At 53.0% G+C, this 57671-nt stretch carries 55 protein-coding genes (2 of these 55 cut by a window edge); 32 read left to right on the top strand and 23 right to left on the bottom strand.

What is annotated here, in order from left to right; genetic code table 11:
- The 6 genes from mreC to tldD all read left to right on the top strand — a co-directional run.
- A protein-coding gene (gene mreC / locus BZK40_RS16410; RefSeq protein ID WP_003828827.1) for a rod shape-determining protein MreC crosses the window boundary here: on the top strand, positions 1-922 show its 3' portion. Its footprint begins 101 nt before the window's first position; only the last 922 of its 1023 coding nucleotides appear in the window; its start codon lies off the left edge, out of view; its stop codon occupies positions 920-922.
- Entirely contained in the window at positions 923-1411 is a 489-nt protein-coding gene (gene mreD, locus BZK40_RS16405) for a rod shape-determining protein MreD (protein ID WP_003025196.1), read from the top strand.
- A 7-nt stretch (positions 1412-1418) separates the two neighbouring features.
- Entirely contained in the window at positions 1419-2012 is a 594-nt protein-coding gene (locus BZK40_RS16400; protein ID WP_008785959.1) for a Maf family protein, read from the top strand.
- Positions 2002-3471: a ribonuclease G gene (gene rng, locus BZK40_RS16395; protein WP_003025190.1), complete on the top strand. Its 1470-nt coding sequence runs from the start codon at positions 2002-2004 to the stop codon at positions 3469-3471. Before BZK40_RS16400 ends, rng begins: the two co-directional genes overlap by 11 nt.
- A gap of 111 nt (positions 3472-3582) precedes the next feature.
- Complete coding sequence (gene yhdP / locus BZK40_RS16390) at positions 3583-7383, top strand: AsmA2 domain-containing protein YhdP (RefSeq protein WP_079934962.1); 3801 nt, start codon at positions 3583-3585, stop codon at positions 7381-7383.
- Between the two features lie 163 nt (positions 7384-7546).
- The gene (gene tldD / locus BZK40_RS16385; RefSeq protein ID WP_003025183.1) at positions 7547-8992 is read left to right on the top strand and encodes a metalloprotease TldD; all 1446 of its coding nucleotides are present in this window, start codon (positions 7547-7549) and stop codon (positions 8990-8992) included.
- Between the two features lie 86 nt (positions 8993-9078).
- Here tldD and aaeR read toward each other — a convergent pair whose 3' ends face one another.
- A complete protein-coding gene (gene aaeR / locus BZK40_RS16380; RefSeq protein ID WP_008785957.1) occupies positions 9079-10008 on the bottom strand; it encodes an HTH-type transcriptional activator AaeR in 930 nt (309 codons plus the stop codon).
- Between the two features lie 184 nt (positions 10009-10192).
- On the opposite strand from aaeR, the gene aaeX reads away from it, so the two are divergent.
- The 4 genes from aaeX to BZK40_RS16360 all read left to right on the top strand — a co-directional run bounded on the left by aaeX (position 10193) and on the right by BZK40_RS16360 (position 13707).
- A complete protein-coding gene (aaeX, locus tag BZK40_RS16375) occupies positions 10193-10396 on the top strand; it encodes a p-hydroxybenzoic acid efflux pump operon protein AaeX (RefSeq protein WP_003828816.1) in 204 nt (67 codons plus the stop codon).
- A 7-nt stretch (positions 10397-10403) separates the two neighbouring features.
- Positions 10404-11336, top strand: a complete 933-nt coding sequence (gene aaeA, locus BZK40_RS16370) for a p-hydroxybenzoic acid efflux pump subunit AaeA (protein WP_003828814.1) — start codon at positions 10404-10406, stop codon at positions 11334-11336.
- Between the two features lie 5 nt (positions 11337-11341).
- Entirely contained in the window at positions 11342-13309 is a 1968-nt protein-coding gene (gene aaeB, locus BZK40_RS16365) for a p-hydroxybenzoic acid efflux pump subunit AaeB (protein WP_071444711.1), read from the top strand.
- A gap of 119 nt (positions 13310-13428) precedes the next feature.
- The gene (locus tag BZK40_RS16360; protein ID WP_003025168.1) at positions 13429-13707 is read left to right on the top strand and encodes a barstar family protein; all 279 of its coding nucleotides are present in this window, start codon (positions 13429-13431) and stop codon (positions 13705-13707) included.
- Between the two features lie 57 nt (positions 13708-13764).
- Here the strand turns inward: BZK40_RS16360 and yhcN are convergent, their stop codons facing one another.
- On the bottom strand, positions 13765-14031 hold the full coding sequence (gene yhcN / locus BZK40_RS16355) for a peroxide/acid stress response protein YhcN (RefSeq protein ID WP_003828812.1): 267 nt from the start codon (positions 14029-14031) through the stop codon (positions 13765-13767).
- A 376-nt stretch (positions 14032-14407) separates the two neighbouring features.
- Positions 14408-14878 carry a transcriptional regulator ArgR gene (gene argR / locus BZK40_RS16350; protein WP_003025162.1) on the bottom strand — a complete coding sequence of 157 codons (471 nt, stop codon included), beginning with the start codon at positions 14876-14878 and terminating at the stop codon, positions 14408-14410.
- A gap of 436 nt (positions 14879-15314) precedes the next feature.
- On the opposite strand from argR, the gene mdh reads away from it, so the two are divergent.
- Positions 15315-16250, top strand: coding sequence for a malate dehydrogenase (mdh, locus tag BZK40_RS16340; RefSeq protein ID WP_008785953.1), 936 nt, complete (start codon positions 15315-15317; stop codon positions 16248-16250).
- Between the two features lie 147 nt (positions 16251-16397).
- On the opposite strand, the gene degS is transcribed toward mdh, so the two are convergent.
- From degS to zapG, 3 genes are all read right to left on the bottom strand, one after another.
- On the bottom strand, positions 16398-17465 hold the full coding sequence (gene degS, locus BZK40_RS16335; protein WP_008785952.1) for an outer membrane-stress sensor serine endopeptidase DegS: 1068 nt from the start codon (positions 17463-17465) through the stop codon (positions 16398-16400).
- 89 nt (positions 17466-17554) lie between these two features.
- Positions 17555-18922: a serine endoprotease DegQ gene (degQ, locus tag BZK40_RS16330; RefSeq protein WP_008785951.1), complete on the bottom strand. Its 1368-nt coding sequence runs from the start codon at positions 18920-18922 to the stop codon at positions 17555-17557.
- Between the two features lie 168 nt (positions 18923-19090).
- Positions 19091-19489: a Z-ring associated protein ZapG gene (gene zapG / locus BZK40_RS16325; protein WP_003025147.1), complete on the bottom strand. Its 399-nt coding sequence runs from the start codon at positions 19487-19489 to the stop codon at positions 19091-19093.
- Between the two features lie 192 nt (positions 19490-19681).
- On the opposite strand from zapG, the gene zapE reads away from it, so the two are divergent.
- From zapE to sspB, 5 genes are all read left to right on the top strand, one after another.
- Entirely contained in the window at positions 19682-20809 is a 1128-nt protein-coding gene (zapE, locus tag BZK40_RS16320; protein WP_032945144.1) for a cell division protein ZapE, read from the top strand.
- A gap of 218 nt (positions 20810-21027) precedes the next feature.
- Positions 21028-21456 carry a 50S ribosomal protein L13 gene (gene rplM, locus BZK40_RS16315; protein ID WP_003025141.1) on the top strand — a complete coding sequence of 143 codons (429 nt, stop codon included), beginning with the start codon at positions 21028-21030 and terminating at the stop codon, positions 21454-21456.
- 15 nt (positions 21457-21471) lie between these two features.
- Complete coding sequence (rpsI, locus tag BZK40_RS16310; protein WP_003025138.1) at positions 21472-21864, top strand: 30S ribosomal protein S9; 393 nt, start codon at positions 21472-21474, stop codon at positions 21862-21864.
- Positions 21865-22180: 316 nt separating this feature from the next.
- Positions 22181-22819 carry a stringent starvation protein SspA gene (sspA, locus tag BZK40_RS16295; protein ID WP_003025132.1) on the top strand — a complete coding sequence of 213 codons (639 nt, stop codon included), beginning with the start codon at positions 22181-22183 and terminating at the stop codon, positions 22817-22819.
- 5 nt (positions 22820-22824) lie between these two features.
- Positions 22825-23328: a ClpXP protease specificity-enhancing factor gene (gene sspB / locus BZK40_RS16290; RefSeq protein WP_003025130.1), complete on the top strand. Its 504-nt coding sequence runs from the start codon at positions 22825-22827 to the stop codon at positions 23326-23328.
- 55 nt (positions 23329-23383) lie between these two features.
- Here the strand turns inward: sspB and dcuC are convergent, their stop codons facing one another.
- Complete coding sequence (gene dcuC / locus BZK40_RS16285) at positions 23384-24751, bottom strand: anaerobic C4-dicarboxylate transporter DcuC (RefSeq protein ID WP_079934961.1); 1368 nt, start codon at positions 24749-24751, stop codon at positions 23384-23386.
- Between the two features lie 359 nt (positions 24752-25110).
- On the opposite strand from dcuC, the gene nanR reads away from it, so the two are divergent.
- The 5 genes from nanR to nanQ all read left to right on the top strand — a co-directional run bounded on the left by nanR (position 25111) and on the right by nanQ (position 30091).
- Positions 25111-25902, top strand: coding sequence for a transcriptional regulator NanR (gene nanR / locus BZK40_RS16280; protein WP_008785946.1), 792 nt, complete (start codon positions 25111-25113; stop codon positions 25900-25902).
- A 259-nt stretch (positions 25903-26161) separates the two neighbouring features.
- Positions 26162-27055: an N-acetylneuraminate lyase gene (gene nanA, locus BZK40_RS16275; protein ID WP_079934960.1), complete on the top strand. Its 894-nt coding sequence runs from the start codon at positions 26162-26164 to the stop codon at positions 27053-27055.
- A gap of 109 nt (positions 27056-27164) precedes the next feature.
- Positions 27165-28655: a sialic acid transporter NanT gene (nanT, locus tag BZK40_RS16270; RefSeq protein WP_048215451.1), complete on the top strand. Its 1491-nt coding sequence runs from the start codon at positions 27165-27167 to the stop codon at positions 28653-28655.
- 96 nt (positions 28656-28751) lie between these two features.
- On the top strand, positions 28752-29621 hold the full coding sequence (nanK, locus tag BZK40_RS16265) for an N-acetylmannosamine kinase (protein WP_079934959.1): 870 nt from the start codon (positions 28752-28754) through the stop codon (positions 29619-29621).
- A gap of 2 nt (positions 29622-29623) precedes the next feature.
- Entirely contained in the window at positions 29624-30091 is a 468-nt protein-coding gene (gene nanQ / locus BZK40_RS16260) for an N-acetylneuraminate anomerase (protein ID WP_057067638.1), read from the top strand.
- A 58-nt stretch (positions 30092-30149) separates the two neighbouring features.
- Here nanQ and BZK40_RS16255 read toward each other — a convergent pair whose 3' ends face one another.
- From BZK40_RS16255 to gltB, 4 genes are all read right to left on the bottom strand, one after another.
- The gene (locus BZK40_RS16255) at positions 30150-31430 is read right to left on the bottom strand and encodes a cytosine deaminase (RefSeq protein ID WP_079934958.1); all 1281 of its coding nucleotides are present in this window, start codon (positions 31428-31430) and stop codon (positions 30150-30152) included.
- Positions 31420-32670: a cytosine permease gene (gene codB / locus BZK40_RS16250; RefSeq protein WP_032945130.1), complete on the bottom strand. Its 1251-nt coding sequence runs from the start codon at positions 32668-32670 to the stop codon at positions 31420-31422. The genes BZK40_RS16255 and codB overlap by 11 nt, the downstream gene beginning before the upstream one ends.
- A 247-nt stretch (positions 32671-32917) precedes the next feature.
- Positions 32918-34336, bottom strand: a complete 1419-nt coding sequence (locus tag BZK40_RS16245; protein ID WP_032945128.1) for a glutamate synthase small subunit — start codon at positions 34334-34336, stop codon at positions 32918-32920.
- 12 nt (positions 34337-34348) lie between these two features.
- Positions 34349-38809, bottom strand: coding sequence for a glutamate synthase large subunit (gene gltB / locus BZK40_RS16240; protein ID WP_020996357.1), 4461 nt, complete (start codon positions 38807-38809; stop codon positions 34349-34351).
- A gap of 684 nt (positions 38810-39493) precedes the next feature.
- Here gltB and mnmL point away from each other — a divergent pair.
- From mnmL to mtgA, 4 genes are all read left to right on the top strand, one after another.
- Positions 39494-40423: a tRNA modification radical SAM protein MnmL/YtqA gene (gene mnmL, locus BZK40_RS16230; RefSeq protein WP_095533149.1), complete on the top strand. Its 930-nt coding sequence runs from the start codon at positions 39494-39496 to the stop codon at positions 40421-40423.
- A 201-nt stretch (positions 40424-40624) separates the two neighbouring features.
- The gene (gene arcB, locus BZK40_RS16225) at positions 40625-42961 is read left to right on the top strand and encodes an aerobic respiration two-component sensor histidine kinase ArcB (protein ID WP_020996355.1); all 2337 of its coding nucleotides are present in this window, start codon (positions 40625-40627) and stop codon (positions 42959-42961) included.
- A 229-nt stretch (positions 42962-43190) separates the two neighbouring features.
- The gene (gene elbB, locus BZK40_RS16220) at positions 43191-43844 is read left to right on the top strand and encodes an isoprenoid biosynthesis glyoxalase ElbB (RefSeq protein WP_003828774.1); all 654 of its coding nucleotides are present in this window, start codon (positions 43191-43193) and stop codon (positions 43842-43844) included.
- Entirely contained in the window at positions 43841-44560 is a 720-nt protein-coding gene (mtgA, locus tag BZK40_RS16215; protein ID WP_079934956.1) for a monofunctional biosynthetic peptidoglycan transglycosylase, read from the top strand. The genes elbB and mtgA overlap by 4 nt, the downstream gene beginning before the upstream one ends.
- 66 nt (positions 44561-44626) lie before the next feature.
- Here the strand turns inward: mtgA and npr are convergent, their stop codons facing one another.
- The 11 genes from npr to BZK40_RS16160 form a co-directional block, all read right to left on the bottom strand.
- Positions 44627-44899, bottom strand: a complete 273-nt coding sequence (gene npr, locus BZK40_RS16210; protein WP_003828770.1) for a PTS phosphocarrier protein NPr — start codon at positions 44897-44899, stop codon at positions 44627-44629.
- Positions 44896-45750, bottom strand: a complete 855-nt coding sequence (gene rapZ / locus BZK40_RS16205; RefSeq protein WP_003025085.1) for an RNase adapter RapZ — start codon at positions 45748-45750, stop codon at positions 44896-44898. Before rapZ ends, npr begins: the two co-directional genes overlap by 4 nt.
- A 45-nt stretch (positions 45751-45795) precedes the next feature.
- The gene (ptsN, locus tag BZK40_RS16200) at positions 45796-46287 is read right to left on the bottom strand and encodes a PTS IIA-like nitrogen regulatory protein PtsN (RefSeq protein WP_003025083.1); all 492 of its coding nucleotides are present in this window, start codon (positions 46285-46287) and stop codon (positions 45796-45798) included.
- 83 nt (positions 46288-46370) lie between these two features.
- Positions 46371-46658 carry a ribosome hibernation promoting factor gene (gene hpf / locus BZK40_RS16195; protein ID WP_003025078.1) on the bottom strand — a complete coding sequence of 96 codons (288 nt, stop codon included), beginning with the start codon at positions 46656-46658 and terminating at the stop codon, positions 46371-46373.
- A 22-nt stretch (positions 46659-46680) separates the two neighbouring features.
- The gene (rpoN, locus tag BZK40_RS16190) at positions 46681-48114 is read right to left on the bottom strand and encodes an RNA polymerase factor sigma-54 (RefSeq protein ID WP_008785934.1); all 1434 of its coding nucleotides are present in this window, start codon (positions 48112-48114) and stop codon (positions 46681-46683) included.
- Positions 48115-48160: 46 nt separating this feature from the next.
- The gene (gene lptB, locus BZK40_RS16185; protein WP_003828761.1) at positions 48161-48886 is read right to left on the bottom strand and encodes an LPS export ABC transporter ATP-binding protein; all 726 of its coding nucleotides are present in this window, start codon (positions 48884-48886) and stop codon (positions 48161-48163) included.
- A gap of 6 nt (positions 48887-48892) precedes the next feature.
- Positions 48893-49441, bottom strand: a complete 549-nt coding sequence (gene lptA / locus BZK40_RS16180) for a lipopolysaccharide ABC transporter substrate-binding protein LptA (protein WP_003828759.1) — start codon at positions 49439-49441, stop codon at positions 48893-48895.
- Complete coding sequence (lptC, locus tag BZK40_RS16175; RefSeq protein ID WP_003828757.1) at positions 49410-49985, bottom strand: LPS export ABC transporter periplasmic protein LptC; 576 nt, start codon at positions 49983-49985, stop codon at positions 49410-49412. The genes lptA and lptC overlap by 32 nt, the downstream gene beginning before the upstream one ends.
- Positions 49982-50548, bottom strand: coding sequence for a 3-deoxy-manno-octulosonate-8-phosphatase KdsC (gene kdsC, locus BZK40_RS16170; protein ID WP_032945113.1), 567 nt, complete (start codon positions 50546-50548; stop codon positions 49982-49984). Before kdsC ends, lptC begins: the two co-directional genes overlap by 4 nt.
- 20 nt (positions 50549-50568) lie before the next feature.
- Positions 50569-51555, bottom strand: coding sequence for an arabinose-5-phosphate isomerase KdsD (gene kdsD / locus BZK40_RS16165; protein WP_003025063.1), 987 nt, complete (start codon positions 51553-51555; stop codon positions 50569-50571).
- Between the two features lie 13 nt (positions 51556-51568).
- On the bottom strand, positions 51569-52546 hold the full coding sequence (locus BZK40_RS16160; protein ID WP_003828751.1) for a calcium/sodium antiporter: 978 nt from the start codon (positions 52544-52546) through the stop codon (positions 51569-51571).
- Between the two features lie 215 nt (positions 52547-52761).
- Here BZK40_RS16160 and mlaF point away from each other — a divergent pair, with 215 nt between their 5' ends.
- From mlaF to murA, 7 genes are all read left to right on the top strand, one after another.
- The gene (mlaF, locus tag BZK40_RS16155) at positions 52762-53574 is read left to right on the top strand and encodes a phospholipid ABC transporter ATP-binding protein MlaF (RefSeq protein WP_079934955.1); all 813 of its coding nucleotides are present in this window, start codon (positions 52762-52764) and stop codon (positions 53572-53574) included.
- Positions 53575-53581: 7 nt separating this feature from the next.
- On the top strand, positions 53582-54364 hold the full coding sequence (gene mlaE / locus BZK40_RS16150; RefSeq protein WP_003025053.1) for a lipid asymmetry maintenance ABC transporter permease subunit MlaE: 783 nt from the start codon (positions 53582-53584) through the stop codon (positions 54362-54364).
- 4 nt (positions 54365-54368) lie between these two features.
- Positions 54369-54926, top strand: a complete 558-nt coding sequence (mlaD, locus tag BZK40_RS16145; protein ID WP_003828747.1) for an outer membrane lipid asymmetry maintenance protein MlaD — start codon at positions 54369-54371, stop codon at positions 54924-54926.
- Positions 54927-54944: 18 nt separating this feature from the next.
- Positions 54945-55580 carry a phospholipid-binding protein MlaC gene (mlaC, locus tag BZK40_RS16140; RefSeq protein WP_008785928.1) on the top strand — a complete coding sequence of 212 codons (636 nt, stop codon included), beginning with the start codon at positions 54945-54947 and terminating at the stop codon, positions 55578-55580.
- A complete protein-coding gene (gene mlaB / locus BZK40_RS16135; protein WP_071444702.1) occupies positions 55580-55873 on the top strand; it encodes a lipid asymmetry maintenance protein MlaB in 294 nt (97 codons plus the stop codon). Before mlaC ends, mlaB begins: the two co-directional genes overlap by 1 nt.
- 169 nt (positions 55874-56042) lie before the next feature.
- Positions 56043-56297, top strand: a complete 255-nt coding sequence (gene ibaG, locus BZK40_RS16130; protein ID WP_003025040.1) for a BolA family iron metabolism protein IbaG — start codon at positions 56043-56045, stop codon at positions 56295-56297.
- Between the two features lie 53 nt (positions 56298-56350).
- Positions 56351-57610, top strand: a complete 1260-nt coding sequence (gene murA, locus BZK40_RS16125; RefSeq protein WP_032945112.1) for a UDP-N-acetylglucosamine 1-carboxyvinyltransferase — start codon at positions 56351-56353, stop codon at positions 57608-57610.
- Between the two features lie 56 nt (positions 57611-57666).
- Here the strand turns inward: murA and sfsB are convergent, their stop codons facing one another.
- Positions 57667-57671 carry the 3' end of a DNA-binding transcriptional regulator SfsB gene (gene sfsB / locus BZK40_RS16120; protein ID WP_003025035.1) on the bottom strand. 280 nt of this gene lie beyond the right edge of the window, so the window shows 5 of its 285 coding nt (coding positions 281-285); the start codon falls outside the window, past its right edge — the gene reads right to left on this strand; its stop codon occupies positions 57667-57669.

The following is a 57671-nucleotide window of genomic DNA, read 5'->3' as shown; positions in this document are numbered from 1 at the left end:
GTTTAGTCAAATCCGAACGTACATGGATACCGCCGTCAGTCCTTTCTACTTTATCTCAAATGGTCCTCGTGAATTACTCGACGGCGTGTCGCAAACGCTGGCTTCGCGTGACCAACTCGAACTTGAAAACCGGGCGTTGCGTCAGGAACTGCTGCTGAAAAACAGCGAACTGCTGATGCTGGGGCAATACAAACAGGAGAACGCGCGTTTGCGTGAGCTGCTGGGATCGCCATTGCGTCAGGACGAACAAAAGATGGTGACGCAGGTCATCTCAACGGTTAATGACCCTTACAGCGATCAGGTCGTGATCGACAAAGGGAGCGTTAACGGCGTCTACGAAGGCCAGCCGGTTATTAGCGACAAAGGCGTAGTAGGTCAGGTCGTGGCGGTGGCTAAATTGACCAGCCGCGTGCTGCTGATTTGCGATGCGACGCATGCGCTGCCCATTCAGGTACTGCGTAATGATATCCGCGTGATCGCTGCGGGTAACGGTTGCACCGACGATCTTCAGCTCGAACACCTGCCGGCTAACACCGACATTCGCGTTGGCGATGTGCTGGTCACCTCGGGTCTGGGTGGACGTTTCCCTGAAGGTTATCCGGTTGCTGTTGTTTCTTCCGTTAAGTTGGACACTCAGCGCGCTTATACCGTGATTCAGGCTCGCCCGACCGCGGGTCTGCAGCGTCTGCGCTATCTGCTGCTGTTGTGGGGTGCCGATCGTAATGGCGCAAACCCGATGACGCCGGAAGAAGTACACCGCGTTGCGAATGAACGTCTGATGCAAATGATGCCGCAAGTTCTGCCTGCACCAGATACCATGGGACCGCCTGCGCCAATGCCAGCACCTGCAACAGGCGTGGCTCCAGCGCCCGCAGATACCACGCCGCCACAACCTGCTCCGCGTAAGCCGGGAGGACAGTAAGTGGCAAGCTATCGTAGCCAGGGACGTTGGGTGATTTGGCTCTCGTTCCTTATTGCACTGTTGCTGCAAGTCATGCCCTGGCCGGATGACATTCTGGTTTTCCGGCCAAACTGGGTGCTGCTCATCTTGTTGTATTGGATCCTGGCGCTGCCGCATCGCGTAAATGTGGGCACGGGATTTGTGGTGGGTGCCATACTGGATCTCATCAGCGGCTCCACGCTTGGCGTGCGCGCATTGTCGATGAGTATCATTGCTTATCTGGTCGCGTTGAAATTCCAGCTATTCCGAAACCTCGCGCTCTGGCAACAGGCGCTGGTGGTCATGTTGTTATCACTGGTCGTGGATATTATTGTTTTCTGGGCCGAGTTTTTAGTGATCAACGTCTCTTTCAGACCTGAAGTGTTCTGGAGTAGTGTAGTGAATGGTGTGCTTTGGCCATGGCTATTCTTACTGATGCGTAAAGTCCGTCAGCAGTTTGCGGTGCAATAAGGTTGATATGAATACTCTGTATCTTGCTTCAGGTTCTCCACGTCGTCAGGAGTTGCTCGCTCAGCTTGGTGTTACATTTGAACGACTGGTCCCAGGGATTGAAGAACAGCGGCACCCGCAGGAAAGCGCGCAGCAGTACGTTTCCCGTCTGGCGCGCGAAAAAGCGCAGGCTGGCGTAGCGCTGGCCCAGCGCGATTTGCCGGTATTGGGTGCGGATACCATCGTTATCCTTAATGGCGAAGTGCTGGAAAAACCTCACGACGCCGACCATGCCGCAGCAATGCTGCGCAAACTGTCGGGCAAAACGCATCAAGTTATGACGGCCGTGGCACTGGCCGATCGCCAGCACAGTCTGGACTGCCTGGTAGTGACGGAAGTGACATTCAGAGCACTAACCGATGAGGACATCGCGGGCTATGTTGCCAGCGGTGAACCAATGGATAAAGCAGGTGCATACGGTATTCAAGGGTTGGGTGGCTGTTTTGTCAGGAAGATAAATGGCAGCTATCACGCCGTAGTCGGCTTACCGCTGGTAGAAACGTATGAGTTGCTGACCAATTTTAACGCACTGCGTGAGAAAAGGGATAAACATGACGGCTGAATTGTTGGTAAACGTAACGCCATCGGAAACTCGGGTGGCTTACATTGATGGTGGTATTCTGCAGGAAATTCATATTGAACGTGAGGCGCGACGCGGAATCGTAGGCAATATCTACAAAGGTCGTGTAAGTCGTGTACTTCCGGGTATGCAGGCGGCTTTTGTAGATATTGGACTGGATAAAGCCGCATTTCTTCACGCTTCTGACATCATGCCGCACACCGAATGCGTGGCGGGTGAAGAACAAAAACAGTTCACCGTACGCGACATCTCTGAACTGGTGCGCCAGGGTCAGGATCTGATGGTGCAGGTGGTAAAAGATCCGTTGGGAACTAAAGGCGCACGCCTGACGACGGACATCACGCTTCCTTCCCGTTATCTCGTCTTTATGCCGGGGGCTTCGCACGTTGGCGTATCCCAACGTATCGAAAGCGAAACCGAACGCGAACGCCTGAAAAAAGTGGTGGCGGATTACTGCGATGAGCAGGGTGGCTTCATCATTCGCACGGCGGCGGAAGGCGTATGTGAAGAGGATCTGGCCTCGGATGCTGCCTACCTGAAGCGCGTCTGGACGAAAGTCATGGAGCGTAAAAAGCGCCCGCAAACGCGCTACCAGATGTACGGTGAATTGGCCCTGGCACAGCGCGTGTTGCGTGACTTTGCCGATGCGCAGCTGGACCGCATCCGCGTTGACTCCCGTCTGACCTATGAGGCGTTACTGGAATTTACGGCGGAATATATCCCCGAGATGACCAGCAAGCTGGAACATTACAGCGGGCGCCAGCCTATTTTTGATCTCTTTGACGTTGAGAATGAAATCCAGCGCGCGCTGGAACGCAAAGTTGAGCTGAAGTCCGGCGGCTATCTGATCATCGATCAAACCGAAGCGATGACCACCGTGGATATCAACACCGGCGCGTTTGTTGGGCATCGTAATCTCGACGACACTATCTTTAATACTAATATTGAAGCAACGCAGGCCATTGCTCGTCAGCTGCGTTTGCGTAACCTCGGCGGTATTATCATTATCGATTTTATCGACATGAATAATGAAGATCACCGTCGCCGGGTGCTGCACTCCCTGGAGCAGGCTCTGAGCAAGGATCGCGTAAAAACCAGCATTAACGGTTTTTCACAGCTGGGCCTGGTGGAGATGACGCGCAAACGCACACGTGAAAGCGTGGAACATGTACTGTGCAACGAGTGTCCGACCTGCCATGGGCGTGGTACGGTGAAAACGGTGGAAACCGTATGCTATGAAATCATGCGCGAAATCGTGCGCGTACACCATGCATATGACTCCGATCGTTTCCTGGTTTATGCCTCTCCGGCAGTGGCTGAAACCCTGAAAGGTGAAGAGTCACATGCGCTGGCGGAAGTTGAGATCTTTGTCGGCAAACAGGTCAAAGTACAAATCGAACCGCTGTATAACCAGGAGCAGTTCGACGTCGTCATGATGTAAATCGTGTAGTGGCACCCGCGCATGTAGGCCGGATAAGGCGCAAGCGCCGTTATCCGGCAATATTCACTCAAGGGGTGTGAGTCATATTTTTTGGTAGACAAGGAGAGGCGCGTGAGGCGATTGCCGGGGATTTTACTGCTCACTGGAGCCGCATTCGTTGTCATCGCAGCGCTGCTGGTCAGTGGACTGCGCCTTGCGTTACCTCATCTTGATAGCTGGCGTCCGGCCATTCTTGGCAAGATTGAATCCGCCACAGGTCTACCTGTTTCCGCTAGTCAGCTTTCTGCCAGCTGGCAAAATTTCGGTCCTACGCTTGAAGCGCGTAATATCCATGCGCAGCTGAAAGATGGGGGAGAATTTTCGGTAAAACGCGTCACGCTGGCGCTGGATGTCTGGCAAAGTTTGCTGCACATGCGCTGGCAGTTTCGCGATCTCACCTTCTGGCAACTGCAGTTGCGCACCAATACTCCTATCCAGCGCAGCGAAGGCGGAGATGGGATTGAAACCGGCCATCTCAGCGATCTCTTCCTGCGTCAGTTTGATCATTTCGATCTACGCGACAGCCATATCAGCTTTATAACCCTCTCAGGTCAACGTGCTGAACTGGCGATCCCCCAGCTTACCTGGCTGAACGGTAAAAATCGGCATCGCGCCGAGGGTCAGGTCAGCCTCTCCAGCCTGACCGGACAGCACGGCATTATGCAGGTGCGTATGGATCTGCGTGATGACGAAGGGCTGTTGAATAACGGTCGAGTCTGGCTGCAGGCAGACGACATCGACGTCAAACCGTGGTTGGGCAAATGGATGCAGGATAATGTCGCGCTACAAACCGCGCGTTTTAGCCTGGAAGCATGGATGACGATCGGCAAAGGCGTCGTTTCTGGTGGTGATGTCTGGCTGAAAAAAGGCGGGGCAAGTTGGCTGGGTGAAAATCGTACGCATACGCTTTCCGTCGATAATCTGACGGCGTACATCAGCCGTGAAGAGCCGGGCTGGCAATTCTCTATTCCCGATACGCGTATCACCATGGATGATAAGCCCTGGCCGAGCGGGGCATTAACGCTGGCCTGGATCCCTGAGCAGGAAGTCGGTGGTGAGAATAACAAACGCAGTGATGAGCTACGCATTCGCGCCAGTAATCTGGAACTGGCCGGGTTAGAAGGGCTGCGTCCGATGGCGTCCAGGTTATCACCTGCGCTGGGTGATATCTGGCGGGCCACGCAACCCAGCGGCAAAATAGATGTGCTTGCGCTGGATATCCCGTTACAGGCGACAGAAAAAACCCGCTTCCTGTCCTCGTGGACCGATTTGGCCTGGAAACAGTGGAAGCTGCTGCCGGGGGCAGAACATTTCTCCGGTACGCTTGCGGGCAGCGTTGAAAATGGGGCGCTCACCGCCTCCATGAAACAAGCAAAAATGCCGTATGAAACCGTCTTCCGAGCGCCGTTGGAAATAGAGAACGGCGTGGCGACGCTAAGCTGGCTGAAGAATGATAAAGGCTTCCAGTTAGACGGGCGCAACATTGATGTTAAAGCGAAAGCGGTACATGCGCGCGGTGGTTTTCGCTATCTGCAACCGGCTGATGATGAGCCATGGTTGGGCATTCTGGCCGGTATCAGTACCGACGATGGCTCCCAGGCCTGGCGTTATTTCCCGGAAAACCTGATGGGCAAAGAGCTGGTTGACTATCTCAGCGGTGCTATTCAGGGCGGCGAAGCGGATAACGCTACGCTGGTGTATGGCGGCAATCCGCATCTGTTCCCGTATCTGCACAATGAAGGGCAGTTTCAGGTCCTGGTGCCGCTACGCAATGCGAAGTTTGCTTTCCAACCTGACTGGCCTGCGCTGAACGATCTCAATATCGAACTGAACTTCATTAACGATGGCCTGTGGATGAAGACGGATAGTGTCAATCTAGGCGGTGTGAAGGCCAGTAACCTGACGGCCAATATTCCCGACTATGCAAAAGAAAAGCTGCTGATTGATGCCGATATCAACGGGCCAGGCAAGGCGGTTGGACCTTATTTTGATGAGACTCCGTTGAAGGATTCTCTCGGCGCCACGCTGGAACAGTTGCAAATTGACGGTGATGTGAATGCTCGCTTACATCTTGATATTCCGCTAGACGGCTCGCTGGTTACCGCCAAAGGCGACGTCAACCTGCGTAATAACAGTCTGTTTATTAAACCACTCGACAGCTCGCTGAAGAATTTGAATGGTAAATTCAGCTTTATCAACGGCGATCTGAAGAGCGAGCCGATGACGGCGAACTGGTTCAATCAGCCGCTGAACGTCGACTTCTCCACCACCGAAGGGGCGAAAGCCTATCAGGTAGCCGTGAACCTGCAAGGCGACTGGCAGCCAACCCGCATGGGGATTTTACCGGCGCAGGTCAACGATGCGTTAAGCGGTAGCATGGCGTGGAATGGCAAAGTGGGTATCGATCTTCCGTATCATGCCGGGCCGACCTACGACATTGAGCTAAAGGGTGACCTGAAGAATGTAAGTAGTCACTTACCTGCTCCGCTGAATAAGGCGCCCGGTGAAGCGTTGCCGGTGAATGTTAAGGCCAACGGTAATCTGCGCAGCTTTGAACTGACCGGTAATGCTGGCAGTAAGAACCACTTTAACAGCCGCTGGTTGCTGAATCAGAAACTGACGCTTGACCGCGCTATCTGGACGTCGGAAAGCCGTACTGTGCCCGCGTTACCCGATCAGCAAGGCATTGAGCTTAATCTTCCCCCTATGGATGGCGCGCAATGGCTGGCGTTGTTCCAAAAAGGCGCAGCGGATAACGTTGGAACTAATGCCAACTTCCCACAACGCATCACCGTGCGTACGCCATCGTTATCCCTGGGCGGTCAGCAGTGGAATAATTTGAGTATTGTGTCTGAGCCTGCGAGCAATGGCTCCATCGTACAGGCGCAGGGTCGTGAAATTAACGCCACGCTGGCGATGCGCAATAATGCGCCATGGCTGGCCAATATTAAGTATCTTTATTACAACCCCAGCGCGGCGAAAGCGTCACCGGGCAACACATCAGCCTCGCCGTTTTCCGCCGTGGACAACTTCAGCTTCCGCGGCTGGCCGGACCTTCAGTTACGCTGTGCCGAGTGCTGGATGTGGGGACAGAAATATGGGCGCATTGATGCCGATGTAGCAATTAAAGGCGACACGCTAACGTTGAGCAACGGTCTGTTGGATACGGGCTTTGCCAGACTGACCACCGATGGCGTGTGGGTGAATGCACCGGGCAAAGAGCGAACGTCACTGAAGGGTAAACTGAGCGGTAATAAAATTGACTCTGCGGCCAGTTTCTTTGGCGTATCGACCCCGATTCGTAATTCTTCGTTCAACGTGGAGTATGACCTGCACTGGCGTAACCCGCCGTGGGATCCGGACGAAGCATCGCTGAATGGGATTTTGCGTACCCGGTTGGGCAAAGGTGAGCTTACCGAACTCAGTACCGGGCATGCGGGGCAACTGTTGCGACTGCTGAGCTTTGATGCGTTGCTACGTAAACTACGTTTTGATTTTAGCGATACCTTCAGTGAAGGTTTCTATTTCGACTCGATTCGCAGCACGGCGTGGATCAAAGATGGTGTGATGCATACCGACGACACGCTGGTGGATGGTCTGGAGGCAGACATTGCGATGAAAGGCTCAGTGAACCTGGTCCGTCGGGAGCTGGATATGGAAGCCATCGTCGCGCCTGAAATTTCTGCCACCGTAGGGGTTGCCGCTGCGTTTGCTGTCAACCCGATTGTCGGTGCGGCGGTATTTGCTGCCAGTAAGGTTCTGGGGCCATTATGGAGCAAAGTTTCGATTCTGCGCTATCGCATCACCGGTCCGGTCGATAAACCGCAGATTAACGAAGTTCTGCGTCAGCCGCGCAAAGAAAGCCAGCAATGATTTGACGGGGGCGAGTAATTGCCCCAATCTCAGTACAGTGATCTTCTACCGCAGTCCGTAGGCCGGAAAAGGCGTTCACGCCGCCATCCGGCATTGAAGTGCCTGATGGCGACGCTGGCGCGTTTTATCAGGCCTACAACAGAAACTAATGAGTACCAAAACGATGAGTCTGAACCTGGTAAGTGAACAATTGCTAGCGGCGAATGGCCTGAAACATCAGGATCTGTTTGCCATTCTGGGCCAACTGGCCGAACGCCGTCTTGACTACGGCGATCTCTATTTTCAGTCGAGCTATCACGAATCCTGGGTTTTAGAAGACCGCATCATTAAAGACGGCTCTTACAATATCGATCAGGGTGTTGGCGTGCGCGCCATCAGCGGCGAAAAAACAGGGTTTGCCTATGCAGACCAGATCAGCCTGCTGGCGCTGGAGCAAAGTGCTCATGCTGCCCGTACTATCGTGCGTGACAGCGGTGACGGCAAAGTAAAAACGCTGGGAGCGGTTGAGCATCAGGCGCTTTACACTTCGGTTGATCCGTTACAGAGCATGAGCCGCGAAGAGAAACTGGATATTCTGCGTCGCGTTGATAGCGTGGCCCGTGCCGCCGACAAACGCGTCCAGGAAGTAACCGCCAGCCTGACCGGTGTTTATGAACTGATTCTGGTAGCAGCGACCGACGGTACGTTGGCCGCTGACGTTCGTCCGCTGGTACGCCTGTCCGTAAGCGTACAGGTCGAAGAGGACGGTAAGCGCGAGCGCGGTGCCAGCGGTGGTGGCGGTCGTTTTGGCTATGACTATTTCCTTGGCGACCTTGATGGTGAAGTCCGTGCTGACGCTTGGGCGAAAGAAGCCGTACGCATGGCGTTAGTTAATTTGTCCGCGGTAGCAGCGCCTGCTGGTACGCTGCCGGTAGTACTCGGCGCTGGCTGGCCTGGCGTTCTGCTGCATGAAGCGGTCGGTCATGGTCTGGAAGGTGACTTTAACCGCCGTGGTACCTCGGTATTCAGCGGTCACATGGGTGAGCTGGTGGCGTCGGAACTGTGTACCGTTGTGGATGATGGCACAATGGCGGACCGTCGTGGCTCTGTGGCTATTGATGATGAAGGCACACCGGGTCAGTACAACGTGCTGATCGAAAACGGTATTCTGAAAGGCTACATGCAGGACAAACTGAACGCGCGCCTGATGGGCGTCGCGCCAACGGGTAACGGTCGCCGTGAATCTTACGCGCACCTGCCGATGCCACGTATGACCAACACCTACATGCTGCCGGGGAAATCCACGCCGCAGGAAATCATCGAATCCGTTGAATACGGTATTTATGCACCTAACTTCGGCGGCGGCCAGGTGGATATCACCTCCGGGAAATTTGTGTTCTCGACGTCTGAAGCGTATCTGATTGAAAACGGTAAAGTAACCAAACCGGTGAAAGGCGCGACGCTGATTGGGTCTGGTATCGAAGCGATGCAGCAGATTTCGATGGTAGGTAACGACCTGAAGCTGGATAACGGGGTTGGTGTGTGCGGTAAAGAAGGGCAGAGCCTGCCGGTGGGCGTGGGCCAGCCGACGCTGAAGGTGGATAACCTGACGGTAGGTGGTACTGCATAACATCATGATGTATGCCCGATAAGCACCAGCGCTATCGGGCATCTTTCCGGACGCGGCGTCAACGCCTTATCCGGCCAATACTCTTTTTATTTCTCTTTTCCCCGGCCGTACATCCCCTGAAAAAGCTGCGCTACATCGACAAAATACTCCGTCAGATAGTTAATCACCACCTGGACCTTGAGCGGCAGTTTGTCTTTTTCGGTATATAGCGCATAGACCGGACGCGGATCCGACTGGTAGCGGGGAAGGAGGATCTCCACTTCGCCACGATTGATCTCATTGATCACCCACATTAGCGGCACATAGGCAATGCCTGCACCCGCAGCCAGCCAGCGCACCAATGTCATCGGATCGTTAGTCACAAAACGACCCTCTGGGATCAGGCGGGTGGAAATTCCTTCCGGAGCGATAAGCTCGAATTCATTATCCGGGCGCACGCTGTATTCCAGCCACGAGTGGTTGCTGAGATCGGCGGGTTTCTCCGGGGCACCAAACTGTGCGAGATAGCTTTTAGCCGCGCAGACCACCATCGGCATGGCGCCCAGGCGACGCGAGAACAGACTGGAGTCCTGCAACGCACCGACGCGGATGACCACGTCCAGACCATCGGCGATTAAATCCGGTGCCGGGATGCCTGTTACCAGATTTACCGTCAGACCGGGGTATTCCTTCAGCATGGTCGCAGTCAATCCGGCGAGGACATTTTGTGCCATGGTTGAAGAACAACCAATGCGCAGCGTACCGATGGGCGTGTTGTTAAAGGCATAAAGCTGCTCGTGAACATCCTGCGCTTCGTGCAGCATTCTCCGGCAGCCCTGATAGTAAATTTTACCAGCTTCGGTCAGCCCAATGCTGCGTGTACTGCGGTTTAACAGCTTGACCTGTAGCTCATCTTCCAGTTTAGAGACCGTCTGGCTTATCGATGAAACGCTCATTTGTAGCTGTCTTGCGGCGGCGGTGAAGGAGCCCAGTTCGACGACTTTGGCGAACACCGACATACGTTTTAATCGTTCCATTGTTCACTCTGGCTTAAAAGTGATTTAGATCACATAATATAGATAACAGCATAACAGTTACGTTAATATATTATTATTCAAATAACAGCTATGTCGCTCTCGCCTGGCTCATCCTTGCCCTTCTCTGCGGTGACATACGCTAGAAAATCTATCACCTGCACTCTCTTAAGTTACCAAGGTCAACATGAGTCTGTTTCCCGTTATCGTGGTGTTTGGTTTGTCCTTCCCACCGATTTTTTTCGAATTACTTTTGTCACTGGCGATTTTCTGGCTGGTGCGCCGGATGCTGGTTCCAACCGGCATCTATGATTTTGTCTGGCATCCGGCTCTGTTTAACACCGCGCTGTATTGCTGCCTGTTCTATTTAATAACGCGCCTGTTCGTTTGAGGTTGAAGTGAAAACACTAACAAAAAAACTCTCCCGTACGGCCACGACTCTCGTACTGGTCATTCTGGCCTTCATCGCTATTTTTCGCGCATGGGTGTATTACACCGAGTCGCCATGGACACGTGATGCGCGTTTCAGCGCGGAAGTTGTCGCTATTGCGCCGGATGTTGCGGGTCTTATTTCCAACGTTAACGTCCATGATAACCAACTGGTGAAAAAGGATCAGATTCTGTTCACCATCGATCAGCCACGCTATAAGAAAGCCCTTGAGCAGGCCGAAGCTGATGTTTCTTATTATCAGGTTCTGGCCCAGGAAAAACGCCAGGAGGCTGGCCGTCGTAACCGCCTGGGCGTGCAGGCCATGTCTCGTGAAGAGATTGACCAGTCAAACAACGTCCTGCAAACCGTATTACACCAGCTTGCGAAAGCACAAGCGACCCGCGACCTGGCAAAATTAGATCTGGAACGTACCGTCATTCGCGCACCAGCAGACGGTTGGGTCACTAACCTGAACGTCTATAGCGGCGAATTTATTACGCGTGGTTCCACAGCGGTGGCACTGGTCAAACAGCATTCTTTCTATGTGCTGGCCTATATGGAAGAAACCAAACTGGAAGGCGTTCGCCCTGGTTATCGCGCTGAGATCACCCCGTTGGGCAGTAATAATGTCTTAAAAGGCACCGTTGATAGCGTGGCGGCGGGGGTAACAAATGCCAGCAGTACGCAGGATGCAAAAGGTATGGCGACCATTGATTCAAATCTGGAATGGGTGCGCCTGGCGCAGCGTGTACCGGTGCGAATTCGCCTTGATGAGCAGCAGGGAACTCTGTGGCCTGCCGGGACAACGGCTACCGTTGTCATTACCGGTAAGCAGGACCGTGATGCAAGCCAGGAGTCCTTCTTCCGTAAAATGGCGCACCGCCTGCGCGAATTTGGTTAATTGCGATGGGTATTTTCTCCATTGCCAACCAGCATATCCGCTTTGCGGTAAAACTGGCGTGCGCGATTGTACTGGCGCTGTTCGTTGGTTTTCACTTCCAACTTGAGACTCCGCGTTGGGCGGTACTGACTGCGGCCATTGTGGCGGCAGGCCCGGCCTTTGCTGCGGGTGGGGAACCCTATTCAGGGGCTATCCGCTATCGCGGCATGCTGCGTATTGTCGGGACATTTATCGGTTGTATTGCCGGACTGATCATTATCATCAGTATGATCCGCGCTCCGTTATTGATGATCCTGGTGTGCTGTATCTGGGCCGGTTTTTGTACCTGGATCTCGTCACTGGTGAAGATCGAGAACTCCTATGCCTGGGGGCTTTCGGGCTATACGGCGCTGATCATCGTCATTACCATTCAGGCTGAACCGCTGCTGACGCCACAATTTGCGCTCGAACGTTGCAGTGAAATTGTGATGGGGATTGTCTGTGCTATTGTGGCCGATCTGCTTTTCTCTCCCCGTTCGATAAAACAAGAGATTGATGTTGAGCTGGACAGCCTGCTGGTGGCGCAATATCAACTGATGCAGTTGTGCATTAAGCACGGCGACAGCGAGGTTGTGGATAAAGCCTGGGGCGATTTAGTCCGTCGTACGGCAGCGCTGGAAGGTATGCGCAGTAACCTGAATATGGAGTCTTCACGCTGGGGGCGTGCTAACCGCAGGCTTAAAGCATTGAACACGCTGTCGCTCACGCTCATCACGCAGTCCTGTGAAACCTATCTTATTCAGAACACCCGACCGGAACTGATTACTGATACTTTCCGCGAGTTGTTCGATACGCCGGTTGAAACGGTGCAAGATGTCCATAAACAGTTGAAGCGGATGCGTCGGGTTATTGTCTGGACTGGCGAACGTGAAACACCGGTAACGATTTATAGCTGGGCAGGTGCGGCGACGCGCTACCTGCTGCTCAAACGTGGTGTGGTGAGTAATACCAAGATTAGCGCTACGGAAGAAGAGATCCTGCAAGGTGAGCCGGTGGTGAAAGTGGAGTCTGCCGAGCGTCATCATGCGATGGTTAACTTCTGGCGCACCACGCTTTCTTGTGTGCTGGGGACCTTATTCTGGCTATGGACCGGATGGACCTCCGGCAGCGGTGCAATGGTGATGATTGCGGTCGTCACCTCGCTGGCAATGCGTTTGCCAAATCCTCGCATGGTGGCGATAGACTTTATCTATGGGACGTTGGCAGCGTTACCGCTCGGAGCGCTCTATTTCCTGGTGATTATCCCTAATACGCAACAAAGCATGCTGTTACTGTGCCTGAGCCTGGCGGTGCTGGGATTCTTTCTGGGGATTGAGGTACAGAAACGACGGTTGGGATCGATGGGGGCGCTGGCCAGCACCATTAATATCATTGTGCTGGATAACCCGATGACCTTCCACTTTAGCCAGTTCCTTGATAGTGCGCTGGGGCAGATTGTTGGCTGCGTGTTGGCGTTTATCGTCATTCTGCTGGTGCGTGATAACTCTCGTGACAGAACAGGCCGCGTATTGCTCAACCAGTTTGTTTCGGCGGCGGTTTCAGCAATGACCACCAATGTAGTCCGTCGTAAAGAAAATCATCTTCCGGCACTTTATCAGCAGCTGTTTTTGCTGATGAACAAGTTTCCCGGCGATCTGGCGAAGTTTCGCCTGGCGCTGACGATGATCATCGCGCACCAGCGCCTGCGTGATGCACCGGTACCGGTAAACGAGGATCTATCCGCATTCCATCGCCAGCTTCGTCGTACTGCCGATCACGTAATTTCAGCAGGAAATGACGACAAGCGCCGACGCTACTTTAGCCAGTTACTGGAGGAGCTTGAGGTCTACCAGGAGAAATTAATTATCTGGCAAGCACCGCCGCAGGTGACCGAGCCGGTAAAACGACTCAGTGGGATGCTGCACAAATACCAGCATGCGCTGGTCAGTAATTAAGAGTTGTAAACCGACGCTAAAAGCGTCGGTTTTTTTATGGCTATACTTACCTGAAAATGCGAGAGACCCCTGGATATTGGCGGTCTGTAGAGTAGCTGGCGTCGGGATGGTGGCTATAGATGAACATCTATACATTTGATTTTGACGAGATAGAAGATCAGGGCGATTTCTACCGCGAGTTCACGCGCACATTCGGTCTGGCCCGGGAAAAGGTTGTTGATTTGGATTCTCTGTGGGAGGTGGTGATCGGGGAAGTCTTGCCGCTGCCGCTGGAGATTGAATTTGTCCATTTACCGGACAAGCTGCGCAGGCGATACGGCGCGTTGATTTTACTGTTCGATGAAGCGGAAGAAGAGCTGGAAGGGCAGTTGCGTTTTAACGTTCGTCACTCAATGTAAGACATAAAAAAGCCCCCGGCAGGCGGGGGCAAGTCGTCGGACTTAGACGACGAGGGTTTATTTGTAGAGTTCTGCAGTAGCGTGCCAGTGAGCACCTTCACGGAGTTCGGTGACGCGATAGCTGCTGGCGCCTGCTTTTTCAGCTTTAGCGGCGATGGCCTGACGCATGTCCATTGGTGAACTACCGATCTGAGAGACGGAGACGCTACCGATGGATTGCAGATTCTGTGCTTCTTGTGAGTTCACCTGAGTAACCGCGGCGCTTGCACCGAAGGAGAGAACAGAAAGAAGGCTTAAGGTTGCAATAGTAGTTTTGATTTTCATGATATTTACCTCGTCGAATTCTTTTATTGGGGTCTGTGTTTCGTGACCCTCATCACAAAATCAAGTATACACTAATCACCCGATAAATTAATACCACGCTAATTGTTTCATTGGGTTTTGAGTGTTAAGAAAATGATTTTTTATAACTCAATGGAATTAAAAAGAGCATTTTAAACAGCTTACACAAAATAAATTTAATTAAATCATGTAGATACTTGATTTTGCAAAATGTGCGTTTTTAAGGCTGCACATTCACCATGTGAATGTATTTTGATGGTTAAACGCACCATTTGTTAAATCAATAGCAGTGGAAAAGAGAAGGAGGGGGATGAAAAGAGAGTGTTTTCCCCCGCCGCGAGGCGACGGGGAGGTGGTATTACAGTTCTTGTTCGAACAGTTCCAGAATAGCTTCGTACAGATCTTTTACCGTAAAACCCTTAGCTGGGGTGGTGAAGATGGTATCGTCACCGGCAATCGTACCCAGGATACCTTCCGCTTTCCCCAATGAGTCCAGCAGACGTGCAATCAACTGAGCAGCGCCAGGGCTGGTATGAATAACTACGACCGCATCGTTATAGTCGATATCCAGCACCAGATTTTTCAGCGGGCTGGAGGTCGTGGGTACGCCCAGTTCCGCCGGAAGACAGTACACCATTTCCATTTTCGCATTGCGGGTACGCACGGCGCCAAATTTGGTCAGCATGCGTGAAACCTTGGACTGATTGATATTATCAAAGCCCTGATCCTGCAACGCGAGGACGATTTCGCCTTGAGAGCTGAACTTTTCTTCTTTAAGTAGCGCTTTAAACGCCTTTACTAATTCTTCTTGTTTTGCCGAGCTTCGCATAAGTCACCCGTAATATGGCGGTAGAAACAACATTATTGTGCATACAGATGAATTTTTATGCAAACAGTCTGCCTTGTTCAAGGCTGAAATAATGTTATGAAAGAGCGGAATTTTATCAAATTTCGTTATCAAGAAACATGCCTGTGTCACGGCTCGCAAATAAGGTTAAAAGTAAATTAAATGTTATCAAATTGATGTTGTTTTGAGAGGCGGGTAGGGTATATTGTCAGCACCTGTTGGAAAGTTGCTCTACTGTGTGGGTGGTTTTGAATTACGTAACTTAGGTTTTATTTTACGTAAGTTAAATGCATAAAAGCCAAATTTGCGTGACTACGCATTCTTGACGCGTGGTTGTTGTATTCATTGGATTTGTGAATTAAGGTCGCCGCCGCGGAGCAATAGACATTTTGCTTATCAATATAATAAGGAGTTTAGGATGAAAGTTGCAGTCCTCGGCGCTGCTGGTGGTATCGGTCAGGCGCTAGCATTACTGTTAAAAACCCAACTGCCTTCAGGTTCAGAACTCTCCCTGTACGACATCGCTCCAGTAACACCTGGTGTGGCCGTTGATTTGAGCCATATCCCTACTGCTGTGAAAATCAAAGGCTTCAGCGGCGAAGATGCTACCCCTGCACTGGAAGGTGCTGATGTGGTACTGATCTCTGCGGGTGTCGCACGTAAACCGGGTATGGATCGTTCCGACCTGTTCAACGTCAACGCCGGTATCGTGAAGAACCTGGTGCAGCAAGTTGCTAAAACCTGCCCGAAAGCGTGTATCGGTATCATCACCAACCCGGTGAATACTACCGTTGCTATCGCTGCAGAAGTGCTGAAAAAAGCAGGCGTATACGATAAGAACAAACTGTTTGGCGTGACCACGCTGGACATCATCCGCTCCAACACCTTTGTTGCGGAACTGAAAGGCAAACAACCAGGCGACGTTGAAGTCCCGGTTATTGGCGGCCATTCTGGCGTGACCATCCTGCCACTGCTGTCACAAATTCCTGGCGTAAGCTTCACCGAACAAGAAGCAGCTGACCTGACTAAACGTATCCAGAATGCGGGTACTGAAGTTGTGGAAGCTAAAGCCGGTGGCGGTTCTGCAACCCTGTCTATGGGTCAGGCTGCTGCACGTTTCGGCCTGTCCCTGGTTCGCGCATTGAGCGGCGAAAAAGGTGTGGTTGAATGTGCTTACGTTGAAGGCGACGGCCAGTATGCTCGTTTCTTCTCTCAGCCGCTGCTGCTGGGTAAAAACGGCGTAGAAGAGCGTCAGTCTATCGGCAAGCTGAGCGCGTTTGAACAAAGCTCGCTGGAAGGCATGCTGGATACGCTGAAAAAAGATATTACTCTGGGCGAAGAGTTCGTTAAGTAACGCGAAGAAAGGCCTGCGTGTATTTGTAGGCCTGATAAGCGTAGCGCCATCAGGCATTACGTACTAACTCTCTACGATATCGCCTAATAAAAACCGGAGCTAACATGCTCCGGTTTTTTTATGGTCAGTAGGCCGCCAGACGTGACGTTAATTGGTGGCTGGGTATTCCTGGATCGTTACCTGCAGCGTCAACTGTTTGTCATCACGCATCACGACAACGGAGATAACTGAACCTGGTCGAATCTCTGCCACCTGGTCCATCGTTTCCAGTGCAGACACTGCCGGTTTGTTATTGACCGAGATAATCAGATCGTTAACCTGAATGCCCGCCTGCGCTGCCGGACCATCCGGGGAAACTTCGTTAACTACAATCCCCTGAATTTGATCCATCCCGCCGCCCTGAGCGTGCAGTGGTGCAATTTCACGACCGCTGATACCGATGTAGCCACGAATCACGCGCCCGTCACGAATCAGCTTATCCATGATTTTAGTCGCCAACTGAAACGGAATGGCAAAACCGATCCCTTCCGGGGTTTCGCCATCGTTGCTCTTATCAAATGACAGCGTGTTAATCCCCATCAATTCACCCAGTGAGTTGACCAGCGCACCGCCGGAGTTTCCGTGGTTGATGGAAGCATCTGTTTGCAGGAAGTTTTGCCGTCCTGTCGGGTTCAGGCCAATTCGACCGGTGGCGCTGATGATCCCCTGAGTGATGGTTTGCCCAAGGTTGTACGGGTTACCGATGGCGAGTACTACGTCACCAATGTGCGGCACGCGTTTGTTATTAATTGGGATTGTTGGCAGCCCGCCAGTGGCGTTGATTTTCAGCACCGCAAGGTCGGTTAACGTATCAGACCCCACAAGCAGCGCTTCAAATACGCGGCCGTCCTGCAATGCGACGATGATTTGGTCGGCATCGTTAATGACGTGCTTATTGGTAATGATATAGCCGCGCTGATCCATGATAACGCCTGAGCCGAGTGTGCGGATCTCAAGCTGGTTATGTGCTGTGCTGTTCATACTGCGGTTATAAACGTTAACGACGGCAGGCGCTGCGCGGCGAACCGCCGGGTTATAGCTAGCGGGCGTTTCATCTGCACTGTCGAACTGCGGTGCGGTAAGCGTATTAATTTTTCGCAGAGAGGGCATCGCCGCCAGCAGAATGGCGCCGACGATTAAACCAATCGCGACCGAACGTAAAAGCTTCACAAACATGATGGCGGCGTCATTAAAAAAGGGAACGGCAGCAGCATATCACGAGTTAACCGGACATCACACGAGGGGCTGATGTCCGGTTGCATGCGTTAACGCAGGAGCAGGTAAATACTCTCGTTACCGCGCACCACCTGCAGAGCAATGATCGACGGTTTCGCTTCCAGCACTTTTCGCATTTCGGCGATTGAGTTTACGCGATCGCGGTTAACGCCAATGATAACGTCATCTTTATGCAGACCGGCCTGTGCGGCAGGGCTGCTTTTTTCTACGTTATCAATTCTGATGCCTTTGGTGCCGTCTTTTAACTGACCGTCGCTGAGCGTAGCCCCTTGCAACGCAGGCGCAATCATCTCTGCGCTGGCGGACGATGATGTGCTGGTATCGAGGGTGACTTCAACCTCCAGCGGTTTACCGTTACGCAGCAGGCCCAGTTTGACCTTGGTCCCAGGTTCAGTTGTCGCAATGCGTGAACGCAGTTCGGCGAAGCTGTTGAGCGGTTTACCGTTGAGGCTGGTAATGACGTCACCTGATTTCACCCCTGCTTTTGCGGAGCCGGAGTTAGGCAGAACCTCACTGACAAACGCGCCACGCTGTACGTCCAGTTTGAACGCTTTGGCGATATCCGAGGTCATTTCGGTGCCTTTGATACCCAACAGACCGCGTTTGATTTCACCAAACTGCATCAGCTGCTGTGCCAGCGTGCGCGCCATGTTGCTCGGGATTGCAAAACCAATCCCGATGCTGCCGCCGCCGGGGGCCAGAATCGCAGTGTTAATACCGATCAGCTCACCGTTCAGGTTGAGCAATGCGCCGCCGGAGTTACCGCGGTTGATAGAGGCGTCAGTCTGAATAAAGTTTTCCAGACCTTCCAGGTTCAACCCACTGCGACCCAAGGCAGATACAATGCCGGAGGTGGCTGTTTGACCCAAACCGAACGGGTTACCCACAGCCACCGCGAAATCACCCACGCGGAGTTTGTCGGAGTCAGCAATGGCAATTTGCGTCAGGTTGCTGGGGTGCTGAATTTGTAGCAGTGCGATATCGCTCTGATCGTCGCTGCCGATAAGCTTAGCGTCGAACTCACGGCCATCATTAAGCTGAACGCTGATTTTTTGCGCCTGATTAATAACGTGGTTATTGGTCAGAACGTAGCCTTTGGCTGCGTCAATGATGACCCCTGAACCCAGCCCTTCAAAGGGTTGTGACGGTTGATCGGGAAGTTCATCACCAAAAAACTTTTTGAACTCTTCCGGGACTTTCTGCCCCTGAGTGGCGGTGCCTTCAACCCTTACGCTCACCACGGCAGGTAACACTTTCTCCAGCATCGGAGCGAGGCTGGGAAGCGCAGCCTGACCGGGAACCTGGCCGGGGATAGACGCTGCGGCCGGGAATGGCGCCGAGAGAGTTAACCCGACACTTAACGCTAATGCACTCAACAGCTGGGTTTGTTTTTTCATGGATCCTGCTCTCGTACCTTGAGTAAACGGAAGATGATTCAAAACAGGTTGATGTTATTGAATTTTCGGTTTGGTCACAATGCGGCTAACGACTAAATAATAGCTGGGACAGGAAGAGAAGCGGAGGGCGCAATTGCTGCGCCCAATAAATTTCTTAACGATGTGCGGTTAGTCGCGCTTTGCGCCGCTACGCAGCAGGCCGGAAGCCCCTTCAGAATAGTCACGTGGCATCTGAACCGGCGCCTGATCGTTGCCTGCTTCAGACTCTGCCAGACGGTTACGGAACGGGTTGTTTTCCGGCGACATACCCGGCAGCAGGTTGCTGGAGCTTTTCGCCATGTGCTGGTAAATCTGACGATAATCGTCCGCCATGTTATCCAGCAATTCAGCGCTGCGGGCAAAGTGGCTCACCAGCTCTTCGCGGTACTCTTCCAGCTCAGCTTTATTTTTTTCCAGTTCGTACTGCAATGCCTGCTGTTGGCGTAATTTACGATTACCAAAACGCATGGCTACAGCACCAATAATGATACCGACGACTAACCCAATTAGCGCATATTCCCAGGTCATGAACATCTCCCGTTGTCTTGTGTTTCCGTAGGGTGTTGGCTTTAGGCTCCATGCCTGCGCCTGATTATGCCACTATAACCGCTAATCCCGTAGAAGTGGAATCCCGTGTTTATATCACGTAATGTAGAACGGCCTTTTTTTCGTCAACCGTGAGCGACGGCACATCGATTCTCAAGGAATAACAATAACATCATGCAAAGCTTTTCCCCTACATCGCGTTACCAGCAAGCCCTCAACGACGGCAGTCATCAACCCGACAACGTACAACTCGAAGCCGTGAATCGACTGGAAACCATTTTCCAGGCGCTTACGACGCCAGCACGTCCTGCGCCGCAGGAGAGTGGACTGATGGCGCGTTTTGGTAAGTTGCTGGGCAAGCGTGAGTCACCGATCAACGCGCCGGTGCGTGGTTTATATATGTGGGGCGGAGTTGGGCGCGGAAAAACCTGGCTGATGGATCTGTTCTACCATAGCCTGCCGGGCGAACGTAAACAGCGTTTGCACTTTCACCGTTTTATGCTGCGCGTGCATGAAGAGCTTACTGCCTTACAGGGGCAGAGCGATCCGCTGGAAATCATCGCCGACCGCTTTAAGGCCGAAACGGACGTGCTGTGCTTCGACGAATTTTTTGTTTCTGATATCACCGACGCCATGCTGCTCGGCGGCCTGATGAAAGCGCTGTTTGCCCGTGGCATTACGCTGGTGGCGACCTCCAATATTCCGCCAGATGAGCTATATCGCAACGGTTTGCAACGCACGCGTTTTCTTCCTGCCATTGATGCGATCAAACAGCATTGCGACATCATGAATGTCGATGCCGGCGTCGATTATCGTCTGCGCACCTTAACGCAGGCGCATTTGTGGTTGTCGCCATTGAATGAGGAAACCCGCCAGCAGATGGATAAGCTTTGGCTGGCATTAGCGGGAACCAAAGGTGAACATGCGCCAACGCTGGAGATCAATCATCGTCCGATGCAGACGCTGGCCGTCGAAAACCAAACGCTGGCGGTGTCGTTTACCACGCTCTGCGTTGATGCCCGGAGTCAGCATGACTACATTGCGCTGTCGCGTCTGTTTCACACGGTGCTGTTGTCTGATGTGCCGGTCATGACCCCGCTGATGGAGAGTGAAGCGCGACGCTTTATCGCATTGGTGGATGAGTTCTACGAACGCCACGTCAAGCTGGTGGTCAGTGCGGCATCACCCCTCTATGAAATTTATCAGGGCGAGCGTCTGAAGTTTGAATTTCAGCGTTGTTTGTCGCGTTTGCAGGAGATGCAAAGCGAAGAGTATCTGAAGCGGGAACATTTAGCCGGTTAAACCTGCCGCAAATCACATAAAGGGGTCGATCTTTGACCCTGACTTCTCTATAATCTTGCGACCCCACGTTACGAGAGAGTTTTTTTCCCAAAACTTTCTATGCGCCGGCATAGGCTATTCGAAGGGGTAGGTTTGCTGGACAATGTCGTGTGAACCTCAACTGACAAAACGTTTGGGTGTTCACCAACGTGTAACTTATTTATTTGGGTAAGCTTTTAATGAAAACTTTTACAGCTAAACCAGAAACCGTAAAACGCGACTGGTATGTTGTTGACGCGACCGGTAAAACTCTGGGCCGTCTGGCTTCCGAACTGGCTCTGCGCCTGCGCGGTAAGCACAAAGCGGAATACACTCCGCACGTAGATACCGGTGATTACATCATCGTTCTGAACGCTGACAAAGTTGCTGTAACCGGCAACAAGCGTACTGACAAAGTGTACTATCACCACACCGGCCACATCGGTGGTATCAAACAAGCGACCTTTGAAGAGATGATTGCTCGCCGTCCTGAGCGTGTGCTTGAAATCGCGGTTAAAGGCATGCTGCCAAAAGGCCCGCTGGGTCGTGCTATGTTCCGTAAACTGAAAGTTTACGCTGGCAACGAGCACAACCACGCGGCACAGCAACCGCAAGTTCTTGACATCTAATCGGGATTATAGGCAATGGCTGAAAATCAATACTACGGCACTGGTCGCCGCAAAAGTTCCGCAGCTCGCGTTTTCATCAAACCGGGCAGTGGTAAAATCGTAATCAACCAACGTTCTCTGGAACAGTACTTCGGTCGTGAAACTGCCCGCATGGTAGTTCGTCAGCCGCTGGAACTGGTCGACATGGTTGAGAAACTGGATCTGTACATCACTGTTAAAGGTGGTGGTATCTCTGGTCAGGCTGGTGCGATCCGTCACGGTATCACCCGCGCTCTGATGGAGTACGACGAATCCCTGCGTGGCGAACTGCGTAAAGCTGGCTTCGTTACTCGTGATGCTCGTCAGGTTGAACGTAAGAAAGTCGGTCTGCGTAAAGCACGTCGTCGTCCTCAGTTCTCCAAACGTTAATTGTACTCTGCTTCGGCAGACGACAATTTGCGAAAAAACCCGCTTCGGCGGGTTTTTTTATCGTTATTTCTCGCCTCAGATCCACGGTAATCCGCTGATTGCCACCTCTTTTTCCCCATTTCAAGAATCGACTCACCACAAAGGTCACAAAATCTGGTAAACTATCATCCAATTTTCTGCCCAAATGTCCGGTATCGTTCATTTTTTGTTTGTATTTTGAACAGTAATGACTTTCCCGAGTCTGGGTGACATCACTTCTGGCTGGCCACTGAGTGGCTGGTAGCAGTAAAAATTCTGAATATACCTGGAGGTTTTCATGGCTGTCGCTGCCAACAAACGTTCGGTAATGACGCTGTTTTCTGGTCCTACTGACATCTATAGCCATCAGGTCCGCATTGTGCTGGCTGAGAAAGGTGTTAGTTTCGAGATTGAGCATGTGGAGAAGGACAATCCACCTCAGGATCTGATCGACCTCAACCCGAATCAGAGCGTACCGACACTGGTGGATCGTGAGCTGACCCTGTGGGAATCTCGCATCATTATGGAATACCTGGATGAGCGCTTCCCGCATCCGCCGCTGATGCCGGTTTACCCGGTTGCGCGTGGTGAAAGCCGCCTGTACATGCAGCGTATTGAAAAAGACTGGTACACGCTGATGAACGTCATCGTGAACGGTTCTGCATCTGAAGCCGAAGTCGCGCGTAAGCGTCTGCGCGAAGAACTGCTGGCAATCGCGCCAGTATTTGGCCAGAAACCTTACTTCCTGAGCGATGAGTTCAGCCTGGTAGACTGCTACCTGGCGCCGCTGCTGTGGCGTTTACCGCAGTTGGGTATTGAATTCAACGGTGCAGGTTCGAAAGAACTGAAAGGGTACATGACTCGCGTCTTCGAACGTGACTCTTTCCTGGCTTCTCTGACTGAGCCTGAACGTGAAATGCGTCTGGGCCGGGGTTAACCTGTATGGATTTGCCACAGCTAACACCACGCCGTCCGTATCTGCTGCGCGCGTTCTATGAGTGGTTGCTGGACAACCAGCTCACGCCGCATCTGGTGGTGGATGTGACGCTCCAGGACGTGCAGGTTCCAATGGAATATGCGCGTGACGGGCAAATTGTTCTGAATATTGCACCGCGTGCGGTGGGCAACCTGGAACTGGCTAACGATGAAGTGCGCTTTAACGCGCGTTTCGGTGGCGTGCCGCGTCAGGTGTCTGTGCCGTTGGCTGCCGTTCTGGCAATTTATGCACGTGAAAATGGCGCCGGTACGATGTTCGAACCGGAAGCCGCCTACGACGAAGATGTTGCCAGCTTAAATGATGACGACAACGACGCGTCTGGTTTTGAGAGTGAAACGGTCATGTCGGTCATTGATGGCGATAAACCTGATAATGGCGACGACAACGATCCGGATGATACTCCGCCACCGCCTCGCGGTGGGCGTCCAGCGCTGCGCGTAGTGAAATAAGTAGTGAAATAAAAAACAGGCCCTTTGGGGCCTGTTCTGTTTTCTGGCTTTGGTATCAATAAAACAGCGCGATGGTGGCTACCATATTCACCACAAATCCTACTGCCATCGGGATTGCTGTACGTTTTACCACTTCAAAGGGCGATACGCCGGCAATACCCGATGTCACGACAATTACAGCGGTTATGGGTGACACCGCGCGGGCAAGCGTAGTGGCAAAATGCATCGGCATAATCATTACTACGGCAGGAATATGCAGCCCGGCGGCAATATCCGGAATGAGGCTGGCAAAAGACATAAACGGCGCGTTGCCTGACCCCATGACGATTGCGCAGGCGGCGATGACCACCGCCATGATGATCATCACGCCGATACCGCCAAGACCGGAATGCTCTGCGCCTTTTATTACGGCGTCGACAGTCCCGATAGTCGTCAACCCTTTCGCAAAGATTTCACCGGCGACCACCAGGGTAACAACGTTGGCAAACTGTGTCCCCATGCCGTCAAAAAAAGCCTGCACATCATCCATCGTTTCGCGCAAATTATGTTTATGCAGGAATTCAACAAACATAGTCAGCGTCATGCTCATCAACATTACCACCACCAGATTCAACTCTGCTTTCATTAGCCCCATTTGTGCAAGGGAAAGCGAGCCCAGCATCAGGATCAGCGGCATCACCGGCAAAATGGCGTAATAGAGCGGGGGTACGTTTTCCAGCGTCTTTTGTTCCGCAAATCCGTTACTTTCCGGTGCGGCTTTTTTATCAAATTGACGCTGAACGAAAAAATGCGCAATGGCGACGGCGACAATGACACACGACGCGACGGGCAACTGGTATTGAAAGAAATAGGTGGCGATTTTCATGCCCGCGACCTGCGCGGCAAAAATAGAGTTGGTTTCCAGAATGCCCCATTCAATCGACATCGAAGTGGCAATGACCGCAACAGCGGATAAACGGCTCACGCCAAGGCTAACCAGCGTTGGGAACAGCGTCACCATCAGTAACATACCTAACCCGGATGCGCTGGTAATGAACTGCGCCATGATCTGACCAATCACATAGGTGGCGGCAAGCACTACATAGGGTGAACGGATTAGCTTGAGCGGGCGGCTTAACAGGCTAACCATCGCTCTGCTGGCCCCCATTCTGTCCATATAACGGGCATAACCGCCCACCGCCATGATTGATAACCCCAGCCCGGCTGCGCGGTTGGAGAGCATACGCAAAATTTCATTGTAAATATCGACCAGTAGATAGCCACTGCTTTTGTCGTTAGCGACCAACGCGCCGTAGCCCAGCCAGACGCCGCAGATCATCAGGAAGATCCCGGCGGCGGCCAGCACGACCTGCGGTTTGTAGTTTTTGAGGATCAGGTAACCCATCGTTAATAAAACGATGACAGAGATAATGATGCCGAACATTGTTTCACTCCATGCCAGAGAAGAAGATAAATCCGGTAATAACGCTGTTGTCAAAACGGATGTTATATTTTTCTGGGCATTTTTTATGGAGTGAATATCTTATTTTTAATTCGATGATGTAATTATTTATCGTTATAAAATAGAAGGTTATGATAAATTATCACGTTCATATTCATAATTTTCATGAAGCTATTTAACTCCATTCAATTAAAATGAGGCAGAAGATACTCGCTTAAAATAATATTGCTGTTACGTATATTATCAATAAGCCAGCCGGATCAGATCGTCCATCATTTCACCCTGCTTTCGATCCTGTGTTAGGATAAACCCGCTGTTGTTTGTCACCACGACTTAGCTGAATGGACCCTATGAACGCATTTGATTCGCAAGCTGAAGACTCTCCATCCACCATTGGCCGTAGCTTACGCAATCGCCCGTTGGCGCGTAAAAAACTGTCTGAAATGGTTGAAGAAGAACTGGAGCAGATGATTCGTCGTCGGGAATTTGGCGAGGGCGAACAGTTGCCGTCTGAGCGGGAGCTGATGGCCTTCTTTAACGTGGGCCGTCCTTCAGTACGAGAAGCGCTGGCCGCGTTAAAACGCAAAGGTCTGGTACAAATCAACAACGGCGAGCGCGCCCGCGTTTCGCGTCCTTCAGCTGATACCATCATCAGCGAGCTGTCTGGTATGGCGAAAGATTTCCTCGCACATCCCGGCGGCATTGCCCACTTCGAGCAGTTGAGACTGTTCTTTGAATCCAGCCTGGTACGATACGCTGCCGAACATGCGACAGATGAGCAAATCGACAGACTGGCTAAAGCACTGGAGATCAACAGCCAGTCGCTCGATGACAATACGTTGTTCATCCGCTCGGACGTTGATTTTCACCGTGTACTGGCTGAGATCCCGGGCAATCCTATCTTTATGGCTATCCATGTTGCGCTGTTAGACTGGCTGATTGCCGCCCGTCCGACCGTCGCCGATCAAGAGTTGTATGAGCACAACAACGTGAGTTATCAGCAGCATATCGCGATTGTCGACGCAATTCGCCAGCGCGATCCTGAAGAAGCTGACCGCGCACTGCAAGAACACCTCAATAGCGTTTCCGCGACCTGGCATGCCTTCAGCAAAAGTAAAAAGTTGCGTAAGTGATCGCGATCCCGACGATCGTTTAAACACAAAATCATTCAAGTTGCATCAAGGCGGCAAGAGAGCGAGTTCCCTGGAGCATAGATAACTATGTGACAGGGGTGAGCGAACGCAGCTAACGCAGAGGCGGCTCGAAGGATGAAGTGTTTAGTGAAGTAGATCGCACTATAAGCGTTCTGTATTGTATTGCTGCTTATTTGATCTGGTATAACAGGTATAAAGGTATGCAGTTAGATAACACTAATCATCGTCAGAGGTCGTTATGGCAAGAGATTTAAAAGGCGTAATGCCAGCGTTGTTAACCCCATTCGATAACCAACAGAGACTGGACATCGAGAGTTTGCGCCGCCTGGTGCGTTTCAACATTGGTCAGGGTGTAGACGGGCTCTATGTCGGTGGCTCAACGGGTGAGGCCTTTGTCCAAAACCGCGTTGAAAGAGAGCAGGTGCTGGAAATTGTTGCCGAAGAGGCGAAAGGTAAGGTGACGCTGATCGCCCATGTTGGCACGGTGAGCACCGAAGAAAGCCAACAGCTGGCGAGCGCCGCGCATCGTTACGGCTTTGATGCCGTTTCGGCCGTCACGCCGTTTTACTATCCGTTCAGCTTTGAAGAGCATTGCGACCACTACCGCGCAATTATTGATTCAGCTAATGGATTGCCGATGGTGGTCTATAACATCCCGGCGCTGAGCGGCGTAAAACTGACGCTGGATCAGATCAACACGCTGGTAACGCTGCCAGGCGTTGGCGCACTGAAGCAAACTTCGGGCGATCTCTATCAGATGGAACAGATCCGCCGCGCTCATCCCGATCTGGTGCTTTATAACGGCTATGACGAGATCTTTGCTTCCGGACTGCTTGCGGGCGCAGATGGCGGTATCGGTAGCACTTACAACATCATGGGGTGGCGCTATCAGGGAATTGTGAAAGCGCTCAAAGAAGGTGACATCCGCACGGCGCAAAAGCTGCAAACCGAGTGCAATAAGGTTATCGATCTGCTTATTAAGGTTGGCGTGTTCCGCGGCCTGAAAACAGTATTGCACTATATGGATGTGGTTTCTGTCCCACTGTGCCGTAAACCCTTTGCCCCGGTAGATGAACACTATCTGCCGGAACTGAAAGCGCTGGCAAACCAACTGCTGGCGGAAAAGGCGTAATCACGGGTCGCCGGGGGCGTTTCGCTTGCCCGGCCTGGATTTTCGACCGTAGGCCGGGTAAGGCAAAGCCACCACCCGGCACAACAACAAAAATCGTCGGGAGAGTAAAATGAGTACTTCTACCCAAAGCATCCCGTGGTATCGCCATCTCAATCGGGCACAATGGCGGGCATTTTCCGCCGCCTGGCTGGGATATTTGCTTGATGGTTTCGATTTTGTGTTAATCGCCCTGGTGCTGACAGAAGTGCAGGGCGAATTCGGACTGACGACGGTGCAGGCTGCCAGCCTGATCTCGGCCGCCTTTATCTCCCGTTGGTTTGGCGGGTTAATGCTGGGGGCAATGGGCGACCGCTACGGACGCCGCTTGGCAATGGTCACCAGCATCATTCTGTTCTCTGTGGGAACGCTGGCCTGCGGTTTCGCGCCGGGCTACACCACCATGTTTATCGCCCGCCTGGTTATCGGTATGGGAATGGCCGGTGAGTATGGTTCCAGCGCAACCTATGTTATTGAAAGTTGGCCTAAACACCTGCGAAACAAAGCCAGTGGTTTCCTGATTTCCGGCTTTTCCGTTGGTGCCGTGATCGCCGCCCAGGTTTACAGTCTGGTGGTCCCGGTCTGGGGATGGCGCGCGCTGTTCTTCATCGGCATCCTGCCAATTATCTTCGCCCTCTGGCTGCGTAAAAATATTCCGGAAGCGGAAGACTGGAAAGAGAAACACGAAGGCAAAGCGCCAGTGCGCACGATGGTGGACATTCTCTACCGGGGCGAGCATCGGGTAATTAATATTCTGATGACGCTCGCCGCTGCAACTGCGCTGTGGTTCTGCTTTGCTGGCAACCTGCAAAATGCGGCTATCGTGGCGGTTCTTGGACTGATATGCGCCTTTATCTTCATTAGCTTTATGGTGCAAAGCAGCGGGAAACGCTGGCCGACGGGCGTGATGCTGATGGTGGTCGTGCTATTCGCCTTCCTGTACTCGTGGCCGATTCAGGCGCTGTTGCCAACCTATCTGAAAACCGAACTGCTGTACGATCCTTCCACGGTGGCCAGAGTGCTCTTCTTTAGCGGTTTTGGTGCGGCGGTTGGGTGTTGCGTCGGCGGTTTTCTTGGTGACTGGCTGGGCACGCGTAAAGCTTATGTCTGCAGTCTGCTGGCCTCGCAGTTGCTGATTATTCCGGTGTTTGCGATAGGCGGTTCAAACGTCTGGGTACTGGGTTTGCTGCTGTTTTTCCAACAAATGCTCGGCCAGGGGATCTCCGGGATCTTACCAAAACTGATTGGCGGTTATTTCGATACCGATCAGCGTGCGGCGGGACTGGGCTTCACCTATAACGTAGGCGCACTGGGCGGGGCTCTGGCACCGATCATCGGCGCGCTGATTGCCCAACGTCTGGATCTGGGTACCGCGCTGGGATCGCTCTCTTTCGGCCTGACATTTGTAGTGATCCTGCTGATTGGTCTTGATATGCCGTCCCGTGTACAGCGCTGGCTGCGTCCTGAAGCGTTGCGTACGCATGATGCCATTGATGGTCGACCGTTTAGCGGTGCCGTGCCGTTCGGCGGTGACAAAAGCACTATGGTGAAATCCAAAAGTTAATCCAGTTGCCCGGTGCTGAACCGGGCAATAGCCGTAAGGGAAGAATATGTCGTTCTTTGAGCTACAGAGCGCCACCACGATGCATGAGGCGGCGTCATGACCACACTGGCGATTGATATTGGCGGCACCAAATTGGCTGCCGCGCTGATAGACAACAATCTGCAAGTCCGCGAGCGGCGTGAACTGCCGACGCCTGCCAGTAAAACGCCGCAAGCGCTGCGCGCCACGTTACAAACACTGGTTGCACCGCTACAGGGGCGTGCTAATTGGGTGGCGATCGCCTCGACGGGGATTATCCGTGAGGGGGCTTTACTGGCGCTGAATCCGCATAACCTCGGCGGATTGATGCATTTTCCGCTGACACAAACGCTGGAACAAATCACCGGCCTGCCGACGCTGGCCGTCAATGACGCACAGGCAGCGGCGTGGGCTGAGTACCATGCGCTTGGTGGTGAGTACCGCGATCTGGTGTTTATTACCGTCTCCACAGGCGTGGGCGGGGGAGTCGTCAGCGGTGGGAAACTGCTGACTGGAGTCGGCGGTCTGGCTGGGCATCTGGGACATACGCTGGCCGATCCCCATGGACCCATGTGCGGCTGCGGGCGTGTGGGCTGCGTTGAGGCGATCGCATCCGGTCGTGGAATAGCGGCGGCTGCCGAAGGCGCGCTAGCCGGATGCGACGCCAAAACTATTTTTAGCTGTGCCGGGCAGGGGGATGAGCAGGCAAGCCGGTTGATCCATCGCTCGGCGCGTACTTTGGCAAGGCTTGTTGCCGATGTGAAGGCCACGACCGATTGCCAGATTGTGGTGATTGGCGGCAGCGTTGGGCTGGCTGAAGGGTATCTGGCGCTGGTGGAACATTATCTGGCACAAGAGCCTTTGGCCTATCACGTTGAATTGCTGGCGGCGCATTGCCGTCATGACGCTGGATTACTGGGGGCCGCGCTGTTGGTCCAGGGAGAATGATGATGATATCAGATGCGTTGAATTCACTGCCTTCTGCCGGATTACATCCGGTCTTGCAGCAGGCGTTAACGCTTGCCATTGCGGCGAATCCGCAGGAGAAGACGCCTGGGCGCTACACGTTGCAGGGCGAGAATATTTTTATGAATGTCATGCAATTTACAACGCAGAGCCCAGAGCATAAGAAAGCGGAGCTGCATCAGCAGTACATTGATATTCAGATGCTGTTGTCCGGCGAAGAACGGATTCTGTTCGGGATGACCGATTCTGCTCGTCACTGCGAAGAGATGCACATCGAGGATGATTATCAGCTGTGCAGCCAGATTGCCGATGAACAGGCTATGGTACTGAAGCCGGGAAAATTTGTGATTTTTATGCCGGGCGAGCCGCATAAACCGGGTTGTGTGGTGCAGACCCCGATGGACATCAAAAAGGTGGTGATCAAAGTCCGCGCCAGCTTATTACAAGCTTGAGAATGAGAGACTGTGTCGGATGGCAGGGCTAACGCCATCCGACATGGAATGTAACGACCTAGCGCTTAAACGTCACCGTTTCTGGCTGCGTCAGATGCAGTGTGGTTTGGCTTGGGACCGTCTCGGCAATGACTCGACCATGACGAATGGAATAACGGGCAGGCGTCTGGCGACGAACCGCGTCAAACCCATTTTCTGCAGGCAAAATCACCAGATTCGCAGAATTCCCCACGTTCAGACCGTAGTCCTGCAGGTGCAGGGTTTTCGCGCTGTGGCTGGTGACCAGGTTCAACCCATCGTTAATTTGTCCGTATCCCATCAGTTGGCACACGTGTAATCCCATATGCAGCACCTGCAGCATATTCGCAGTGCCCAGCGGGTACCACGGATCGAAGACGTCATCATGACCGAAGCAGACGTTGATCTCCGCTTCCAGCATCTCTTTGACGCGCGTAACACCACGACGCTTAGGATAAGTGTCAAAGCGCCCTTGCAGGTGAATATTCACCAGTGGATTTGCGACAAAGTTAATGCCGGACATTTTCAACAGGCGGAAAAGACGGGAAGCATACGCGCCGTTGTAGGAATGCATCGCCGTGGTATGGCTGGCGGTCACGCGCTCGCCCATATTGTAGCGATGCGCCAGCGCCGCAACGGTTTCAACAAAGCGGGATTGCTCATCATCGATTTCGTCACAGTGCACGTCGATAAGTTTGTCGTATTTTTGCGCCAGAGCGAAAATCTTATGCAGCGACTCTACGCCATATTCACGCGTGAATTCAAAGTGCGGGATCGCGCCAATGACGTCAGCGCCCAGACGCACGGCTTCCTCCAGGAGCGCTTCACCGTTGGGATAAGAAAGAATGCCTTCTTGGGGGAACGCGACAATCTGTAGCTCTACCCACGGAGCGACTTCTTGCTTCACCTCCAGCATGGCTTTTAGCGCCGTCAGCGTTGGGTCGGAAACGTCAACGTGAGTACGGACATGCTGGATGCCGTTGGCCATCTGCCACTTCAGGGTCTGCATGGCGCGCGCTTTGACGTCTTCGTGAGTGAGCATTGCCTTACGTTCAGCCCAGCGTTCAATCCCCTCAAACAGCGTACCAGACTGATTCCAGCTCGGCTCGCCCGCGGTTTGTGTAGTGTCCAGATGGATATGTGGCTCAACGAACGGTGGGATAGCCAGACCGCCTTCAGCATCAAGCACTTCACCCTGTGGTAACGTCGCTGCGTCTTGAGGCTCAATACGGCTAAAGCGCCCGTTTTCAATCGTGATTTGCCATAACCCTTCACGTCCCTGTAAACGCGCCTGATGAATGGTGATGTTATTATTCTGCATGGCTGACCTCCGGGGATTTAGCAAGGCTGCGATTGAAAAGTGGATTCAGCAGGATATAGCTGAATACGCCGCCGAGTACGGCATTGACGGGCACGATGCCGGGAATATAGTGACCTGCGGCGATGCCCAGTGCAACGGACAGGATCGCTATCCAGTTTACGGAAATAAATTGCGCTTTGCTGAAGTCGGCATAGCGGCGATGGTTCAGCAAATAGTCGGCGATGATCACCCCGCCAATCGGGGGAATCGCTGCCGACAGAAATGTCAGCCAGCCGACAAAGTTATTGTAAAGCCACAGCGCGCACAGTGTGCCAATAATACCGTTAGCCACCGACAGCGTACGGCTGGAAAGGCCGGTAATATTGGCAAATCCCAGGCCCGATGCGTACAGCGCATTATCGTTGGTGGTCCAGATATTCAGGCCGAGAACGATGATCGCGGGCAGCAGCAGTCCCTGGGCAATCATCACGTCAGAGATATCCGCCTGTCCAACCGCAGCCGCGCCCGCAGCGCCGAAGATGAACATCAAGGAGTTGCCAAGGAAAAACGCCACCATGGCGATCAGCACCGCGCCTTTGGCGTTGCGGCCAAAACGGACGAAGTCAGCGGTTAATGTCCCTGCGCTGACAAACGAGCCGACTACCAGCGCCAGTGCGGTGGAGAAATCCAGCGGCGTTTGCGGCACTATCGCTTTTAAATGCTCCAAACCGCCGACATCGCTCACTGCCAGCCAGACGGAGTAGCTGCCAAGTACGACGATGGCAGGCACGGCGATGATAGATAAAACGGTCAGCGCTGAGATGCCAAAAAAGATGGTCAGGGTCATCAACAGACCGGAAACCGCAATCAGGATATTGACGTCAATTCCCGTCGCTTTGCCAACCGGGATAGCAAACATGGCCACACCAACGCCAAACCAGCCTACCTGTGTGCCGCCTAACAGCAGAGAGGGAAGCCATGAACCTTTCACACCAAATGAGTAACGCGCCAGAAGGTGGGTTGAGAGCCCTGTTTTTGCGCCGATAAAACCGAGAAATGCAGTGTAAATACCGAGGAGAAGATTACCGAAGAGAACTGCCAGGAAGAAATCATTATAAGAAAGACCGGTACCGAGTGTGCCACCGGTCCACATACTGGCGGAAAAGAATGTGAGTCCCAACATGACAAATGTTAGTGGAACTACGCCTTTTCGCGCCGCCAGAGGGACGGGGCCCTGGCTATAATTGTTGTCTTGCGACACAACGCCTCCATGAATTTTGCCCAAAAAATCCGCCGCATAATATACAGTTCTCAACGTAAAGCAAACGTTTTCGTCTGATTTTTACATGGTTATTATTCATGCTATTGATCTGTTTGGGGTGTTAAGGTTATTTGCCCTGTTTACTAAACGTGTTGTCAGACTGGCTTAATCGGCAGGTTTGGCGGTATTGCGGCAGGAATTTGGCATCTCACCCACCCGGGCAGATGAGATGCCTTAAGAGGCTGTATTACACTTCCAGGTAGTTCAGGATACCGTCTGCCGCTTTACGACCTTCGGCAATCGCGGTGACTACCAGATCCGAACCGCGCACGATGTCGCCACCGGCGAAGATTTTCGGGTTGCTGGTCTGGAAGGCGTTGTCGCTGCGCTCTGGAGCAATAATGCGGCCCTGAGAATCCAGTTCGACGCTGTGTTTTGCCAGCCACTCCATACTGTGCGGACGGAAGCCAAACGCCAGTACCACCGCATCTGCCGGAACAACGTGTTCGGAACCGGCGACGATCTCCGCACGGCGACGGCCCTTCGCATCCGGTTCACCCATTTCGGTACGCGCCATTTTCACACCGCATACCTTACCGTTGGCGTTCACTTCCACGCCTAAAGGCTGGACGTTGAACTGGAATTCGACGCCTTCTTCACGCGCATTTTTCACTTCGCGTTTGGAACCCGGCATGTTCTCTTCGTCACGACGATAAGCGCAGATGACATGTGCTGCGTTCTGGCGAACCGAGGTCCGCACGCAGTCCATCGCGGTATCGCCACCGCCGAGAACGACGACGCGTTTGCCTTCCATGCTGATGTACGGCTCGTCGCTGCTTTCGCCAAAGCCCATCAACTGTTTGGTATTGGCGATCAGGAACGGCAGGGCATCAAACACACCGGAAGCGTCTTCGTTTTCCAGCCCACCGCGCATCGACTGATAGGTACCTACGCCAAGGAACACGGCGTCATAATCTTTCAGCAGATCGTCAAGCTGTACATCGCGGCCCACTTCCACGTTCAATTTGAACTCAATGCCCATATCGGTGAAGATTTCACGACGGCGGGTCATCACCTCTTTTTCCAGTTTGAAGGCTGGAATACCGAAGGTCAGCAGACCGCCGATTTCCGGGTGGCGGTCAAATACCACCGCCTTCACGCCGTTGCGGGTCAGCACATCAGCACAGGCCAGGCCTGCCGGACCGGCACCGATGATCGCCACGCGCTTGTCGGTTTGACGCACGCCAGTCATATCCGGGCGCCAGCCCATTTCGAATGCTTTATCGTTGATATAGCGCTCGATGTTACCGATAGTCACCGCGCCGAACTCATCGTTCAGCGTACAGGATCCTTCACACAGACGATCCTGCGGGCACACGCGGCCACAGACTTCCGGCAGAGTGTTGGTCTGGTGCGACAGTTCTGCCGCTTCAAAAATACGCCCCTCGTTCGCCAGTTTCAGCCAGTTCGGGATGTAGTTATGCACCGGACACTTCCACTCGCAGTACGGGTTACCGCAGGACAGGCAGCGGTCTGCCTGTGCTTTGGCCTGGCCTTCGGAAAACGGCTCGTAGATCTCGATAAACTCGATCTTACGGATCTTCAGCGGCTTCTTAGGCGGATCAACGCGCTGCAGGTCGATAAATTGGTATACGTTCTGACTCATTGCTGCTACCCCTTACTGCGCCTGCACACGCAGCTCTGCTGCGCTACGACTACGGTGACCCAACAGTGCTTTCACATCACTGGATTTTGGTTTTACCAGCGCGAATTTCGCCGAGAATGCTGGCCAGTTAGCCAGGATCTCTTCGCCGTGTGAAGAGCCGGTATGCTGTACGTGCTCGGTAATCAAACCGCGCAGGTGTTCCTCGTGGATAGCCAGCGAGTCCACGTTCAGCACTTCTACCAGTTCCGGGTTCACGCGTTTGCGGAACTCACCGTCTTCGTCGAGCACGTAGGCGAATCCACCCGTCATACCCGCTCCGAAGTTGACGCCCGTTTTTCCGAGAATACAGACGATGCCGCCGGTCATATATTCGCAGCCGTTGTCGCCAATACCTTCAACCACGGTGATTGCGCCGGAGTTACGTACTGCAAAGCGCTCACCTGCACGACCCGCGGCAAACAGGCGGCCACCGGTGGCGCCATACAGACAGGTGTTACCAATGATGCTCGCCTCATGGCTACGGAAAGCAGAGCCAACCGGAGGACGAACTGCCAGCAGACCGCCCGCCATACCTTTACCGACATAGTCGTTGGCATCACCGGTCAGATACAACTCCACGCCGCCCGCGTTCCACACGCCGAAGCTCTGGCCTGCGGTACCGCTGAAGTGCGCTTTGATTGGGTCAGACGCCAGCCCCTGATCGCCATGCGTTTGCGCGATATAGCCCGACAGCGACGCGCCAACGGAACGGTCGGTGTTGCGGATATCGAACCAGAAGGTTTTACTCTGGCGCTCGTCGACAAACGGTTTCGCTTGCTGTAACAACTGAGCGTTCAGCACGCCGTTATCAAACGGCGGGTTGTTCTCGGTGCAATGCAGCGCTTTACCCGGATGCGGTTCGGCGGTTTCCAGCAGACGAGACAGTTCCAGTTTCTGCTGCTTGGCGGTAAACCCTTCCAGCTCTTTGAGCAGGTCGGTACGACCAATCAGATCCACCAGACGCTTCACACCCAGTTGCGCCATCAGCTCACGGACTTCGCGGGCGATAAATTCAAAGTAGTTAGTCACTTTGAACGGCAGGCCGTGATAGTGATTCTTACGCAGTTTGTCATCCTGAGTCGCCACGCCGGTTGCGCAGTTGTTCAGGTGGCAAATACGCAGGTATTTACAGCCCAGCGCCACCATTGGACCGGTACCGAAGCCGAAGCTTTCCGCACCCAGAATCGCCGCTTTAATGATATCGACACCGGTTTTCAGACCGCCATCAACCTGCAGACGAATCTTGTGACGCAGACCGTTAGCGACCAGCGCCTGCTGGGTTTCCACCAGACCGAGTTCCCACGGGCAGCCCGCATATTTCACCGAGGAGAGCGGGCTTGCGCCGGTACCGCCATCGTAGCCGGCAATGGTGATCAGATCCGCATAGGCTTTCGCCACGCCTGTGGCGATGGTGCCAACGCCTGGTTCGGAAACCAGCTTCACGGAGATCATCGCTTTCGGGTTGACCTGTTTGAGGTCGAAAATCAGCTGCGCTAAGTCCTCGATAGAGTAGATATCGTGGTGCGGCGGCGGGGAGATCAGCGTCACGCCCGGTACCGAATAGCGCAGTTTGGCGATGTACGGGGTGACTTTATCACCCGGTAACTGACCGCCTTCGCCAGGTTTCGCGCCCTGAGCGACTTTAATCTGGATGACATCGGCGTTGACCAGATACGCCGGGGTTACGCCAAAGCGTCCGGAAGCAACCTGCTTAATGCGCGACACTTTATTGGTGCCATAGCGCGCCGGGTCTTCACCGCCTTCACCGGAGTTCGAGTTGCCGCCGATGCTGTTCATGGCTTCGGCCAACGCTTCGTGTGCTTCGGGGCTTAATGCGCCGATGGACATAGCTGCGGTATCAAAGCGTTTAAACAGTTCGGTCGCGGGTTCTACTTCGCTAATGCTTACGGCTTCATCGCCAGGCGTAATCGCCAGTAGATCGCGCAGCGTGGCCGCCGGACGCTCATTGACCAGCTTGGCATATTCCTGATAGTCGCTGTACTCGCCGCTTTGTACCGCCTGTTGCAGCGTGCGCACCACGTCCGGGTTGTAGGCATGGTATTCGCCGCCGTGGACGTATTTGAGCAAACCGCCCTGGCTGATAGGTTTACGTGCCAGCCATGCATGTTTGGAGAGGTTCAGCAGATCCTGCTGGAAGTCGCTAAACCCTGCGCCGCTGATGCGGCTGACCACGCCCTGGAAGCACAGCGCCACGACATCATCGTGCAGACCAACGGCTTCAAACAGCTTCGAGCAGCGGTAAGAGGCAATGGTCGAGATGCCCATTTTGGACATGATTTTGTACAGACCTTTGTTGATGCCGTTACGGTAGTTCAGCATCACGGTCCGGTAATCTTTGGCAATCGCCTGAGTGTCGATCAGTCGTCCCAGCGTTTCATACGCGAGATACGGATAAATGGCCGTCGCGCCAAAGCCAAGCAGGACAGCAAAATGGTGCGGGTCGCGGGCACTGGCGGTTTCAACGATGATGTTGGCGTCGCAACGCAGGCTTTGTTCTACCAGACGCGTTTGCACTGCGCCTACGGCCATCGGTGCCGGAACCGGCAGGCGGTTTTTCGCGATGTTACGGTCAGAGAGCACCAGCAGCACCGTACCGTTACGCACCATCTGTTCCGCCTTATCGCACAATGCTTTGACGGTCTCTTCGAGCGTGGTTTCGGTCACGTCGAAAGTGATATCCAGGCGGTCGGCGCGGTAATGCTCCTCTTTCATGGTGGTGAGCTGGGTGAAATCGGAGTACAGCAGGATCGGCGATTTAAAGCTCAGGCGGTGTGCCTGACCTTCGGCTTCGCAGAAGACGTTCATCTCACGACCGATGCTGGTGGCCAGCGACATAACATGCGCTTCACGCAGCGGGTCGATCGGCGGGTTAGTCACCTGCGCGAACTGCTGGCGGAAGTAGTCATAAATGATGCGTGGCTGGCTTGAGAGCACCGCAAACGGGGTATCATCACCCATTGAGCCGACCGCTTCCTGACCGTTTTCACCGAGCACGCGGATCACGGAATCCAGCTCTTCGGCACTGTAGTTAAACTGTTTCTGATAGCTGGCGAGCGTGTCATCGTCCAGTTCGCGGCTGCCGACCTGATCGTCTGCGAGGTCTTCGAACGGCACCAGACGGCGGACGTTCTTCTCCATCCACTCTTTGTACGGATGGCGGCTTTTCAGATCGTCATCGGTTTCGGCGGAGTGCAGAATGCGCCCGCTGCGGGTATCGATAACCATCAGCTCGCCAGGGCCGACGCGACCTTTCTCGACGACTTCATCCGGCTGATAATCCCAGATCCCAACTTCAGAGGCACAGGTAATCAGCTTGTCTTTGGTGATGACGTAGCGCGCCGGACGCAGGCCGTTACGGTCAAGGTTACAGGCGGCAAAACGGCCGTCGGACATAACAATGCCCGCCGGGCCATCCCACGGCTCCATGTGCATGGAGTTAAAGTCAAAGAACGCGCGCAGCTCCGGGTCCATATCCGGGTTGTTCTGCCAGGCCGGCGGCACCAGTAAACGCATGGCACGGATAATGTCCATCCCGCCAGCCAGCAGCAGTTCCAGCATGTTATCCATTGAGCTGGAGTCGGAGCCGGTTTCGTTAACGAACGGTGCGGCGTCGTGCAGGTCTGGGATCAGTGGCGTCTGGAATTTATAGGTACGTGCGCGTGCCCACTGGCGGTTGCCGGTGATGGTGTTGATTTCACCGTTATGCGCCAGGTAGCGGAACGGTTGCGCCAGCGGCCAGCGCGGTACGGTATTGGTGGAGAAGCGCTGGTGGAACAGGCAGATGGCCGATTCCAGACGCAGATCCGCCAGATCCAGGTAAAAGCGCGGCAGATCCGCCGGCATACACAGACCTTTATAGATATTGACCAGGTTCGACAAGCTACAGACGTAGAAGTCTTTATCGTCCTGGAGGCGTTTTTCGATGCGACGGCGCGCGATGAACAGGCGACGCTCCATATCACGCGGACGCCAGCCCGCAGGGGCGTTGACAAAAATTTGCTCGATACGAGGCAGGGAGGAGAGGGCGATTTCACCGAGAACACCTTCGTTGGTCGGCACGTCGCGCCAGCCGACAATCGACAGGGTCTCCTGCTGTAATTCTTCTTCGACAATGCGACGAGAAGCCGCAGCCAGTTCAGCGTCTTTATTTAAAAAGATCATGCCGACGGCGTAGTTTTTAGCTAAACGCCAGCCGCGCTCTTGCGCCACGATGCGGAAAAAGCGGTCAGGTTTTTGTAACAGCAAACCGCAACCATCGCCGGTTTTACCATCGGCCAGAATTGCGCCACGGTGCTGCATGCGGGCCAGTGCGTGTATGGCGGTACGCACTACCTTGTGGCTAGGTTCGCCTTCTATGTGGGCGATCAGGCCGAAACCACAGTTATCCCTCTCAAGGGATTTATCGTACAACATATCAGTGAACCTCCCCAGGCTCTGCGGGATTCCCATCTGGACCGTTGCGCACGGGCACACCAAGAGCATGGCGACGGGGTTTGCGTGTCATACGCTTACCTCGCATTCGCCCTCTTTATCCTTTTCGCATAGGTCAAACAAGTTTGAGGACTTGCTTCAGAGGGAATCTCAATTACTGCATAAATATGATGAGCAGACTGCTCATCCAGAAAGCTTCCAGCGGATTTCCACGTTATCGGGAATCCACACACAGGTCAAATGGCAATCTTATTTATGCAAAAATGTGCTATAGGGCGATTAACTTTATGAATATGTTGAAATTTAAGGCTTTTTTACATTGATTTAACGCAAGGAGAATGGAGAGCGAAGTGTGATCTGTCTCACTGTCAGAAAGGCTGTATATCCCCCGACCTCCCTTTGTTTATCGCTATGCTTGGCATTTTATGCTGGTTTTTAGAGTTTTGGCGTCTTAAAGATACTGTTTTTATGCTGAGAGTATAAGAAGATAAAAAAAACAGTCGGATATAAGGAAAAGTAATTTCATTTTGAATGAATGAAATTTCGATTATTTTGATTTGTTATGCAATGAATAAAGGCACGCCAGGGCGATTGATCCAGGTCATCGCCGACTGGGGCAAAAAATGGCAGGCTTTGGCCTCTTTTCAAGGCGCGGTCTACCAGATTATGCAGTTACAGAAATTAGTCAATATGTTTGGTGGGGATCTTTCTCGCCGTTATGGGCAAAAGGTTCATAAACTCACGCTTCACGGCGGCTTTAGCTGTCCAAATCGTGATGGCACCATCGGACGTGGTGGATGTACTTTCTGCAATGTTGCCTCGTTTGCCGATGAAGCACAGCAGCACCATTCTATTGCCAAGCAGCTTGAGCATCAGGCGCATCTGGTCAATCGCGCGAAACGCTATCTGGCCTATTTCCAGGCCTATACCAGCACCTTTGCTGAAGTGCAGGTGCTGCGTTCGATGTATCAGCAGGCTGTTAGCCAGGCCAGTATCGTCGGGTTATGCGTTGGGACGCGCCCCGACTGCGTGCCGGATGCGGTACTCGATCTGCTTTGCGAGTATAAAGACCTCGGCTATGAGGTATGGCTGGAACTCGGTTTGCAAACTGCGCATGACAAAACCCTGCATCGTATTAACCGCGGCCATGATTTTGCCTGCTACCAACGCACTACGCGACTGGCACGCGAGCGTGGGCTGAAAGTGTGCTCGCACCTGATTGTCGGTCTGCCGGGAGAAGGGCAGGCAGAATGCCTGCAAACCATGGAACGTGTAGTGGAGACGGGTGTTGACGGTATTAAGCTGCACCCGCTGCATATTGTGAAAGGCAGTACGATGGCGAAAGCCTGGGAAGCCGGGCGGCTGAACGGAATTGAACTGGACGACTATACGGTTACCGCCGGAGAGATGATCCGTCATACGCCGCCAGAGGTGATTTATCATCGAATTTCCGCCAGCGCGCGTCGCCCAACGCTGTTGGCACCGCTATGGTGTGAAAACCGCTGGACCGGCATGGTCGAACTGGATAAGTACCTTAACAAGTACGGTGTGCAAGGCTCGGCGCTCGGTACGCCATGGGTGCTGCCTGAGAACTAACTCTCCGTAGTCATGTAGGCCTGATAAGCGAAGCGCCATCAGGCGGCCCGGCGCACATTGCCTGATGGCGCGTTGCTTATCAGGCCTACGATGGCCTCTCCGCGGTCATTTCACCGATAACCTCCGCATTTCTTGCACAATCTTCAACGTCACGCTGAGAATTGAGTATTATTGTGCCAAGTTGTCGTGAAGGAACCCTCTATGAAGCAAATCCGTATGCTGGCGCAATATTACGTCGACCTGATGATGAAGTTAGGTCTGGTGCGCTTTTCGCTGCTGTTGGCGCTGGCTCTGGTCGTGTTGGCAATTGTGGTGCAGATGGCTGTCACCATGGTGCTGCATGGCCAGGTAGAAAGCATTGATGTCATCCGTTCTATCTTTTTTGGTCTGTTAATTACCCCCTGGGCCGTCTATTTCTTGTCTGTGGTGGTGGAGCAACTTGAGGAGTCCCGGCAACGCCTGTCACGACTGGTACAAAAGCTGGAAGAGATGCGCGAGCGCGATCTCAAGCTCAATGTGCAGCTGAAAGATAATATTGCCCAGCTCAATCAGGAAATTGTTGAGCGTGAAAAAGCCGAAGCAGAGCGCCAGGAAACATTCGAGCAACTGAAGGTTGAAATCAAAGAGCGCGAAGAGGCGCAGATCCAGCTTGAGCAACAGTCTTCCTTTTTACGCTCTTTCCTTGATGCCTCGCCGGATCTGGTTTTTTATCGCAATGAAGATAAGGAGTTTTCCGGCTGTAACCGTGCTATGGAGCTGCTGACTGGCAAAAGCGAAAAGCAGCTGGTGAACTTAAAACCGGCTGACGTTTACTCTCCTGAAGCGGCTGAAAAGGTGATTGAGACCGACGAGAAGGTGTTCCGCCATAATGTTTCGCTCACCTACGAACAGTGGCTGGACTACCCGGACGGGCGCAAAGCCTGCTTTGAAATTCGCAAAGTGCCTTACTATGACCGCGTAGGTAAGCGACATGGTCTGATGGGCTTTGGGCGCGATATTACCGAGCGTAAGCGTTATCAGGATGCGCTTGAGCGCGCCAGCCGCGATAAGACCACCTTTATTTCTACCATCAGCCACGAGTTGCGCACCCCGCTTAACGGCATTGTCGGCTTAAGCCGGATCCTGCTGGATACGGATCTGACTGCGGAGCAGGAAAAATACCTTAAAACAATCCACGTCTCTGCTGTGACGCTGGGGAATATTTTCAACGATATTATCGACATGGATAAGATGGAGCGACGTAAAGTCCAGCTCGATAACCAGCCGATCGATTTCACCAGTTTTATGGCGGATCTGGAAAACCTCTCTGGCCTACAGGCGCAGCAAAAGGGGCTGCGTTTTGTGCTTGAGCCGACGTTACCGCTGCCGCATAAGGTCATTACCGACGGAACGCGTCTGCGTCAGATCCTGTGGAATCTGATCAGCAACGCCGTGAAGTTTACCCAGCAGGGGCAGGTGACCGTGCGGGCGCGCTATGACCAGGGGAATATGCTGCATTTCGAAGTTGAAGATTCTGGCATCGGCATTCCGCAGGATGAGCAGGATAAAATCTTCGCTATGTATTATCAGGTGAAGGACAGTAACGGCGGTAAACCGGCAACGGGGACAGGGATTGGTTTGGCCGTGTCGAAGCGTCTGGCGAAAAACATGGGCGGTGACATTACGGTTTCCAGCCAGGCAGGAAAAGGGTCCATCTTTACGCTAACCGTGCATGCCCCCGCGGTAGCGGAAGAGATTGAAGATGCTTTTGAAGACGATGAAATGCCGCTGCCAGCCCTGAATGTGCTGCTGGTAGAAGACATTGAGCTGAACGTTATTGTTGCGCGCTCCGTGCTGGAAAAATTAGGCAACAGCGTGGATGTCGCGATGACCGGGAAAGCCGCGCTGGAAATGTTTACGCCGGGTGAATATGACCTGGTGCTGTTGGATATTCAGCTACCGGATATGACCGGTCTGGATATCTCGCGGGAGCTCACGCAAAAATACGCCCGTGAAGATCTGCCACCGCTGGTTGCACTCACCGCCAACGTACTGAAAGATAAAAAAGAGTATCTGGACGCAGGCATGGACGACGTGCTGAGTAAGCCGCTGTCGGTTCCGGCGCTAACCGCCATGATCAAAAAATACTGGGATACCCGAAACGAAGAGGAGAGCACTGTGACATCTGAAGAAAGCAGTAAATCGCAAGCGCTGTTAGATATTCCTATGTTGGAACAATACCTCGAGCTGGTGGGACCGAAGTTAATTACCGACGGGCTGGCGGTGTTTGAGAAGATGATGCCGGGATATTTGAGCGTGCTGGAGTCCAACCTGACGGCACGGGATAAAAAAGGTGTTGTTGAGGAAGGCCATAAAATTAAAGGCGCAGCAGGTTCAGTGGGGCTGCGTCACCTGCAACAGCTAGGTCAGCAAATCCAGTCGCCGGATCTTCCTGCCTGGGAAGATAACGTTGCTGAATGGATTGAAGAGATGAAGCAGGAGTGGCAACACGACGTGGCAGTATTAAAAGCCTGGGTGGCGAGTGTGGAAAAAAAATGACCCCGGCTTGACCGGGGTGCGCGAATACTGCGCCAACACCAGGGAAATCGTGGCTGCGCCGTAAATTATTATCATTGTTTACAAGGGCGCAGCCCTAATTTTCAGGCCGCACGCAGTTAAGATAGCAAATCTTAAATAATTTGTTACATGAATCAGTTAAATGTGTGAAGCGTAGCATTTAAATCATAATAACTAATATGTTTCAGCCAGTTGAGAAAGGAGTATTACGATGAAAAAAGTGGGTGTAGTGCTCAGCGGATGCGGCGTGTATGACGGTGCAGAGATCCATGAAACTGTTCTCACGCTTCTGGCCATTGCCCGCAACGGCGCTCAGGCAGTCTGTTTCGCACCTGATAAACAACAAGCGGATGTGATTAATCATCTGACCGGCGAGCCGATGCTGGAAACTCGCAATGTGCTGATTGAAGCCGCGCGTATCACACGTGGCGATATTCGCCCACTTGCGCAGGCAGTCTCATCGGAACTGGATGCGTTGATCGTGCCGGGTGGGTTTGGTGCGGCCAAAAATCTGAGCAATTTTGCCAGTCAGGGCAGCGAATGCCGGGTTGACAGCGATTTAGCCGCGCTGGCGGTGGCCATGCATCAGGCGGGTAAGCCGTTGGGGTTTATGTGCATTGCGCCTGCCATGTTACCTAAAATTTTTGACTTCCCGCTGCGTCTGACCATCGGCACTGATATCGACACGGCAGAGGTGCTGGAAGAGATGGGCGCTGAGCATGTGCCTTGTCCGGTTGATGATATTGTCGTCGATGAAGACAACAAAATCGTCACCACGCCTGCCTATATGCTGGCGCAGGACATCGCTCAGGCTGCGAGTGGCATCGATAAACTGGTATCGCGTGTGCTGGTGCTGACTGAATGAGAAAAGGAGTAACCGCCTTTCTGCGACGTATTTTTCTGCGGGCGGTGGTTGTCCTCGCCGTATTCTGGGGCGGGGGCATTGCACTTTTCAGCGTGATGCCTGTGCCTTTCTCGGCGGTAATGGTCGAGCGACAGCTGGGCGCATGGCTGTCCGGTGATTTCGGCTATGTGGCGCACTCGGACTGGGTGAGTATGGATGAGATCTCACCGTGGATGGGGCTGGCGGTGATTGCTGCGGAGGACCAGAAGTTTCCAGACCACTGGGGGTTTGACGTCACCGCCATAGAGAAAGCGCTGGCGCACAATGAACGCAATGAAAACCGCATTCGCGGGGCGTCAACGTTATCGCAACAGACGGCGAAAAACCTCTTTTTGTGGGATGGACGTAGCTGGGTGCGTAAAGGTCTCGAAGCCGGGCTAACGCTGGGTATGGAAACCGTCTGGAGTAAGAAACGTATTCTGACCGTCTATTTGAATATCGCCGAGTTTGGCGATGGGATATTTGGCGTGGAGGCGGCGGCGCAACGGTATTTTCATAAACCGGCCAGTCGGTTGAGCCTGTCTGAAGCGGCCTTGCTGGCGGCAGTATTGCCCAATCCTTTGCGTTTTAAGACGAATGCGCCTTCTGGTTATGTGCGTAACCGCCAGGCCTGGATTATGCGCCAAATGCGCCAGTTAGGTGGTGAGTCGTTTATGCGGGAAAATAAGCTGTATTAGCGTAGTTATTGCCGGATGCGGCGTAAACGCCTTATCCGGCCTACTGGCTACGTTCTGTGTACTCGATTAATCTTCATCAAACCCTGAATTAAACAGGGCAATCACTGCGGCCAGGGCTTCTACTTCCTGTGGTCCCGTGGCTTCGACTTCTATCTGACGCCCTTTGGCTGAATCCAGCATCAGCAGAGCGATAACGCTGTTGGCCTCGGCTTCCGTTCCTTCATCATTGCGCAGCAAAACTTCTGCTTCGAAACCCTGCATCAATTCAAACAGTTTCATCGCTGGGCGGGCATGCATGCCCAGCTTATTGGTGATTTCAACGGTTTGCTTCACGGTCATGATTTACGTTTTTCCAGCGTACGATGGCGTGACTGCACGTTTTTACCGCGTGAGCGGAAGTAGTCTGCCAGCTGCTCTGCAATATACACCGAACGGTGTTTCCCGCCGGTACAGCCGATGGCTACGGTAAGGTAGCTACGGTTGTTGGTCTCCAGCATGGGTAACCATAGCTCAAGATAGCTGCGAGTCTGGTAGATAAAATTGTGTACTTCTGTGTGCCTGTCGAGGAATGCGGCGACGGGGCGGTCAAGACCGGTCATTGGGCGCAGCTTCGGATCCCAGTGTGGGTTAGGCAGAAAGCGCACGTCAAAGACGTAATCCGCATCAATCGGGATACCGTGTTTGAAACCAAAGGATTCGAATACCATCGTCAATTCACGTTCACGTTTACCCAGCAGTCGGGTACGTAACATTTCCGCCAGTTCGTGTACGGACATTTCGGAGGTATCAACGATCAGGTCAGCGCGAGAGCGCAGTGGCTCCAGCAAATCGCTTTCCTTATCGATAGCGCTTTCCAGAGACAAGTTCTTGCTGGAGAGCGGGTGTAAACGGCGCGTGTCGCTGTAGCGACGAATCAGCGTGTTACGGTCTGCATCAAGGAACAGCAGCTGTGGTGAGAAACCCTCAGGCAGATTATTCATTGCCTGCTCAAAAATTTCCGGGGACTCAGGCATGTTGCGCACATCAATGCTGACGGCCGCAGAAATCTGGCGATCGGCCAGTGTACGAGCCAGATCGGGCAACAGCACTACGGGAAGGTTATCCACGCAGTAAAAACCCATATCTTCCAGCGCACGCAGGGCGACAGATTTACCTGACCCTGAACGGCCGCTGACGATCATCAGTACCATGTACTGTTTCTCCTCACAACGACAAAAAAGGATGCCATTGGGTTGTTATGCTTCATCCTGTCCACCTTCGGTGTCCGTGATGATTTGATACAACTCCTGGTCACTCTGCGCGGCGCGCAGACGACGACAGATGGTTTTATCTGCCAGACGTTTTGCGACCAGTGACAACGTATGCAAATGCGTCTTGGTTTGGTCTGCCGGGACCAGCAGGGCGAAAAGCAGATCGACAGGTTGATTATCAATGGCGTCGAAGGCGATGGGTGTTTCGAGTTGAACAAACACACCAACCGCGCGCATCGTGTCTTCTTCCAGCTTTCCGTGCGGGATAGCAATACCATTACCGATGCCGGTACTGCCCATTTTTTCACGCGTCAGAATGGCTTCAAATACCACCTGAGAAGGCAAGCTAAGCTGTTTTGCCGCAAGTTCGCTGATGATTTCCAGTGCGCGTTTTTTGCTTTGGCAGTGAACGCCTGCGCGTGTACATTCCTGGTTAAGAACAGTGCTCAGTTGTAGAGTCGTATCGTTATTTGTCATAATTTCACCTAAGCGCTAACTGTACAAATGGCCCGTTGTGCTACACAACAGGCCGTCCTGCACCCGCTAACTGCCCGGACAAGTTAGTGCTGTTTCAGTTTATCTTTATGTTTTGTTAACTGCCGAGCCAGTTTATCAATTAAACCGTCAATGGCGGCGTACATATCCTGACCTTCCGCGCTGGCATGAATTTCGCCACCGTTCACATGCAGTGTTGCATCCGAGATATGTGTAACCTTCTCCACTTTCAACACAATATAGACCTGATTAATCCGGTCGAAATATTGTTCGAGCTTGGCAAATTTTGTATTCACAAAATCGCGCAGGGCTTCGGTGATTTCGACGTTGTTTCCAGTGATGTTGAGCTGCATAGTGTCTTCCTTATCGGTTGGGTCACACCAGCTGTTTGCGCTGGTTAGACGGCGGAATGGATAAAGACTCTCGGTACTTCGCAACGGTGCGGCGTGCCACCATGATACCCTGTTCTGACAGCATAGAGGTTAACTTGCTGTCACTCAGCGGTTTCGCGGGGTTTTCCGCAGCAATTAATTTCTTCACCAGCGCACGGATAGCTGTGGATGAGGCTTCACCTCCGCCTTCAGTGTTAACGTGACTGGAAAAGAAATACTTCAATTCAAAAATGCCGCGCGGACTGTGCAGATACTTTTGCGTGGTCACACGGGAAATGGTCGATTCGTGCATCTCGACGGCCTGGGCGATATCCGCCAGCACCATCGGTTTCATATACTCTTCGCCTTGCTCAAAGAAAGCTTGCTGCTGCTCAACGATGCAGCGGCTGACGCGCAGCAACGTATCATTGCGGCTTTCCAGGCTTTTAATCAGCCACTTCGCATCTTGCAGATTGCTACGAATAAACTGGCTGTCGGCATCGTTGCGCGCGCTATTGCACATCGCGGCGTAGTGCTGGTTAATCTGTAAGCGCGGAATGCTGTCGCCGTTGAGTTCGACCACCCAGCGATCGTTATGCTTACGCACCAGCACATCCGGAATAACGTACTCCGGCTCGCCGGTCTGGATCGATTGTCCAGGTCTTGGATCCAGCGACTGAATAAGATTGACGGCTTCTTTCAGCACGTCTTCTTTCAGCCGGGTCACGCGCATCAGGGTGCGGAAGTCATGGTTGGCTAACAGATCGAGGTGATCGCTGATGATCAGACGCGCTTCTTCCAGCCACGGCGTGGCTTTATCAAACTGCGAAAGTTGGATCAGTAAGCAGTCACGGAGATCTTTGGCGGCCACGCCAACGGGATCAAAGCGCTGAACGCGTTTAAGCACGGCTTCGATTTCGTCCATACCGACGTCGTCATCGCCCATGCTTTCGAGAATATCGTCCAGGGTCACGGTGAGATAACCGGTTTCGTCTACCGCATCCACAATGGATGTCGCAATGGCGCGATCGGTATCCGAGAACGGGGTCAGTTCCACTTGCCACATCAGGTAATCCTGTAGTGATTGCGTGGTCTCACCCTGATACACAGGCAGTTCGTCGTCGATGTAATCCCCGCTGGTGCCCGAAGGCGTCCCGGCGGTGTATATTTCATCCCAACTGGCGTCAAGCGGTAACTCCTCAGGCATCTCTTTTTGTTCGAGTGCATCTGCGGTGTCGAGGGTTTCGCTGTCCTGTTTTTCCTGGGTATCAATTTCGTCGTGAAGATCGGTTTGCTCTAGCAGTGGGTTACTTTCCAGCGCTTGCTGAAGTTCTTGCTGAAGTTCCAGCGTGGACAGCTGCAACAGACGGATAGCCTGTTGTAGCTGAGGCGTCATCGCCAGTTGTTGGCTAAGCCTGAGTTGCAAACCTTGCTTCATGTTCAGAGTTGTTTTCTCCTGCAGTGACGTGAAGTCTTCTACCCTATCAGAGTCTGAAGTCTTCCCCAAGGTATACGCGCTTAACGTGCTCATCCTGCAGTATTTCTGTTGGCGTGCCGTGCGCGATCAGGTGTCCTTGACTTACGATATAGGCGCGCTCACACACTGCCAGCGTTTCGCGGACGTTGTGGTCGGTAATCAGCACGCCAAGGCCGCTGTCGCGCAGGTGTTCGATGATCCGTTTAATATCAATAACAGAAATCGGGTCAACACCGGCAAACGGTTCATCCAGCAGGATAAATTTCGGATTAGCGGCCAGTGCGCGAGCGATCTCCACGCGGCGTCGTTCACCACCGGAGAGCGACTGACCTAAGCTGTCACGCAGGTGCTCGATGTGGAATTCTTCCATCAGCTCGTTGGCGCGATCTTCCCGCTGCTCGCTGGTCAGATCGTCACGAATTTGCAGCACCGCCATCAGGTTATCAAACACGCTCAGGCGACGGAAAATAGACGCTTCCTGCGGTAAGTAGCCGATGCCGCGACGCGCGCGCGCATGCAGAGGCAGCAGACTGATGTCTTCGTCATCAATGATAATGTTGCCCGCATCGCGCGGGACAATGCCGACTACCATGTAAAAGGTTGTTGTCTTGCCTGCACCGTTAGGACCGAGCAGACCGACGATCTCCCCGGAGTTGACGGTCAGACTGACATCTTCAACCACACGACGGCCTTTATAGGCTTTTGCAAGGTTCTTTGCAGTTAATGTTGCCATAACGAATCAGTTACCTTTTTTCTCTGCCGGAGCCTTGTTTTTGTCCTGCAACTGCGACGGAACCAGAACGGTGGTGACGCGTTTGCCTTTATCGCTGAAGGCCTGCATTTTCTGCTCTTTTACCAGATAAGTGATCTTATCGCCCGTGATGTTGCTATCGAGCTGTTCCAGATACGCCTTGCCGGTGAGAACGACAAAGTCTTTCGCCAGTTCATAGTGCATCTGAGAGGCGTGGCCTTTAACCGGTTTACCGTTGTCCTGCATCTGGTAAAACGTCGCTGGATTGCCATAGCCATCAATCACTTCTTTGCCGTCTTCACCGCCAGGACGGGTCACGACGACTTTATCGGCGTTAATTTTGATGGTGCCCTGAGTCACAATCACGTTGCCAGTAAACGTCACCACGTTGCCCTGCATATCCAGGGACTGCTGGTCCGATTCAATGTGAATCGGCTGCTCGGTATCGCCGGTGACGGCAAATGCCGGAATGCTGGCGGCCAGAAGTGAGCTGGCAAGTACAAGATTAAGGCTGAGTTTGTTTGTTTTGGATTTCATATGAGGTTCTAACCTTTTCAATCAGCTCGGCGTTCTTGCTGCGTAAGTTGCCGCGCATCTTCAGTCCGCTGGAGTTAAATGTTGTGCCATACAACGTCACCAGATCATCGGAAGTGACGTCTTGTGTCACCAGGTTAATCTGCGCGTTATCGGTCGTAATTCTGCGTAGTTGAGAGTCAGGCACCAGGGCGTTAACCTCAACATGGCCGTACAGATACAGCATCCGATCGTTGGTCAATTTGGCTTTGTCGGCCTTGATCGTCCAGGTCGGTACTTTATCCTTATCAAACGTGGTTAATACTGGTTGAGTAAACCACGAAACCGCTTGTTCCGAATAATATTCAACGTGTTGTGCGATCAAGTGATAGCTCAGCGCGCCTTCCGGACTATACACGACGGTATCAGTATGTTCGCTCTTATAGGTTGGCTCGTTGTTATTGACGACGACCTGAGCGGTGTCATCTTTGTCTGCCAGATTAATACCAATCATCACAAGGACAGCCAGCGACAGTAGAATGATAACCCAACGTCTGGTTTTGCTCATATCGATTGCCCTTTGGCCTCGTCCAGTTTGCCCTGCGCCAGGAGTAATAAATCGCAGACTTCACGCACAGCGCCACGTCCCCCATCAATGTGGGTGACATAATCAGCTCGCGGGATCAGCAAAGGGTGGGCATCTGCCACCGCGACGCTTAATCCCACTTTAGCCATCACCGGCCAGTCGATCAGGTCATCGCCAACGTAGGCGACATTCTCCGGCGCGATCGCCAGTTTGCTAAGGAGATCGCCAAAGGCAACCAGTTTGTCTGACTGCCCCTGATACAGGTGGGTGATCCCCAAAGTGGCACAGCGATCTTCTACAAGTTTAGCCTTTCGTCCGGTAATAATGGCAACCTCAATACCGGAAGTGAGCGCACAGCGAATTCCGTAACCATCACGGACGTTAAAAGCCTTCAGCTCTTCACCGTTGTTGCCCATATAAATCAGACCATCAGACAGTACGCCATCCACATCCAGGATCAGCAAACGGATGTTTTCTGCCCGGGTGATAACGTCTGCGCTGACGGGTCCATAACAGGTCGCAAGCGACGCACCTGCTTTACTCATTTTCGTTATCCTTGAGTTTCTTACACTACACCTGCACGCAGCAGATCATGCATATGTAACACACCGAGTAATTGGTCGCCATCAGCAACCATTACCGAGGTGATATGGCGGGACTGCATTAAGTTCAGGGCATCGACGGCAAGAATACCCGGACGCACGCGAATGCCTCCAGGGGTCATCACATCGGCAATGCCTAACTGGCGTACATCAACGCCCATATCGAAGACACGACGTAAATCGCCATCGGTGAAAATACCGTCAATCTTCATGGCATCATCGCAAATGACGGTCATGCCGAGATTTTTACGCGTGATCTCAATTAAGGCGTCACGCAGGCTGGCGTTTTTGGTCACATGCGGGATCTCGTCGCCCGTATGCATAATATCGTTAACGCGCAGTAAAAGCTTACGGCCCAGTGCGCCACCGGGATGAGACAACGCAAAATCTTCCGCGGTAAAGCCGCGCGCTTTTAATAATGCCACCGCTAGGGCATCGCCCATCACCAGTGTTGCTGTCGTACTGCTGGTCGGCGCCAGGCCTAACGGACAAGCTTCCTTGGGCACTTTAACACACAGATGCACATCTGCCGCACGCGCCATACTGCTTTCAGGACGACCGGTCATGCAAATAAGCGGTACATGAAGACGTTTTAATACCGGGATCAGCGCCGCTATCTCATTGGATTCACCGGAGTTAGAGATGGCGATGACCACATCCTGCGGCGAGACCATACCCAGATCGCCATGTGCGGCTTCGCCTGGGTGTACAAAAAATGAGGGGGTGCCGGTGCTGGCAAATGTGGCTGCCATTTTCCGCCCGATATGGCCGGATTTCCCCATTCCCATCACCACCACTTTGCCCGGGCAGCTGAATATTTTCTCGCATGCGAGGGTAAAATTTTGGTTGATGTACTGATCAAGCTCCGCCAGGCCTTCACGTTCAATTGCCAGGACTTCCTTGCCTGCTTGCTGAAAGTCAAAACCCGGTTGCAACTCTAAGTGCGACATAATGCGTTTCCAGTTATCCAACGAGAAGTGGCGATAACCAATACAGCATCGCCAGCCATATGATAAAACCGCCGGTCAGCAGCGCACCTGCGCCGCGACCAATCTGGCGCGGACGTCGCCAGCAGAGTAGTGCAAAAATCACGCTCACCAGCAGCATGACGCTATAGTCACGGGTGAAGGCCATCGGATTGACTTCACCCGGCGTAATCAGCGCCGGTAGCCCGAGGACGATAACGATATTAAAAATGTTTGCGCCGATAATGTTACCGACGGCAATATCATTTTCACCTTTACGCAGACCCGCAATCGCTGTTGCCAGCTCCGGCAGGCTGGTACCAATGGCGACCACTGTCAGCCCGATAGTAAGTTCGCTCATGGCGAAATAGTTCGCCAGTACGGTCGCGTTGTCCACCACCATACGTGTTGCCATTGGCATGATAATCAGCGCAATGCCCAACCACAAAAATGCGACCGGTAATCCGCCTTCGCGCGGCAGCTCAGCTATCTGCTCACGTGTCAGGCTGTCATTGCCTTGTCGCTCGGCCAGACGGGCGATTTTAACAATGAATAGCAGCCATAGCACGGCCAGAAGCAGAAGAAAGAAACCGTCGCTGCGGCTTAACTGCCCGTCATACAGGACGGATGCAGCTAAAATACTTACCAGCAACATTAGCGGTAATTCACGACGCAGAACATCAGAATGCACGGTAAAAGGATGAATCAGCGCCGACAGGCCTAAAATAAGCAGAATGTTGGTGATGTTAGAACCGATGGCGGTCCCGACAGCCAGATCGAGTTGCCCATTCATCGATGCGGCAACGGAGACAATTATCTCGGGTAACGATGTACCCATGCTGACCACGGTCATTCCGATGATAATGGGAGGAATACCGAAGTTTCGACATAAAATGGATGCGGCAAATACCAGACGGTCGGCACCGTAGACCACCAGAAGTAAACCAATTATTAACAGCGCCGTCGCTAAAAGCATCTAAAGTCCTTTCTTCAGGTATACTCGCCGGTCCACTTGAAGGATCTTCTGGAAGCCGTAACGAAGTCTTAATTTTGACTTTATGCGGCTAAAAAGTAAAACAAATGCCAGCTTTCGCTAACCAGGACAGGCAATAATCTGTAAATATGTTGAGTTCAGGGCTAAATTGAGCGCCAAACTCTTCGATCAACGAGGCAATAGTAAAGGATGAATCAATGGGGCAGTCTGTGGCGAATCTAGTCGATATGCGCGATGTCAGCTTTTCCCGGGGTGACCGCTGCATCTTTGATAATATTTCCCTGACGGTACCGCGCGGTAAGGTGACGGCGATCATGGGGCCATCAGGCATCGGCAAAACGACGCTGTTGCGTCTGATTGGCGGACAGATCCCCCCGGATAAGGGCGAGATCCTGTTTGACGGTGAGAACGTCTCGGCCATGTCCCGTTCGCGTTTATTTACCGTGCGTAAGCGCATGAGTATGCTGTTTCAGTCTGGTGCGCTATTTACCGACATGAATGTGTTTGACAACGTCGCGTACCCTCTGCGCGAGCATACGACGTTGCCAGCGCCGTTGCTGAAGAGCACGGTGATGATGAAGCTCGAGGCCGTCGGCCTGCGGGGTGCGGCCAAATTAATGCCTTCTGAATTATCCGGTGGGATGGCGCGTCGCGCCGCGTTAGCACGTGCTATCGCGCTGGAGCCAGACCTCATCATGTTTGATGAGCCGTTCGTCGGCCAGGATCCCATCACCATGGGCGTTCTTGTAAAGCTGATTTCAGAACTGAACAGCGCGCTGGGCGTCACCTGTGTGGTGGTATCCCATGATGTGCCTGAGGTACTGAGTATTGCGGATTACGCCTATATAATGGCGGACAAAAAAATAGTGGCCTACGGTAGTGCTCAGGCACTACAAGAAAATGCCGATCCGCGCGTACGCCAGTTCCTGGACGGCATTGCCGATGGACCGGTTCCGTTCCGTTACCCGGCGGGCGACTACCACATCGATTTACTCAAAACAGGGAGTTAAGCCACCCATGTTGTTAAATGCGCTGGCATCACTCGGACATCGGGGAATAAAAACCCTCAGGACGTTCGGGCGAGCCGGATTAATGTTGTTCAATGCGGTTGTCGGCAAGCCGGAGTTTCGCAAACATGCGCCGCTGCTGATACGCCAGCTCTATAATGTCGGTGTCTTATCGATGCTGATCATTATTGTTTCTGGCGTGTTCATCGGTATGGTGCTGGGGTTGCAGGGATACCTGGTGCTGACCACCTACAGCGCGGAAACCAGCCTCGGTATGCTGGTGGCACTGTCATTGTTACGTGAGTTGGGACCGGTTGTTGCGGCGCTGCTGTTTGCCGGGCGGGCCGGGTCGGCCTTAACCGCAGAAATTGGCCTGATGCGGGCGACCGAACAGCTTTCCAGTCTGGAGATGATGGCCGTCGATCCACTGCGCCGGGTGATTTCCCCACGTTTTTGGGCTGGCGTCATTTCATTGCCGTTGCTGACGATTATTTTTGTCGCAGTGGGTATCTGGGGTGGTTCACTGGTTGGCGTAAGCTGGAAGGGTATTGATGCAGGCTTCTTCTGGTCGGCTATGCAAAATGCCGTCGACTGGCGTCTGGACCTGGTTAACTGTCTGATTAAGAGCGTGGTGTTCGCCATTACGGTCACCTGGATTGCATTGTTCAATGGTTATGATGCGATCCCGACCTCTGCCGGGATTAGCCGGGCAACGACACGCACCGTTGTGCACGCCTCTCTTGCCGTTCTGGGGCTGGATTTTGTGCTGACCGCACTGATGTTTGGGAATTGAGTTCATGCAAACGAAAAAAAATGAAATTTGGGTCGGGTTATTCCTGTTGGTTGCGCTGCTGGCAGCGCTGTTTGTTTGCCTGAAGGCGGCGAACGTTACCTCAATGCGTACTGAGCCGACTTACACGATTTATGCGACCTTTGATAATATCGGCGGCCTGAGAGAGCGTTCTCCGGTGCGGATTGGCGGAGTGGTAGTTGGACGCGTATCGGACATCTCGTTAGATCCGAAAACGTACCTGCCGCGCGTGACGCTGGAAATCGAATCGCGTTTTAACCATATTCCTGACACCAGTTCTCTGAGCATCCGTACTTCCGGTCTGCTGGGCGAACAGTATCTGGCATTGAATGTGGGTTTTGAAGATCCTGAGCTGGGAACGTCTATCCTCAAAGATGGCGGTACGATTCAGGACACGAAATCCGCGATGGTGCTGGAAGATATGATTGGTCAGTTCCTTTACAACAGCAACAGTAAAGGTGATGACAATAAGAATTCTGGCGATGCGCCAGCCGCAACTGACGGCAATAATGAAGCCACTACGCCTGCGGGCGCAACGAAATAATCTCAGGAGAATCGACGTATGTTTAAACGATTGATGATGGTGGCTATGCTGGTGATTGCTCCGCTTAGCGCAGCTACTGCAGCCGACCAAACGAACCCGTACAAACAGATGAATGAGGCGGCGCAGAAGACATTTGACCGTCTGAAGAATGAACAACCTAAAATCCGCGCAAACCCGGATTACCTGCGCCAGGTTGTCGATCAGGAACTGTTGCCATACGTGCAGGTTAAATATGCGGGTGCGCTGGTACTGGGTCGCTACTACAAAGATGCGACCCCTGCTCAGCGTGAAGCCTATTTTGCCGCATTTCGTGAATATCTGAAGCAGGCCTACGGCCAGGCTCTGGCGATGTACCATGGCCAGACTTATGAAATTGCACCAGAGCAACCGCTGGGTGATGCGACCATCGTGCCTATCCGCGTAACCATCATCGATCCAAACGGTCGTCCTCCGGTACGTTTGGATTTCCAGTGGCGTAAAAACTCCCAGACCGGTAACTGGCAGGCTTATGACATGATTGCTGAAGGCGTAAGTATGATCACCACCAAACAAAATGAGTGGAGCGATCTGCTGCGTACCAAAGGTATTGATGGCCTGACGGCGCAGCTGAAATCTATTGCTCAGCAGAAAATCACTCTGGAAGAGAAAAAATAATGACGCAGTCACTCACCTGGTCGCGTGAAGGTGACAAGCTGGTGCTGGTGGGGGAGCTGGATCAGGACGTGTTAAACCCATTATGGGATGCGCGAATTGAGGCGATGAAAGGGGTGTCCTGCATCGACCTGAACCAGGTATCCCGGGTAGATACCGGCGGTCTGGCGTTACTGTTGCATCTGATTAATCAGGGCAAGCAGCAGGGAAACAGCGTTTCACTCACTGGTGTTAACGATAAAGTGTACACGCTGGCGCAGCTTTACAATCTGCCTGACGACGTCCTTCCGCGTTAATTTTTCCAGGCCGGATAAGGTCTTGTGCCGCTATCCGGCAAAACCCCTGAGGGGGATCTGCCACTAAAGCCTTGTCTGATTTATCAGCGAGGCTTTTTGCTTATTTATGACAGCGCCACTTTGCTCTAAGATGTTGGGCTGTTTTCACTATCTGACGAATGAAGAGCCCATGGAAAATAATGAAATTCAGAGCGTGCTGATGAATGCACTCTCCCTCCAGGAAGTCCACGTTTCTGGCGACGGCAGTCACTTTCAGGTTATTGCCGTGGGTGAGATGTTTGAAGGCATGAGCCGGGTCAAGAAGCAGCAATCGGTCTATGGCCCGTTGATGGAGTACATTGCGGACAACCGCATTCATGCCGTGTCGATTAAGGCGTTTACCCCAGCGGAATGGGCGCGCGATCGCAAACTTAACGGTTTTTGAGCTACGGGTGATGTGCCGGTAGCGAAGATAAATTCTTAACAGAGAACAGAATAATGGATAAATTTCGTGTTCAGGGGCCAACTAAGCTCCAGGGCGAAGTCACAATTTCAGGCGCTAAAAACGCCGCACTGCCGATCCTGTTTGCGGCGCTGCTGGCTGAAGAACCTGTAGAGATCCAAAACGTCCCGAAACTGAAGGACGTTGACACATCAATGAAGCTGCTGAGCCAGCTGGGTGCGAAAGTTGAGCGTAATGGTTCTGTGCACATCGATGCGCGTGATGTGAACGTCTTCTGTGCGCCGTACGATCTGGTGAAAACCATGCGTGCATCCATTTGGGCGCTCGGGCCGCTGGTTGCCCGCTTTGGTCAGGGCCAGGTTTCACTGCCGGGCGGCTGCACCATCGGCGCACGTCCGGTTGACCTGCACATTACCGGCCTGGAGCAGTTAGGCGCGACTATTAAGCTGGAAGAAGGCTATGTGAAGGCGTCCGTTGAGGGCCGTCTGAAAGGCGCGCATATCGTCATGGACAAAGTGAGCGTCGGCGCGACGGTCACCATCATGTGCGCAGCAACGCTTGCCGAAGGCACTACCATCATCGAAAACGCCGCGCGCGAGCCGGAGATCGTGGATACCGCGAACTTCCTGATTGCGCTGGGCGCGAAGATCACGGGTCAGGGCACCGATCGTATTACCATCGAAGGCGTTGAGCGTCTTGGCGGTGGTGTTTATCGCGTTCTGCCAGATCGTATCGAAACCGGTACCTTCCTGGTGGCGGCGGCAATTTCTCGCGGCAAAATTATCTGCCGTAATGCACAGCCGGACACGCTGGATGCCGTTCTGGCGAAGCTGCGTGATGCGGGTGCGGATATTGAAGTGGGTGATGATTGGATCAGCCTTGATATGCACGGTAAACGTCCGAAAGCCGTCAATGTGCGTACTGCACCGCATCCGGCATTCCCTACCGACATGCAGGCCCAGTTCACGTTGCTGAACCTGGTAGCTGAAGGGACCGGCTTCATCACGGAAACCGTGTTTGAGAACCGCTTTATGCACGTGCCTGAGCTGAGCCGTATGGGCGCTCACGCAGAAATCGAAAGCAATACCGTGATTTGCCACGGCGTGGAAACGCTCTCTGGCGCACAGGTTATGGCGACCGATCTGCGCGCATCTGCAAGCCTGGTGCTGGCAGGGTGTATTGCTGAAGGTACGACGGTAGTCGACCGTATTTATCACATCGATCGCGGCTATGAGCGCATCGAAGATAAACTGCGTGCGCTGGGCGCAAACATTGAGCGCGTGAAAGGCGAGTAATCGTCAACGTCTCTTGTAACCCCCAGTTCAGTTGGCCGGGGGTTACAGCTCAATGTTCATT

This window comes from Citrobacter portucalensis (assembly GCF_002042885.1).
In the GTDB taxonomy this organism is placed as follows: Bacteria; Pseudomonadota; Gammaproteobacteria; order Enterobacterales; family Enterobacteriaceae; genus Citrobacter; species Citrobacter portucalensis.
This window is presented reverse-complemented; position numbering and strand designations above follow the sequence as displayed.

What these genes read in the sequence shown, in the direction of transcription:
- aaeB (WP_071444711.1), top strand. Translation starts at nt 11,342, where the DNA reads ATGGGTATTTTCTCCATTGCCAACCAGCATATCCGCTTTGCGGTAAAA.
- mlaF (WP_079934955.1), top strand. Translation starts at nt 52,762, where the DNA reads ATGGGGCAGTCTGTGGCGAATCTAGTCGATATGCGCGATGTCAGCTTT.
- rplM (WP_003025141.1), top strand. Translation starts at nt 21,028, where the DNA reads ATGAAAACTTTTACAGCTAAACCAGAAACCGTAAAACGCGACTGGTAT.
- aaeR (WP_008785957.1), bottom strand. Translation starts at nt 10,008, where the DNA reads ATGGAACGATTAAAACGTATGTCGGTGTTCGCCAAAGTCGTCGAACTG.
- nanR (WP_008785946.1), top strand. Translation starts at nt 25,111, where the DNA reads ATGGACCCTATGAACGCATTTGATTCGCAAGCTGAAGACTCTCCATCC.
- mnmL (WP_095533149.1), top strand. Translation starts at nt 39,494, where the DNA reads ATGCAGTTACAGAAATTAGTCAATATGTTTGGTGGGGATCTTTCTCGC.
- tldD (WP_003025183.1), top strand. Translation starts at nt 7,547, where the DNA reads ATGAGTCTGAACCTGGTAAGTGAACAATTGCTAGCGGCGAATGGCCTG.
- nanT (WP_048215451.1), top strand. Translation starts at nt 27,165, where the DNA reads ATGAGTACTTCTACCCAAAGCATCCCGTGGTATCGCCATCTCAATCGG.
- hpf (WP_003025078.1), bottom strand. Translation starts at nt 46,658, where the DNA reads ATGCAGCTCAACATCACTGGAAACAACGTCGAAATCACCGAAGCCCTG.
- elbB (WP_003828774.1), top strand. Translation starts at nt 43,191, where the DNA reads ATGAAAAAAGTGGGTGTAGTGCTCAGCGGATGCGGCGTGTATGACGGT.
- mlaC (WP_008785928.1), top strand. Translation starts at nt 54,945, where the DNA reads ATGTTTAAACGATTGATGATGGTGGCTATGCTGGTGATTGCTCCGCTT.
- degQ (WP_008785951.1), bottom strand. Translation starts at nt 18,922, where the DNA reads ATGAAAAAACAAACCCAGCTGTTGAGTGCATTAGCGTTAAGTGTCGGG.
- rpsI (WP_003025138.1), top strand. Translation starts at nt 21,472, where the DNA reads ATGGCTGAAAATCAATACTACGGCACTGGTCGCCGCAAAAGTTCCGCA.
- argR (WP_003025162.1), bottom strand. Translation starts at nt 14,878, where the DNA reads ATGCGAAGCTCGGCAAAACAAGAAGAATTAGTAAAGGCGTTTAAAGCG.
- rng (WP_003025190.1), top strand. Translation starts at nt 2,002, where the DNA reads ATGACGGCTGAATTGTTGGTAAACGTAACGCCATCGGAAACTCGGGTG.
- rapZ (WP_003025085.1), bottom strand. Translation starts at nt 45,750, where the DNA reads ATGGTACTGATGATCGTCAGCGGCCGTTCAGGGTCAGGTAAATCTGTC.
- nanA (WP_079934960.1), top strand. Translation starts at nt 26,162, where the DNA reads ATGGCAAGAGATTTAAAAGGCGTAATGCCAGCGTTGTTAACCCCATTC.
- yhcN (WP_003828812.1), bottom strand. Translation starts at nt 14,031, where the DNA reads ATGAAAATCAAAACTACTATTGCAACCTTAAGCCTTCTTTCTGTTCTC.
- sspA (WP_003025132.1), top strand. Translation starts at nt 22,181, where the DNA reads ATGGCTGTCGCTGCCAACAAACGTTCGGTAATGACGCTGTTTTCTGGT.
- BZK40_RS16400 (WP_008785959.1), top strand. Translation starts at nt 1,419, where the DNA reads ATGAATACTCTGTATCTTGCTTCAGGTTCTCCACGTCGTCAGGAGTTG.
- npr (WP_003828770.1), bottom strand. Translation starts at nt 44,899, where the DNA reads ATGACCGTGAAGCAAACCGTTGAAATCACCAATAAGCTGGGCATGCAT.
- BZK40_RS16160 (WP_003828751.1), bottom strand. Translation starts at nt 52,546, where the DNA reads ATGCTTTTAGCGACGGCGCTGTTAATAATTGGTTTACTTCTGGTGGTC.
- lptC (WP_003828757.1), bottom strand. Translation starts at nt 49,985, where the DNA reads ATGAGCAAAACCAGACGTTGGGTTATCATTCTACTGTCGCTGGCTGTC.
- degS (WP_008785952.1), bottom strand. Translation starts at nt 17,465, where the DNA reads ATGTTTGTGAAGCTTTTACGTTCGGTCGCGATTGGTTTAATCGTCGGC.
- zapG (WP_003025147.1), bottom strand. Translation starts at nt 19,489, where the DNA reads ATGACCTGGGAATATGCGCTAATTGGGTTAGTCGTCGGTATCATTATT.
- mlaD (WP_003828747.1), top strand. Translation starts at nt 54,369, where the DNA reads ATGCAAACGAAAAAAAATGAAATTTGGGTCGGGTTATTCCTGTTGGTT.
- ptsN (WP_003025083.1), bottom strand. Translation starts at nt 46,287, where the DNA reads ATGACAAATAACGATACGACTCTACAACTGAGCACTGTTCTTAACCAG.
- zapE (WP_032945144.1), top strand. Translation starts at nt 19,682, where the DNA reads ATGCAAAGCTTTTCCCCTACATCGCGTTACCAGCAAGCCCTCAACGAC.
- lptA (WP_003828759.1), bottom strand. Translation starts at nt 49,441, where the DNA reads ATGAAATCCAAAACAAACAAACTCAGCCTTAATCTTGTACTTGCCAGC.
- murA (WP_032945112.1), top strand. Translation starts at nt 56,351, where the DNA reads ATGGATAAATTTCGTGTTCAGGGGCCAACTAAGCTCCAGGGCGAAGTC.
- arcB (WP_020996355.1), top strand. Translation starts at nt 40,625, where the DNA reads ATGAAGCAAATCCGTATGCTGGCGCAATATTACGTCGACCTGATGATG.
- mlaE (WP_003025053.1), top strand. Translation starts at nt 53,582, where the DNA reads ATGTTGTTAAATGCGCTGGCATCACTCGGACATCGGGGAATAAAAACC.
- mdh (WP_008785953.1), top strand. Translation starts at nt 15,315, where the DNA reads ATGAAAGTTGCAGTCCTCGGCGCTGCTGGTGGTATCGGTCAGGCGCTA.
- BZK40_RS16255 (WP_079934958.1), bottom strand. Translation starts at nt 31,430, where the DNA reads ATGCAGAATAATAACATCACCATTCATCAGGCGCGTTTACAGGGACGT.
- mlaB (WP_071444702.1), top strand. Translation starts at nt 55,580, where the DNA reads ATGACGCAGTCACTCACCTGGTCGCGTGAAGGTGACAAGCTGGTGCTG.
- rpoN (WP_008785934.1), bottom strand. Translation starts at nt 48,114, where the DNA reads ATGAAGCAAGGTTTGCAACTCAGGCTTAGCCAACAACTGGCGATGACG.
- kdsC (WP_032945113.1), bottom strand. Translation starts at nt 50,548, where the DNA reads ATGAGTAAAGCAGGTGCGTCGCTTGCGACCTGTTATGGACCCGTCAGC.
- lptB (WP_003828761.1), bottom strand. Translation starts at nt 48,886, where the DNA reads ATGGCAACATTAACTGCAAAGAACCTTGCAAAAGCCTATAAAGGCCGT.
- nanQ (WP_057067638.1), top strand. Translation starts at nt 29,624, where the DNA reads ATGATATCAGATGCGTTGAATTCACTGCCTTCTGCCGGATTACATCCG.
- aaeX (WP_003828816.1), top strand. Translation starts at nt 10,193, where the DNA reads ATGAGTCTGTTTCCCGTTATCGTGGTGTTTGGTTTGTCCTTCCCACCG.
- ibaG (WP_003025040.1), top strand. Translation starts at nt 56,043, where the DNA reads ATGGAAAATAATGAAATTCAGAGCGTGCTGATGAATGCACTCTCCCTC.
- sspB (WP_003025130.1), top strand. Translation starts at nt 22,825, where the DNA reads ATGGATTTGCCACAGCTAACACCACGCCGTCCGTATCTGCTGCGCGCG.
- kdsD (WP_003025063.1), bottom strand. Translation starts at nt 51,555, where the DNA reads ATGTCGCACTTAGAGTTGCAACCGGGTTTTGACTTTCAGCAAGCAGGC.
- dcuC (WP_079934961.1), bottom strand. Translation starts at nt 24,751, where the DNA reads ATGTTCGGCATCATTATCTCTGTCATCGTTTTATTAACGATGGGTTAC.
- BZK40_RS16360 (WP_003025168.1), top strand. Translation starts at nt 13,429, where the DNA reads ATGAACATCTATACATTTGATTTTGACGAGATAGAAGATCAGGGCGAT.
- mtgA (WP_079934956.1), top strand. Translation starts at nt 43,841, where the DNA reads ATGAGAAAAGGAGTAACCGCCTTTCTGCGACGTATTTTTCTGCGGGCG.
- nanK (WP_079934959.1), top strand. Translation starts at nt 28,752, where the DNA reads ATGACCACACTGGCGATTGATATTGGCGGCACCAAATTGGCTGCCGCG.
- gltB (WP_020996357.1), bottom strand. Translation starts at nt 38,809, where the DNA reads ATGTTGTACGATAAATCCCTTGAGAGGGATAACTGTGGTTTCGGCCTG.
- BZK40_RS16245 (WP_032945128.1), bottom strand. Translation starts at nt 34,336, where the DNA reads ATGAGTCAGAACGTATACCAATTTATCGACCTGCAGCGCGTTGATCCG.